The sequence below is a fragment of the Clostridium sp. DFI.1.208 genome (assembly GCF_024463855.1).
Classification (GTDB): Bacteria; Bacillota_I; Bacilli_A; order Erysipelotrichales; family Erysipelotrichaceae; genus Clostridium_AQ.
Genome location: NZ_JANGCA010000028.1, coordinates 1 through 57,461, shown reverse-complemented (window position 1 = coordinate 57,461; position 57,461 = coordinate 1). Strand labels below are relative to the sequence as shown.

58 protein-coding genes and 2 other annotated features (1 of these 60 running past the window's edge) are annotated in these 57,461 nt (G+C 47.0%); of the genes, 52 read left to right on the top strand and 6 right to left on the bottom strand.

What is annotated here, in order from left to right; translation table 11 throughout:
* The 16 genes from NE665_RS14665 to NE665_RS14590 form a co-directional block, all read left to right on the top strand.
* Positions 1–2,095, top strand: the 3' portion of a protein-coding gene (locus tag NE665_RS14665; RefSeq protein ID WP_117444038.1) for an ATP-dependent RecD-like DNA helicase. It extends 77 nt beyond the left edge of the window; the window shows 2,095 of its 2,172 coding nt (coding positions 78–2,172); the start codon falls outside the window, past its left edge; its stop codon occupies positions 2,093–2,095.
* 43 nt (positions 2,096–2,138) lie between these two features.
* Positions 2,139–2,315, top strand: coding sequence for a hypothetical protein (locus NE665_RS14660; protein ID WP_002609272.1), 177 nt, complete (start codon positions 2,139–2,141; stop codon positions 2,313–2,315).
* Between the two features lie 22 nt (positions 2,316–2,337).
* Positions 2,338–3,435: an AI-2E family transporter gene (locus NE665_RS14655; RefSeq protein WP_117444039.1), complete on the top strand. Its 1,098-nt coding sequence runs from the start codon at positions 2,338–2,340 to the stop codon at positions 3,433–3,435.
* Between the two features lie 55 nt (positions 3,436–3,490).
* Positions 3,491–3,689: a binding site (T-box leader), on the top strand.
* A gap of 40 nt (positions 3,690–3,729) precedes the next feature.
* Positions 3,730–6,357: an alanine--tRNA ligase gene (gene alaS / locus NE665_RS14650; RefSeq protein ID WP_147589754.1), complete on the top strand. Its 2,628-nt coding sequence runs from the start codon at positions 3,730–3,732 to the stop codon at positions 6,355–6,357.
* A 61-nt stretch (positions 6,358–6,418) separates the two neighbouring features.
* Positions 6,419–6,676 (top strand): IreB family regulatory phosphoprotein, encoded by a 258-nt coding sequence (locus NE665_RS14645; RefSeq protein WP_002609268.1) that lies wholly within the window; start codon positions 6,419–6,421, stop codon positions 6,674–6,676.
* A complete protein-coding gene (ruvX, locus tag NE665_RS14640; protein ID WP_117444041.1) occupies positions 6,676–7,089 on the top strand; it encodes a Holliday junction resolvase RuvX in 414 nt (137 codons plus the stop codon). The genes NE665_RS14645 and ruvX overlap by 1 nt, the downstream gene beginning before the upstream one ends.
* A gap of 36 nt (positions 7,090–7,125) precedes the next feature.
* Positions 7,126–7,386 (top strand): DUF1292 domain-containing protein, encoded by a 261-nt coding sequence (locus NE665_RS14635; RefSeq protein WP_117444042.1) that lies wholly within the window; start codon positions 7,126–7,128, stop codon positions 7,384–7,386.
* Entirely contained in the window at positions 7,364–8,434 is a 1,071-nt protein-coding gene (gene mltG / locus NE665_RS14630; RefSeq protein ID WP_117444043.1) for an endolytic transglycosylase MltG, read from the top strand. Before NE665_RS14635 ends, mltG begins: the two co-directional genes overlap by 23 nt.
* A 9-nt stretch (positions 8,435–8,443) precedes the next feature.
* Positions 8,444–9,076 carry a uridine kinase gene (gene udk / locus NE665_RS14625; RefSeq protein WP_117444044.1) on the top strand — a complete coding sequence of 211 codons (633 nt, stop codon included), beginning with the start codon at positions 8,444–8,446 and terminating at the stop codon, positions 9,074–9,076.
* A 25-nt stretch (positions 9,077–9,101) separates the two neighbouring features.
* A complete protein-coding gene (greA, locus tag NE665_RS14620) occupies positions 9,102–9,581 on the top strand; it encodes a transcription elongation factor GreA (protein WP_117444045.1) in 480 nt (159 codons plus the stop codon).
* A gap of 85 nt (positions 9,582–9,666) precedes the next feature.
* Entirely contained in the window at positions 9,667–10,131 is a 465-nt protein-coding gene (locus NE665_RS14615) for a ComEA family DNA-binding protein (RefSeq protein ID WP_117444046.1), read from the top strand.
* Positions 10,128–12,095 carry an MBL fold metallo-hydrolase gene (locus NE665_RS14610; RefSeq protein ID WP_117444047.1) on the top strand — a complete coding sequence of 656 codons (1,968 nt, stop codon included), beginning with the start codon at positions 10,128–10,130 and terminating at the stop codon, positions 12,093–12,095. Before NE665_RS14615 ends, NE665_RS14610 begins: the two co-directional genes overlap by 4 nt.
* A gap of 135 nt (positions 12,096–12,230) precedes the next feature.
* Entirely contained in the window at positions 12,231–13,190 is a 960-nt protein-coding gene (gene holA / locus NE665_RS14605) for a DNA polymerase III subunit delta (protein ID WP_117444048.1), read from the top strand.
* Positions 13,187–14,389, top strand: coding sequence for an L-serine ammonia-lyase, iron-sulfur-dependent, subunit alpha (locus NE665_RS14600; RefSeq protein WP_117444049.1), 1,203 nt, complete (start codon positions 13,187–13,189; stop codon positions 14,387–14,389). The genes holA and NE665_RS14600 overlap by 4 nt, the downstream gene beginning before the upstream one ends.
* 18 nt (positions 14,390–14,407) lie before the next feature.
* A complete protein-coding gene (bilS, locus tag NE665_RS14595; RefSeq protein WP_117444050.1) occupies positions 14,408–14,908 on the top strand; it encodes a flavodoxin family protein BilS in 501 nt (166 codons plus the stop codon).
* Positions 14,877–15,176, top strand: coding sequence for a GIY-YIG nuclease family protein (locus NE665_RS14590; RefSeq protein WP_117444051.1), 300 nt, complete (start codon positions 14,877–14,879; stop codon positions 15,174–15,176). The genes bilS and NE665_RS14590 overlap by 32 nt, the downstream gene beginning before the upstream one ends.
* 307 nt (positions 15,177–15,483) lie before the next feature.
* On the opposite strand, the gene NE665_RS14585 is transcribed toward NE665_RS14590, so the two are convergent.
* A complete protein-coding gene (locus NE665_RS14585; protein WP_117444052.1) occupies positions 15,484–16,137 on the bottom strand; it encodes a hemolysin III family protein in 654 nt (217 codons plus the stop codon).
* 286 nt (positions 16,138–16,423) lie between these two features.
* Here NE665_RS14585 and NE665_RS14580 point away from each other — a divergent pair, with 286 nt between their 5' ends.
* The 11 genes from NE665_RS14580 to obgE all read left to right on the top strand — a co-directional run bounded on the left by NE665_RS14580 (position 16,424) and on the right by obgE (position 29,409).
* Positions 16,424–19,354, top strand: coding sequence for a chromosome segregation protein SMC (locus NE665_RS14580; protein ID WP_117444053.1), 2,931 nt, complete (start codon positions 16,424–16,426; stop codon positions 19,352–19,354).
* Positions 19,354–20,325: a signal recognition particle-docking protein FtsY gene (gene ftsY, locus NE665_RS14575; RefSeq protein WP_117444054.1), complete on the top strand. Its 972-nt coding sequence runs from the start codon at positions 19,354–19,356 to the stop codon at positions 20,323–20,325. Before NE665_RS14580 ends, ftsY begins: the two co-directional genes overlap by 1 nt.
* Positions 20,318–20,632 carry a YlxM family DNA-binding protein gene (gene ylxM, locus NE665_RS14570; RefSeq protein WP_117444055.1) on the top strand — a complete coding sequence of 105 codons (315 nt, stop codon included), beginning with the start codon at positions 20,318–20,320 and terminating at the stop codon, positions 20,630–20,632. Before ftsY ends, ylxM begins: the two co-directional genes overlap by 8 nt.
* 15 nt (positions 20,633–20,647) lie before the next feature.
* Complete coding sequence (locus NE665_RS14565) at positions 20,648–21,841, top strand: acetate kinase (protein ID WP_117444056.1); 1,194 nt, start codon at positions 20,648–20,650, stop codon at positions 21,839–21,841.
* A 2-nt stretch (positions 21,842–21,843) separates the two neighbouring features.
* Positions 21,844–22,794 (top strand): bifunctional oligoribonuclease/PAP phosphatase NrnA, encoded by a 951-nt coding sequence (locus tag NE665_RS14560; protein WP_117444057.1) that lies wholly within the window; start codon positions 21,844–21,846, stop codon positions 22,792–22,794.
* A gap of 207 nt (positions 22,795–23,001) precedes the next feature.
* The gene (gene dnaE / locus NE665_RS14555) at positions 23,002–26,082 is read left to right on the top strand and encodes a DNA polymerase III subunit alpha (protein ID WP_117444058.1); all 3,081 of its coding nucleotides are present in this window, start codon (positions 23,002–23,004) and stop codon (positions 26,080–26,082) included.
* An 18-nt stretch (positions 26,083–26,100) separates the two neighbouring features.
* Positions 26,101–26,589, top strand: a complete 489-nt coding sequence (locus NE665_RS14550) for a GNAT family N-acetyltransferase (protein ID WP_117444059.1) — start codon at positions 26,101–26,103, stop codon at positions 26,587–26,589.
* Positions 26,590–27,042: 453 nt separating this feature from the next.
* Positions 27,043–27,116, top strand: a sequence feature (ribosomal protein L21 leader region).
* A 17-nt stretch (positions 27,117–27,133) separates the two neighbouring features.
* Complete coding sequence (rplU, locus tag NE665_RS14545) at positions 27,134–27,445, top strand: 50S ribosomal protein L21 (RefSeq protein WP_002609244.1); 312 nt, start codon at positions 27,134–27,136, stop codon at positions 27,443–27,445.
* A 3-nt stretch (positions 27,446–27,448) separates the two neighbouring features.
* Positions 27,449–27,763: a ribosomal-processing cysteine protease Prp gene (locus NE665_RS14540; protein WP_117444060.1), complete on the top strand. Its 315-nt coding sequence runs from the start codon at positions 27,449–27,451 to the stop codon at positions 27,761–27,763.
* 2 nt (positions 27,764–27,765) lie between these two features.
* Positions 27,766–28,050 carry a 50S ribosomal protein L27 gene (rpmA, locus tag NE665_RS14535; RefSeq protein WP_002609242.1) on the top strand — a complete coding sequence of 95 codons (285 nt, stop codon included), beginning with the start codon at positions 27,766–27,768 and terminating at the stop codon, positions 28,048–28,050.
* A 69-nt stretch (positions 28,051–28,119) separates the two neighbouring features.
* Positions 28,120–29,409, top strand: coding sequence for a GTPase ObgE (gene obgE, locus NE665_RS14530; RefSeq protein ID WP_117444061.1), 1,290 nt, complete (start codon positions 28,120–28,122; stop codon positions 29,407–29,409).
* A gap of 483 nt (positions 29,410–29,892) precedes the next feature.
* Here the strand turns inward: obgE and NE665_RS14525 are convergent, their stop codons facing one another.
* Positions 29,893–30,321, bottom strand: a complete 429-nt coding sequence (locus tag NE665_RS14525; protein WP_117444062.1) for a hypothetical protein — start codon at positions 30,319–30,321, stop codon at positions 29,893–29,895.
* A 60-nt stretch (positions 30,322–30,381) separates the two neighbouring features.
* Here NE665_RS14525 and NE665_RS14520 point away from each other — a divergent pair, with 60 nt between their 5' ends.
* From NE665_RS14520 to ruvB, 7 genes are all read left to right on the top strand, one after another.
* Positions 30,382–31,455, top strand: a complete 1,074-nt coding sequence (locus tag NE665_RS14520; RefSeq protein WP_117444063.1) for a serine/threonine-protein kinase — start codon at positions 30,382–30,384, stop codon at positions 31,453–31,455.
* Between the two features lie 63 nt (positions 31,456–31,518).
* A complete protein-coding gene (locus NE665_RS14515) occupies positions 31,519–32,271 on the top strand; it encodes a protein kinase (protein ID WP_117444064.1) in 753 nt (250 codons plus the stop codon).
* A 43-nt stretch (positions 32,272–32,314) separates the two neighbouring features.
* Positions 32,315–32,884, top strand: a complete 570-nt coding sequence (locus NE665_RS14510) for a DUF4352 domain-containing protein (protein ID WP_117444065.1) — start codon at positions 32,315–32,317, stop codon at positions 32,882–32,884.
* A 128-nt stretch (positions 32,885–33,012) separates the two neighbouring features.
* Positions 33,013–33,777 carry an exodeoxyribonuclease III gene (locus NE665_RS14505; RefSeq protein WP_117444066.1) on the top strand — a complete coding sequence of 255 codons (765 nt, stop codon included), beginning with the start codon at positions 33,013–33,015 and terminating at the stop codon, positions 33,775–33,777.
* A 203-nt stretch (positions 33,778–33,980) separates the two neighbouring features.
* Positions 33,981–34,565, top strand: a complete 585-nt coding sequence (locus NE665_RS14500; protein ID WP_117444067.1) for a hypothetical protein — start codon at positions 33,981–33,983, stop codon at positions 34,563–34,565.
* 474 nt (positions 34,566–35,039) lie between these two features.
* Complete coding sequence (gene ruvA, locus NE665_RS14495) at positions 35,040–35,621, top strand: Holliday junction branch migration protein RuvA (protein WP_117444088.1); 582 nt, start codon at positions 35,040–35,042, stop codon at positions 35,619–35,621.
* A 3-nt stretch (positions 35,622–35,624) separates the two neighbouring features.
* A complete protein-coding gene (gene ruvB / locus NE665_RS14490; RefSeq protein ID WP_008817139.1) occupies positions 35,625–36,638 on the top strand; it encodes a Holliday junction branch migration DNA helicase RuvB in 1,014 nt (337 codons plus the stop codon).
* A gap of 1 nt (position 36,639) precedes the next feature.
* On the opposite strand, the gene NE665_RS14485 is transcribed toward ruvB, so the two are convergent.
* Positions 36,640–36,993 (bottom strand): DUF3792 family protein, encoded by a 354-nt coding sequence (locus tag NE665_RS14485; protein WP_117444068.1) that lies wholly within the window; start codon positions 36,991–36,993, stop codon positions 36,640–36,642.
* Between the two features lie 63 nt (positions 36,994–37,056).
* On the opposite strand from NE665_RS14485, the gene NE665_RS14480 reads away from it, so the two are divergent.
* On the top strand, positions 37,057–37,719 hold the full coding sequence (locus NE665_RS14480; protein WP_117444069.1) for a DUF421 domain-containing protein: 663 nt from the start codon (positions 37,057–37,059) through the stop codon (positions 37,717–37,719).
* On the opposite strand, the gene NE665_RS14475 is transcribed toward NE665_RS14480, so the two are convergent.
* On the bottom strand, positions 37,716–39,011 hold the full coding sequence (locus NE665_RS14475) for an oligosaccharide flippase family protein (RefSeq protein WP_118654756.1): 1,296 nt from the start codon (positions 39,009–39,011) through the stop codon (positions 37,716–37,718). The genes NE665_RS14480 and NE665_RS14475 overlap by 4 nt on opposite strands.
* Positions 39,012–39,161: 150 nt before the next feature.
* On the opposite strand from NE665_RS14475, the gene NE665_RS14470 reads away from it, so the two are divergent.
* The 8 genes from NE665_RS14470 (at position 39,162) to NE665_RS14435 (ending at position 48,177) form a co-directional block, all read left to right on the top strand.
* Positions 39,162–39,452, top strand: coding sequence for a post-transcriptional regulator (locus tag NE665_RS14470; RefSeq protein ID WP_117444071.1), 291 nt, complete (start codon positions 39,162–39,164; stop codon positions 39,450–39,452).
* The gene (gene secD, locus NE665_RS14465; RefSeq protein ID WP_117444072.1) at positions 39,449–41,740 is read left to right on the top strand and encodes a protein translocase subunit SecD; all 2,292 of its coding nucleotides are present in this window, start codon (positions 39,449–39,451) and stop codon (positions 41,738–41,740) included. The genes NE665_RS14470 and secD overlap by 4 nt, the downstream gene beginning before the upstream one ends.
* 91 nt (positions 41,741–41,831) lie before the next feature.
* Positions 41,832–43,439: a DHH family phosphoesterase gene (locus NE665_RS14460; protein ID WP_117444073.1), complete on the top strand. Its 1,608-nt coding sequence runs from the start codon at positions 41,832–41,834 to the stop codon at positions 43,437–43,439.
* A 61-nt stretch (positions 43,440–43,500) separates the two neighbouring features.
* Positions 43,501–44,016 carry an adenine phosphoribosyltransferase gene (locus NE665_RS14455; RefSeq protein WP_117444074.1) on the top strand — a complete coding sequence of 172 codons (516 nt, stop codon included), beginning with the start codon at positions 43,501–43,503 and terminating at the stop codon, positions 44,014–44,016.
* 46 nt (positions 44,017–44,062) lie between these two features.
* On the top strand, positions 44,063–46,264 hold the full coding sequence (locus NE665_RS14450) for a bifunctional (p)ppGpp synthetase/guanosine-3',5'-bis(diphosphate) 3'-pyrophosphohydrolase (RefSeq protein WP_117444075.1): 2,202 nt from the start codon (positions 44,063–44,065) through the stop codon (positions 46,262–46,264).
* A gap of 40 nt (positions 46,265–46,304) precedes the next feature.
* Positions 46,305–46,805: a GNAT family N-acetyltransferase gene (locus NE665_RS14445; protein ID WP_117444076.1), complete on the top strand. Its 501-nt coding sequence runs from the start codon at positions 46,305–46,307 to the stop codon at positions 46,803–46,805.
* A 242-nt stretch (positions 46,806–47,047) separates the two neighbouring features.
* Entirely contained in the window at positions 47,048–47,710 is a 663-nt protein-coding gene (locus tag NE665_RS14440; RefSeq protein WP_117444077.1) for a DUF5680 domain-containing protein, read from the top strand.
* A 5-nt stretch (positions 47,711–47,715) separates the two neighbouring features.
* Positions 47,716–48,177 carry a pyridoxamine 5'-phosphate oxidase family protein gene (locus NE665_RS14435; RefSeq protein ID WP_117444078.1) on the top strand — a complete coding sequence of 154 codons (462 nt, stop codon included), beginning with the start codon at positions 47,716–47,718 and terminating at the stop codon, positions 48,175–48,177.
* A gap of 321 nt (positions 48,178–48,498) precedes the next feature.
* Here the strand turns inward: NE665_RS14435 and NE665_RS14430 are convergent, their stop codons facing one another.
* Both NE665_RS14430 and NE665_RS14425 read right to left on the bottom strand, forming a co-directional pair.
* Positions 48,499–49,077 (bottom strand): YdcF family protein, encoded by a 579-nt coding sequence (locus tag NE665_RS14430; RefSeq protein WP_117444079.1) that lies wholly within the window; start codon positions 49,075–49,077, stop codon positions 48,499–48,501.
* Positions 49,074–50,180: a nucleotidyltransferase family protein gene (locus tag NE665_RS14425; RefSeq protein ID WP_117444080.1), complete on the bottom strand. Its 1,107-nt coding sequence runs from the start codon at positions 50,178–50,180 to the stop codon at positions 49,074–49,076. Before NE665_RS14425 ends, NE665_RS14430 begins: the two co-directional genes overlap by 4 nt.
* A 161-nt stretch (positions 50,181–50,341) precedes the next feature.
* Here NE665_RS14425 and NE665_RS14420 point away from each other — a divergent pair, with 161 nt between their 5' ends.
* The 9 genes from NE665_RS14420 (at position 50,342) to rbfA (ending at position 57,256) form a co-directional block, all read left to right on the top strand.
* Positions 50,342–51,280 carry an alpha/beta hydrolase gene (locus NE665_RS14420; protein WP_117444081.1) on the top strand — a complete coding sequence of 313 codons (939 nt, stop codon included), beginning with the start codon at positions 50,342–50,344 and terminating at the stop codon, positions 51,278–51,280.
* 154 nt (positions 51,281–51,434) lie between these two features.
* The gene (locus tag NE665_RS14415; protein WP_002609215.1) at positions 51,435–51,944 is read left to right on the top strand and encodes a YceD family protein; all 510 of its coding nucleotides are present in this window, start codon (positions 51,435–51,437) and stop codon (positions 51,942–51,944) included.
* 15 nt (positions 51,945–51,959) lie between these two features.
* Positions 51,960–52,130, top strand: a complete 171-nt coding sequence (gene rpmF / locus NE665_RS14410) for a 50S ribosomal protein L32 (protein WP_002609214.1) — start codon at positions 51,960–51,962, stop codon at positions 52,128–52,130.
* Between the two features lie 143 nt (positions 52,131–52,273).
* A complete protein-coding gene (gene rimP, locus NE665_RS14405) occupies positions 52,274–52,741 on the top strand; it encodes a ribosome maturation factor RimP (RefSeq protein ID WP_233104699.1) in 468 nt (155 codons plus the stop codon).
* Between the two features lie 18 nt (positions 52,742–52,759).
* Positions 52,760–54,460 (top strand): transcription termination factor NusA, encoded by a 1,701-nt coding sequence (nusA, locus tag NE665_RS14400; protein WP_117444083.1) that lies wholly within the window; start codon positions 52,760–52,762, stop codon positions 54,458–54,460.
* Positions 54,461–54,483: 23 nt separating this feature from the next.
* Positions 54,484–54,741, top strand: a complete 258-nt coding sequence (locus tag NE665_RS14395) for a YlxR family protein (protein WP_178759864.1) — start codon at positions 54,484–54,486, stop codon at positions 54,739–54,741.
* A complete protein-coding gene (locus tag NE665_RS14390) occupies positions 54,738–55,031 on the top strand; it encodes a ribosomal L7Ae/L30e/S12e/Gadd45 family protein (protein WP_117444085.1) in 294 nt (97 codons plus the stop codon). Before NE665_RS14395 ends, NE665_RS14390 begins: the two co-directional genes overlap by 4 nt.
* A gap of 8 nt (positions 55,032–55,039) precedes the next feature.
* The gene (gene infB / locus NE665_RS14385) at positions 55,040–56,902 is read left to right on the top strand and encodes a translation initiation factor IF-2 (RefSeq protein WP_117444086.1); all 1,863 of its coding nucleotides are present in this window, start codon (positions 55,040–55,042) and stop codon (positions 56,900–56,902) included.
* A gap of 15 nt (positions 56,903–56,917) precedes the next feature.
* Positions 56,918–57,256: a 30S ribosome-binding factor RbfA gene (gene rbfA, locus NE665_RS14380; RefSeq protein WP_117444087.1), complete on the top strand. Its 339-nt coding sequence runs from the start codon at positions 56,918–56,920 to the stop codon at positions 57,254–57,256.
* The last annotated feature ends 205 nt before the right edge of the window (positions 57,257–57,461 follow it).

Genomic DNA, 57,461 nt, shown 5'->3' with positions numbered 1-57,461 from the left:
TGCGAAATTCGTTACCTATGATGCGAATGAAGAAGATTTTACAGCGACCGGTTATTTCGGCGAGCTGAATGAGGATGTACTGTATAAGCTGCACGGAGATTATGTGGATCATCCCCGCTATGGAATGCAGTTTCAGGTTACGGCCTATGAGAAAATGATGCCGAATGATGAAAGCACCCTGATTCGTTATTTCTCCAGCTCTCTGTTTCCCGGAATCGGAGCGCAGACAGCGAAATCCATTGTGGAAGCGCTGGGAGAGGATGCCATCGAAATCATAAAAGAAAATCCGGAGGCTTTGAAACAGATTACAGCGTTAAACGCAAGAAAGCGTGCCTCTATCATTCAGGGAATCATGGAGCATGAAGAGGCAGATGACTCTGTTGTTTTCTTTACGAGAATGGGCATCAGCGTCAAGACCATCATGAAGATGGAGGCTGCCTATGGTGATGCGATGATATCCATGGTAAAGGAAAATCCATACCGCCTGATTGAGGAAATCGACGGAATTGGCTTTAAAACAGCGGATAAGCTGGCAAAGGAGCTGGCGTTTGCTCAGGCTCACCCTTACCGTATCAAGGCTGTCATCTTGTCCTGTGTGCTGGATTTGTGTATGGCAAGTGGGGATACCTATACAACGCTGGAACAGATAGAGAAGCGGTTTCGCAAGGAATTCGGTGCTTCCATGGATATCAACCCTTATCTGGAAGAGCTGGAGCTGGATCGTCTTGTCATGATTGAGGATGAACGTATTTATCATCATACTCAATACGATGCACAAAATGGCATCGCTTCCTTTCTTGCCGGCTTTCCTTATCGCGAGTCAGAAGAGGAGGTTACCTTTGATATTGAGGATATCGGCATGATGGAACAGAAATTCCATATCCGCTATGAAGATAAACAGAAGGAGGCGATTACTGCCTTTTTCAAAGAACCCTTTCTGATTCTGACAGGTGGACCGGGAACCGGAAAAACAACAATCGTAAAGGGGATTCTGGATTTATATCAACGCTATTATCCATCTGATACAATCGCATTATGTGCCCCGACCGGACGAGCAGCCAAACGACTGAGTGAGCTTAGCTCAACTGCGGCAACGACGATTCACTCCCTATTGAAATGGGATTTGGAAACGAATACATTTCTTGTGAATGACAAGGAGCCGATTCAGGCAGATTTGCTCATCATTGATGAATTTTCCATGGTGGATCAGTGGCTGTTCTATCACCTGCTGAGAGCTTGTCGCATGGTGAAAAGGATTGTGGTGATCGGGGATGAGGATCAGCTGCCGAGTGTCGGCTGCGGGTGTGTATTAAAGGATTTGATTGAAAGTGCATGCTTTCCGCTTGTGCGACTCAATAAGATTTTTCGTCAGAGTGAGGGAAGTGATGTTGTTACACTGGCACACCAGATTCGGGAGGGCTCCGCAGATATTCTGGAGAATGCAAAGGATATCGCATTTTTCCCCTGTCAGAATTATGAGGTTCGTGATCTGATCTTAAGTGTTGTATCCAACGCACTGGACAAGGGCTACGATCCAAAGGAAATACAGGTGCTGGCACCGATGTATGGCGGAGTAGCCGGTATCGATGCTTTGAACAACGCCCTGCAGAAGATGATGAATCCCGCAGATCCGTATAAAAAGGAGCTGAAGGTAGGCTATCGTCTGTTCCGTGAGCACGACAAGATTTTACAGCTGAAGAATCAGCCGGAGGATGAGGTGTACAACGGGGATATCGGAGAAATCATTGAAATCAGCTACCGTGATGATAACGTGCATCAGAAAAACTGTATTACAGCGGATTTTGACGGTGTTCTCGTGGAATATAGCGGGGAACAGATTTACAACATCACGCATGCTTATGCGACCTCCATCCACAAGGCACAGGGCAGTGAATATGCAATCGTCATTATGCCGATTGTAAAGGATTATCGCTATATGCTGCAGAAGCGTTTGATTTACACCGGGGTTACCAGAGCAAAGCGAAGTCTGGTGTTGCTGGGAGATAAAGAGGTGTTCCTGCATGCGCTGCGTGTGGAGGACCGCCATGTGCGCAAGAGTACACTGCAGGAAAAAATAAAGGAAATGATGGGATAACAGACAGGACAGTATCCATACTATCAGTGATAGGAGTGATACTATGAACAAGTGTGTTGTCGCAGGCCTGATGGGTCTGGCTGTCGGTATGTATATCGGCTACAGTCAGGAAGAGGGCATTGAGGATCTTTGCCGTGAATCCAGAAGGAAAAAGAAAAAAGTTATGAAGAAAATGCATAAGACCTACGATCACCTGTGTGATTGCATGGATCTGGATTAACCCCGTCGCGGGTTTTTCTTTTATGAAGGTATCGCATATTCTGGATTCTCTGGCTCGTGGCTGCCGGAAACTGCTTGTTCCTATCGCCGCATTTTTGTTGCTGGTTTTATTATTGAAGCAGCTACAGCTGTATGATTGGATTGTCGATATTTACAAAAGCTGTCTGCCGGTCGTGATGGGGGCCGTAATCGCTTTTCTGTTACAGCCGCTGATTGACCGCCTCCAGCAGCATGTTTCTCAAAAGCTTGCCGTCATGCTAGTATACATCGGAATTGCGCTTATTCTTGCCGTCTTTGTTATCGGAATGATTCCCATCATTTATCGGCAGGTCATGGATTTTGCTGAAGTGGTGCCGGTGTGGATGAAGCATTTGGAGGGATTTCTGGATCGCTATCATATCGCTATTGGTAATTTGGATACCTTGAAGGAGAAATATTTGCAGGAGGGCTATATTATCGTTATCGATTCTTTGCGTAACACGATGCATACTGCTACGAATTATGGAATTGCATACATCACCGCATTTTTCATATCCATTGATTTGGATTTCTGGAAGCGTACGGCGAAAAAGGTGATTCCCAATCTGCATCAGTTTTCCACCTTTTATTTGACGATGAGCAATATTGTATACCAGTATCTGGTCGGAACCTTTCTCGATATTCTGTTTATCGTTGTTACCGTTGGTATCACGCTGTATATCTTCGCCTTTCCCAATGCATTGCTGTATGCTGTCATACTTGCATTGCTGAATTTGTTTCCCTATGTGGGCGCGACATTCGGCTTGATTCTGATTGCTATTGTCGGTGCCTTGAGCTACCCGGTCTTTCCGTTTCTGGCCTTTGCAATCGTGTGGACGATTCAGCAGATTGAATCCAATTTCATCCAGCCGATGATTTTCAACAGAACAATGCATGTGCGGCCAATTCTTACCTTTGTTTTTATCTTTCTGTCGGAAGCTTTGTTTGGGGTTGTCGGTGTAATTTTATCACCGATATTTGCGGCGATTGCGCAGATTGCCTTTCGCAGCTGGCTGCATTCCAAAACAAGCGATAAGATTGGAGAATGGGAGGATATCTGGCAGGATTTTGATGAGGCGATGCAGGAGGAGAATTATGAGTAAAATATTCATAAAGGATTTGCACTGTCTTTTGTATTTTGATATAATGATAACGTTCATCAGGACAATGAAAAAGAGGAGTACATGCAGGTAGCCATTGAAGAGAGAAAGCGGTAGGTGAAAGCTTTCATGGTGAATGATGGAAGCTGCTTTGGAGTTCTGCGCGTATCTGGCGTTAAAAGAGTAAGTGAGTGTGCCTGTGGAATTTTATGCATGGGTGAACTGGGATGGTACCGCGTATATTATACGTTCCTGGATTCGGGAACGTTTTTTAATGCTTATAAGGAGGATGCAAACATGAGACAGTTGACAGGAAGTCAGATTCGTCAGATGTTTCTGGACTACTTTAAAAGTCAGGGACATATGATTGAGCCAGGAGCAAGCCTGGTTCCCCACAACGATCCAACACTGCTTTGGATCAATGCCGGAGTTGCGGCTTTGAAAAAGTATTTCGACGGTAGTGAAAAGCCGAAGAACAATCGGATTGCGAATGCACAGAAGTCCATTCGTACCAATGATATCGAGAATGTAGGAAAGACGGCACGTCACCATACGTTCTTTGAAATGCTTGGGAATTTCTCTATTGGAGATTACTTCAAGGAGGAGGCAATACCGTTTGCCTGGGAGTTTTTAACAAGTCCGAAATGGATTGGGTTCCCTAAGGATAAGCTGTATGTTTCCGTATATACCGATGATGCAGAAGCCTATCGGATCTGGACTGAGGTGTGTAAGGTGGACCCTTCTCACATTTTGAAAACGGATGATAATTTCTGGGAGATCGGAGAAGGTCCGGGCGGACCGGACAGTGAAATCTTCTATGACCGCGGGGAGGCGTATGATCCTGAAGGTCTGGGAGAACGTCTGTTCTTTGAAGAGCTGGAGAATGATCGTTACATCGAGGTATGGAATGTCGTATTTTCACAGTTTGACTGTAAGCCGGAGCTTGACCGTAAGGATTACAAGGAACTGCCGCAGAAAAACATCGATACCGGTATGGGATTGGAACGACTGGTAGCACTGGTTCAGGGTGGAGAAACCAATTTTGATACGGATTTGTTTTTGCCGATTATTCATGCGACAGAAGCATATACCGATGCACGTTATGCGGATCCGGAAAATAAAATGGCTTTCCGCGTAATAGCCGATCACATCCGAACCGTAAGCTTTGCACTGGCAGATGGGGCGCTGTTCTCCAATGAGGGCAGAGGCTATGTCCTGCGCCGTGTTCTGCGTCGTGCCGTGCGTTTTGCGAAAAAGCTGAATATTCAGGGAGCATTTATGTATAAGCTGGTTCCTGTCGTTTATGACATCATGAAGGATTTTTATCCGTATATGGAGGAAAAGCTGGCGTATATTGCTCGTCTTGTAAAGGTTGAGGAGGAGCGCTTCCATGCAACGCTGGCAGATGGTGAAAAGCTGCTGCTGCAGGTGATGGAAGAAAAGAAGGAAACCCGTGTAATTGACGGAAAGACAGCGTTTAAGCTGTATGATACCTATGGATTCCCGCTGGAGCTGACTGTGGAAATCGCGGAGGAAAGCGGCTATGCGGTGGATAAGGATGGCTTTGATGCGGAGATGCAGCAGCAAAGAGAGCGTGCCCGTGCAGCCCGTGGGGATGCGGAATCTATGGGAAGCCAGTCCATTGATCTGCTGGAATTTACGCAGGAAAGCAGCTTCATCGGCTATGATGCTCGGCATACTGCTGCAAAGGTGATCGCATTGTTTAAGGACGGTGTGAGAGTGGATGCTATCAGTGATGAGGGGGATGCCATTTTTGATACAACAGTCTTCTATGCGGAAAGCGGCGGTCAGGTCGGTGACAGCGGTACGATAAATGCAGACGGTGTACAGGCTGTTGTAAGTACGACTATCAAGGCTCCTCACAAGCAGCATCTGTCTCATGTTATCATCACAGAAGGTGAGCTGCGTGTTGCGGATGCGGTGGAGCTGCAGGTGGATGAAAGAAAACGCGATATCATCACGAGCAATCACTCCTGCACCCATCTTTTGCAGAGTGCATTGAAGCAGGTCGTGGGCTCTCATATCCAACAGGCCGGAAGCTTTGTCAGTGAGGAATATCTGCGCTTTGATTTTACGCATTTTGAAAAGGTGAATGAGGAACAGCTGAAGGAAATCGAGCAGCTGGTGAATCGTTACATCAGTGCTCACTATGCTGTTAGCAAGGTGGAAATGCCGATTGAGGAAGCAAAGAAAAGCGGAGCGACAGCGCTGTTTGATGAAAAATACGGAGATGTTGTCCGCGTTGTCAGCATGGGAGAGGTTTCCAAGGAATTCTGCGGCGGCTGTCATGTGAATAATACACAGGAAATCGGTGTCTGCAAGATCATCAGTGAAGAAAGCATCGGTTCCGGTATTCGCCGGATCACGGCGAAAACAGGGTATGATGCCTATGCGGAATTTGCAAAGGAGGATGACACGCTGCATGCGGTAGCGTCCGATTTGAAGCTGAAGGGAATTTCCAAGGTGGAAGAAAAGGTTGTTCAGGTATTGGAGGAAAACGCCCAGCTCAAGAAGGAGCTTGCGGCGCTGCAGGCATCCATGTTTGCCTTGAAGGCGAACGATCTTGTCAATCATATGCAGGAGCTGAACAATCGTCAGGTGCTGATTGAACGCGTGGATGGTGCGGATGCAAAAGCGATGAAGGATATCGTTTCCAACATCCGTTCCCAGAAGGAAAACTGCGTCATCTTCCTGGCATCCGTTCATGCGGATAAGGTAACCTTTGTTGCCGGTGCAGACGAGGTGGCTGTAAAAGGCGGTATCAAGTGCGGTGATCTTGTGCGTGAGGCGGCTCTTGTCTGTGATGGGAAGGGCGGCGGACGCCCGGATATGGCACAGTCCGGCGGTAAAGATGCTTCCAAGGTGGAGGAAGCACTGCATTTAATCAAAAATATGCTGTCATAAGGCTTTCAATTTTGTATAAAGTAGGATAAAATAAAGGAAGAAAACAAAAGGAGGTAATACTATGAGAGATATCACGGAAACCATGTCTTTTAAATCGGATGATTTAAAAAGAGACAATATCAAGCATGTATTACGCTTAGTCAAAGAGGCATTGGACGAGAGAGGGTACAATTCGGTGAATCAGCTGGCAGGCTATCTGATTAGCAATGATCCGGCATATATTTCATCTCACAACAATGCACGTACGATCATTCAGAGTGTAGAACGCTATGAGATCATAGAAGAGCTGGTAAGAGCTTACCTGGAAGAAGATAAGTAATGCGGATACTGGGTCTGGATCTTGGCAGTAAGACATTGGGTGTCAGTGTGAGCGATGCTTTGGGCATGATCGCACGTCCGGTGGAAACGATCCGCTTTGAGAGTGATGATTATGATGCCGCATTTGAGCAGGTACAAGCATACATAAAGGAGTTTCAGGTAAAAACCGCCGTTTTGGGTCTGCCAAAGCATATGAACGGGGATGTGGGCATACGGGGAGAGATTTCCCTCATGTTCAAGGAAAAGCTGGAAACACTTGGCCTTTCGGTTGTACTATGGGATGAGCGTCTGACAACGGTAGCGGCAGAGAAGATTCTGATCTCTGCGGATGTATCGCGCAAGAAACGTAAAAAAATCATTGATCAGATGGCGGCAGTACAAATTCTGCAGAGCTATCTTGATAGTAAAAACTAGGGGCTTGCAAGAGCCCCTTTATAGGAGGAAAAAACGATGTTAGATTCAAGCAGTCTGTATGTGACAGATGAAAACGGAAACGAAAAGCGAATGGAAATCCTGTTCACCTTTGAGGATGATAACCATGGAAAGAAATACGTGGTATTCATGGATCCTGAGGAAGAGGAGGGGGAGGTGTTTGCTTCCGCCTACGATGATGAAGGAAATCTTATTCCGGTAGAAAGTGATGCGGAATGGCAGATGATTGAAGAAGTGATAGGAGCCTTCCAGGAAGATGAAGACGCAGTTGAAGAATAAGAAGGTGCTGATTGCCCTTATCAGTGTATGCATTGTACTTGCGGCGGTGCTTTCGGTATTTGTATATTATAAAACCGGTCTTAAGGCGGTGGCATCACGTGAAGCCGTGACAGCCTTCAGTGTCCAGCCGGGAGAAACAAGCGAGGCAGTTTTGGACAAGCTGCAAAAGCAGGAGCTGATTCGCAATAAAACGGCTGCCAAGCTCTATATGAAATTCCATGGGCTGAGTGATATCAAGGCCGGTAATTTCAAGCTGGATGCAGGGTGGGATACACCCAAAATTCTGGAAACGCTGAATGACAGCAAGCAGGCAAATGCGGATGATATCAAAATCACCTTTAAGGAAGGCATGTGGGCAAAGGATGTGGCTGCTCTGATTGAAAAGCAGACAGGTGTCAAGGCCAAGGAGCTGCTTACACTGTGGAACGATGATGCCTATCTGAACACCCTGCTTAAAAAATATTCATTTTTAAGCAAGGATATTCTGAACGCGCAGTACAAGGTGAAGCTTGAGGGTTATCTGTATCCGGAAACCTACAGCTTTCATAAGGATGCGACAGCCAAAGAGATTACGGAAACCTTCCTGAATCAGTTTCAGAGGGCGATTGCTCCATATGAGGCGGATATCAAAAAAAGCAGAATGAGCATGCAGGAGGTTATCACGTTTGCATCGATCGTACAATACGAGGCGAGCACAAAGGAAGATATGGAAATGATTGCCGGTGTCTTCCAGAACCGCCTGAAGCTGGGAATGTCTCTGGACAGCAGCGTTACGGTTTGCTACGCTCTGTATGATGATATGACATCCGGTGAGGACTGCGAGGTCAATACACACATTGCATCTCCATACAATACCTATAAGAATCCCGGGCTGCCTATCGGACCGATTCTGAATCCGGGAGCGACAGCGATTCAGGCAGTGCTCCATCCGAAAGCAAATGATTACCTGTATTTTGTAGCGGATATCTATGGTGATGGCAAGGTATATTATGCCAAGACGCTGGAAGAGCAGGAAGCGAATATTGATAAGTATAATCTGCGTAAGTAGGTGAAGGTCATGAAGAAAACAATACTGATCGGCATTGCAGGGGGGAGCGCCTCTGGGAAGACCTCTATTTCTGCACAGCTGAAGGAGCATTACGAGGATACCAATTCTGTTGTGATTATCCGTCAGGATGATTATTACAAGGATCAAAGCGATAAGACGATGGAGGAACGTGTCAAGACGAATTATGACCATCCCTTCGCCTTTGATAATGAGCTGCTGGTGGCACAGCTGCAACGGCTGCTGAAGCGTCAGCCCATCTGCAAGCCGACCTATGATTTTGTGCATCACACCAGAAGCGAGATAATCGAGGAAATCGAACCGAGTGATGTCGTTGTCATCGAGGGGCTGTTTGTTCTGGAGAATGAAGAGCTGCGCAATCTGTGCGATATTAAGATTTTTGTGGATACTGATGCGGATATCCGCTTTATCCGCAGATTGCTGCGGGATGTGAACGAGCGGGGAAGAACGCTGGAATCGGTGGTGGAGCAGTATACCTCCACTGTCCGTGATATGCACAATCTGTTTATCGAACCGAGTAAGCGCTACGCGGATGTCATCATCCCCGAGGGTGGCCACAACGTGGTTGCCATTGATCTGCTGATTACGAAAATCAGTAGTATTATTTCAGAAAACGTGATATAATAGCGGACGAATAGGAGTTGAAACCATGGCTGATGAGAAATTTTTAGTAACCAAGGAAGGCTTGGACGAGCTGCTCAAGGAGCAGGATAATCTGATTCATGTCGTACGTGATGAAGTCATTCGTGAGCTGCAGGAAGCCCGCGCACAGGGTGACCTTAGCGAGAACGCCGATTATGATGCTGCCCGTGACCGTCAGGCGCGTGTAGAAGCAAGAATTCGTGATCTGGAGGCTATGATTGCGAATGCAGAAATCATTTCCGAGGATAAGAAGGCAACAACCAAGAAAACCGTATCACTGGGTTCTACGGTTACCATTCTGGATATGTCCACCAATGAAGAGGAAACCTACAATATCGTTGGTTCCATTGAGGCAGACCCGCTGAATGGAAAGCTTTCCAATATCACACCGCTGGCAACATCACTGATGGATCACAAAATTGGTGATATCGTTGAGATTGAAACTGCGGAAGAGCCTTACCAGGTAAAAGTCATCGATTTGAAATAGAGAAAGAGAACAGAAAAATATTCTGTTCTTTTTTTAGGAATTTTCGTATTGAATTTCGTATAGATAAATGGAGGTGTTTGTCTATATGAAAAAAATACTGAGTATCGTTTGTCTGCTTCTGCTGTTTTACGGCCGTTATGAGCTGGTGGATTTGGCAAGTCTAGAACGCAGGACGAAGCAGATCGAGGTAAAGGGGGAGGTAGAGCGGCCCGGTGTGTATACAGTAGATATTCATGCGGATACTGCAGAGATTCTGAAAAAAGCAGGCGGATTGAAGAAAGGGGCGGATATCTCCGCAATCAACCAGTCACAGGATTTGAGTGACCATAGTGTACTGGTCATTGGGAAGCAGTCCGAGCAAAAGAAGATTTCCATTAACAGTGCCACGGAAAAGGAGCTGCAGACACTTACCGGTATCGGTCCCGCAATGGCACAGCGCATCGTTGCCTATCGCACACAGCAGCCCTTTCAAGCACTGGAGGATATCATGAAGGTGAAGGGGATCAAGGAGAAGCTGTTCGCAAAAATCAAGGGGCAGATTACATTATGAAGCGCAGCTGGCTGCTGTGTGGATGGTGCTGTCTGCTTCTGCTGTGGGCACACTGGATTTCCTTCTGGTTCTCTCTTCTGCTGATGCTGGGACTGCTGTGGTATTATCACAGACATTACAACATACATCCCCTGTTTGTTTTGCTTCTGCTTCTGCTGCAGGTGCGAATGACACTGCTTCTGCGTGAGCCAGAAACACCGGTGGATACGGTATTGCAGATAAGGGAAATCAAGGCGGGCTATGTAATCGCTCATACACAGGGACAGGATGTGTTGGTCTATGGGCTGAAGCAAGCAAATTTCAATGATATCATACAGGTCAAGGGAGCGTATACACCGGTTACAGCTCTGCATAATTTTCATCGCTTTTATTTTCCCGACTGGCTGAAGAAGCGTGGCATTCGCTATCAGATACAGGCGAAATCCTATCAACTCCTGCAGGAGGGAAGCGGTGTGCGTCATAATCTGTATGCGCATGTGCAGGAAATCGGGGACAAGCAACAGCGTAGTTGGCTCAATATGATGCTCTATGGCATTCATGAGGAAGATGTTTCCTATTTCCTGACCTCCAGTGGTCTTCATGTCGCAACACTTGCGGCTTTTCTGCAAAAGCTTTTGCTTATGGTCTGTTCACAAACCAATGCTTCCGTCGTCACACTGCTGCTTTTGGGTCTGTGTGGACATGTCACGATATTCTCTTCCTCACTGATTCGCTTGCTGCTGTTTCGCCTGGTGAATCTATGCTGCCGCAGCTGGAATCCACAGGATCGGTTGGGAATCAGCATGGCAGCCGTTTTGCTGCTGTTCCCGTATATGGCATGGGAGCTGGCGTTTCTTCTGCCGCTGGGCTTTCGCATGCTCTCGCTTTTCAATGTCAGAAAACGAAGCAGGCGTCTTACCGGCTTGCTGCTACTCGTTCCTATGCAGTTTCTCTTTTTTCAATCCTGCAATCCTTTGCAGCTGCTGCTGTTTCCCGTTTTTCGCTATGCCTATGCCCTGGTGTATGCCGTATGTCTGCTAAGCCTGCCATGCTCCTTTGGTCCGCTATTTGCACGAATAATACAGCTTGCCGATACGCTGGATGCGCTTCAGCAATGCGGAATGACCCTATACTATACCCCACAGCTATTCTGGCTCTTTTTATGGGGCAAAGGTGTTGTGTGCTATATCAGCTATACACAGAAAAAGCCGCTGGCTGTGCTGTTCCTGCTGTTTCTGTATGCCCCCTTTTCCTCATGGCTTGATCCCTTTGGGGAGGTGCTGATGATCGATGTGGGACAGGGAGACTGCACGCTGATAACCCTGCCGTTTCATCAGGGAGCTTTCATGATTGATATCATGGGAAGCCGCTATCGCAACATTCCCAGGGAGGTGGTAGTCCCGATTGTTAAGGCGAAGGGCTATCAGAGGCTGGATGCTCTGATACTCACGCATGATGACTTCGATCACAGCGGTGGCAGGGACGAGCTGCTTAAGGAGCTGGAGGTAACGCGCATTATCGATCGTAAAAAAAAGGCAGAACCAATCGAAGGACTGCCGCTGACATTTTTACTTAGAGACTATGAGGGAAAGGATACCAACGATAACAGCATTATCACCTATATGCAGACGGATCAGTTGAAGGTGCTGTTTATGGGAGATGCCAGTGTTGAAGCGGAGGAGGCCCTTTTACAACGCTATAAGCTTGCCGTCGATGTGCTGAAGGTCGCTCATCATGGCAGTGATACCTCCAGCTCGCTATCCTTTCTGCACGAACTGCAGCCTCAACTGGCACTGATATCTGCAGGAAGAAACAACCGCTATCATCATCCCAGCACCGCTGTCATGCAGCGTCTGAAGCAGGAGGACATCCATACGCTGGTAAGTGCACAGGATGGAGCTGTATCCATTCGCTTCAGCCGCTATTTCAGTTATTATGTGAGCGCCGAGCGAACAGCCGGGATTCTGCACGTTTTTCAAAGGTGATAATTTCAGCAGGATAGGAAAAAACTTACATAAGGTGGAGGAATGCTGCTTCTGTATAAAATATACAGGAAGATATGAAGAAAAGTCGTGGTAATCTATGCGCGTTTCGTTTATAATATTCTCTAGGTGATGAGAATGAATTATGTGCTATATGGAGAAGAACAATATCTGCTGCAGGAATCACTGACAAGGATCGTCAGAAATCATGTTCCGGATGCCAATGATCTGAATAAAATCGTTTACGATGCGGATACGACGGATATGGATGTGATTCTGGAGGATGCGATGACCATACCGTTTTTCTCAGACTGCAAAATCATTCTTGTCTATCATGCGAATTTTCTAAGCGCGGCGAATGAGCATGCAGTGGATACTGCAGCGCTGGAACGCTATCTGGATAAGCCGATGGATTCTACGGTATTGGTGCTGATCGGGGATTTTGAAAAGCTGGATGCCAGAAAGAAAATCGTAAAAAAAATACAGAAGACCTGCAAGGTGCTGCAATACCGTAAGCTGGACGAGCAGGGGAAGCACAGCTATGTGCAGGAGCAGGTGAAAAAGCGCTCCCTTCAGATAGAGCCCTCTGCCATGCAGGCGCTGCTGCATCGTTTGCCGCTGGATATTCGTACCATACAGACCGAAATGGAAAAGCTGGAGCTGTATGGTGGGGTGATCAGCCGCGATGTGGTGGAAAAGCTGGTTACACGGCCCTTGGAGGAGGATGTCTTTCAGCTGGTCAATGCAGTTGTGGACCGCGACCTTCAAAAATCCTTCCATATGTGGCAGGATCTGTGTGTGTTGAACAAGGATGCCATTTATCTGATTGCCCTGCTGGCCTCTCAGTTTCGTTTTTTATATGAGGTAAAGGCACTGACGCTGCATGGAAAAGGGAAGGATGCCATCAAGGATGAGCTGAAGGCACATCCCTATCGTGTACAGCTGGCAATGAAGACCGTACAGCGGCTGGGCATCGGCTATCTGATGCACATACTGGAACAGCTGGCAACACTGGATCAGAATCTAAAGGCCGGCCGGTTGGATAAAAAGCTGGGCTTTGAAATGTTTTTGCTGGGAATACAAGGAGTACGACAATGAAATCACTAAAGGAATTATACAGGATCGGTCCGGGACCGTCCTCATCACATACACTGGGGCCGCAGCGTGCTGCCAGTTTGTTTAAGGAGCGTTATCCCAACGCACATCATTTTGAGGTGGAGCTGTTCGGATCACTGGCGCTGACCGGAAAAGGACATTTGACAGATTACATCATCATAGAAACGATGAAGCCGAAGGAATGTGTGGTATTTTTTAAGAACCGCAAGGAGCTGAAGCATCCCAATACGATGCAGCTATCAGCCTTTGACGAAGCAGACTGTCTGCTTGGAGAATGGACGGTTTACTCGGTAGGAGGAGGTGCCATCCAGATTGAAGGGGAAGCGAGCAAGGAAGGTGCAGATGTCTATCCGCATCACCTGATGAAGGATATCGAAGCCTATTGTGAAGCGCATTCCATGACGCTGTGGGAGTATGTGAATCACTTCGATCCGCTGGATGATTACATGGATACCATCCTGCAGCAGATGATGGCGACGGTGGATGGCGGTCTTGCCAGAGAAGGTGTGCTGCCGGGTGATCTGAAGCTGAAGCGTATTGCAAAGGAGTTAAAGCAGAAAGCGGATGCGGCGAAAAGTGCCGCCGAGCAGGAAAAGCTGCTGCTGTGTGCCTATGCCTATAGTGCAAGTGAGGAAAATGCTTCCGGAAGTACGACGGTCACAGCTCCAACGCTGGGAAGCAGCGGTATTCTGCCGGCGCTGGTATGCTATTATCACCGCATACTGGGCGTATCCCGAGAGCAGCTTCGCAATGGCTTAAAGGTGGCCGGACTGTTTGGAAATCTGATTAAGGAAAACGCTACCATATCCGGGGCTCAGGGCGGCTGTCAGGCGGAAATCGGTGCGGCGGTTGCGATGGGTGCCGCTATGGTCGCCTATCTTCGCGGACAGACGATGCGCCAGATCGAGTACGCAGCGGAAATCGGAATCGAACACCATCTGGGTCTTACCTGTGATCCGGTAGGCGGTTATGTGATGATTCCCTGTATCGAACGAAATGCCGTCGGGGTGCTGCGGGCCATGGATGCCGCAGTATTAGCAGAGGGCATCAGCGATTTAAGAGAGCATAAGGTCAGCTTTGACATGGTGGTCAACACCATGAACTATACCGGCAGGAAAATACCGATTGAGCTCAGGGAAACCTCTTTGGGTGGACTGGCAAGGGTTGTGCCGTTGAAATAAGAAAGAAGGATATGCGTTATGAAGGGTCTGATTGTATATTCCTCGCTCAGCGGGAATACAAAGAAAATTGCAGAAGCGATTGCGGAGGTTGCTGAGGACAGTGAGCTGATTTCCGTTAAGGAATTTCAGCCATCCATGCTTGCTCATTTTGATCTGTTTTACATCGGATACTGGGTAGATAAAGGGGATTGTGATGCTGCCGCTTTACGTGTGCTTGATCTGCTGAAGGAGCAGCAAATTGTTTTGTTTGGAACGCTGGGGGCTGCGGAGCAAACGGATTATTATGATATGGTGAAGAAACGGGTGGAGGCACATGCCGCAAACAATCATATACTGGGGCATTTCCTGTGTCAGGGAGCTGTTGGTGAAGCAGTGATTGCGCGCTATCGAAGCATGCTTGCCGAGCATCCAGAGGATGAGCATAGGAAGCAGCAGCTTGCCAATTATGAAAACGGGAAATCTCATCCGGACGAACAGGATCTTGCCAATGCCAGAGCCTTTGCGCAAACCATTGGCTGAAATACCATACGCAAAGGGCTTCTATGTATACATTCTGCGCTGTCAGGATGATTCTCTCTATACCGGATGGACGACGGATCTTCGCCAGCGCTTCCATCAGCATGCGATTGGGAAGGGCGGACGCTATACCCGTGCCCATCGCCCCCTTGAGCTTTACTACTATGAGAGCCATGCTGATAAGCGTGCAGCTATGCGTAGAGAATATCAGATCAAGCAGCTCAGCAGACCGGAAAAATTAAATTTGAAATATCGCAGTACGGATGTTTGATTGCATTCCTTGCTGCGTTTTTTCTGTTTGTGACTGGATGGATTGCTGCATTCAATCACAATGCATGTAAATCCGTTCTCATAAAAGTGTTTTTCTTGGATAATTACGGTCTTGTGCTTCCGCTGTTACATGCATGAAATCATCGTGGTATGCATCGATATGGCCTGCCTGCTTACCGTAGTTCTCATATATGAAAAAAAAAGATGCCAACACATTCACGAAGGGAATGCCGCAGCATCTTTTCTGCTTTATTGACTGTGGTAAGGGGAGGGCCCTTTTGCGACGTAAGACCTGTATGCATTTTTCATCACATGACGAATACGATAGCGATAAAATGCAGAATGCTTGCCAGATTGATACAGACATGCCAAATGGAATGAAAGTATTTTTTCTGTGGCTTTCCATAAAAGAAGGCACCGATCGTATACATAACACCACCGCCGACAATCAATCCAAGAAATAACGGACTCGCCTTGGACAGCAGCGTCGGCAGAAAGAAGATTGCCGTCCAGCCCATGATCATATAGATGGTCATAGAAAGCTTGGGGTAGCTTTTTGAGCTTATGGCCTTTAACAGTACACCGCCAAGCACTGCACTCCATTCAATCGCCAGAATCAGATAGCCCTGCCATCCACCGATCAAGGTGAGTGCAATCGGCGTATAGCTTCCTGCAATCGCAAAATAGATACAGATATGATCCAGCTTGCGGAAAACGTATTTATGTGTGGTACCAAATGGCATGCAATGATACAATGTGGATACCAGAAACATCAGAAACAGACATAGAATGAACACCGACACACCTGCCGCCAGTTCGCTTCCTGATTTGTTATAGGAATATACGGCTGCTGCCGGAAGAGAGCATATACACAGAATCGCCATGATTCCGTGAGTCACACAGTTGGCGACCTCTTCTCCAAAGCCCAGTCGGAACATATCCCGCATGGATTTTTCCTCCATGAGTATCACCTCCGTAAATCTTATGCCTGTGGTCAGTATAATACAATCCCAAACGGAATGCAATGCTTTTTACCGAATAAGCTTTATTTTGTGATGATAACCCAATTATATAGTATTTAATACTCCGTTACAATATATCAACATCATGATGTAAAACATGAATACGGTATAAACAAAAGTTAAAAAAGACTGAATTCTTCACAAGTTTTGATGCGAAGCCTCCAAACTTATGCTATAATAACCATTGGTATTTGCTGTTGCTTACAGCAAATGAATGGAGGCATCTATGTTTTTAAAACGTATTGAACTGCAGGGCTTCAAGTCCTTTGCGGATAAATCCATCATCACCTTTGATTCGGATGTGATCGGAATCGTCGGTCCAAATGGATGCGGGAAAAGCAATATCAATGACGCGATCCGCTGGGTGCTTGGTGAACAGAGTGTGAAGTCATTGCGTGGAAATAATATGAGCGATGTCATTTTCAGCGGCTCTACAGCACGCAAGGCAGTCAATATGGCGGAGGTTACGCTGGTGTTTGATAATTCCCGCCATATCATGAATGTCGAATTTGAAGAGGTGGAGGTTACCCGCCGTCTGCATAGGACGAGTGGGGAAGGGGAGTATTTCATCAACAAGGCTCCCTGCCGTTTAAAGGATATCGTCAATCTGGTAATGGATACCGGTCTGGGCAGAGATTCTCTTTCCATCATATCGCAGGGAAACATCTCCGCATTTGCCGATGCGAAGCCGGAGGATCGCCGTGCGTTGTTTGAAGAGGCGGCAGGTGTTGCAAAATATAAGAAGCGTAAGAATGAATCACTGTCCAAGCTGAACCGGACACAGGATAATCTGAGCCGTCTGGAGGATATCATCATGGAGCTGGAGCGGCAGGTTAATCCGCTCAAGCGTCAGGCGAAAAAGGCGGAGGTCTATCTGGAAAAGAAAAAGCAGCTGGAGGTTATTGAGGTCAGCGTGCTGGTGGATGAAATCGAAAAGCTGAGCGAGCAGATCGACATGCTGAAGAAAAAGGCATTTGATTTGGATGCGCAGAAGGCGATGCATGAAACTACCATTCAGGTGGAGGATGTAAAGAACAGTGAGCTGCGCAATGAGATGTATCAGCTGGATCGTGAGGTTAATAAGCTGCAGGAGCAGTATGCCAAGCTGAGCGAGGAATCCAGAATGCTGGAAACCCGCAAAATCGAAATGGATGAAAAACGAAAATATGCGTTGGAATATGCCAGCAATGCCGAAAAAGCCAAGGAGCTGAAGGCGATGATGGAAGAGGCGCATTATGAATATGAAGACCGATCAAAACGTTTGAAAAATCTGGAAACGGATATCGCTTTACAAAAAGAAGCAGCTGCCAAGCTGGAGCATGATTTGTCCTATTGTACACAGGAAAATGCACAGGCATCCTCGATTCTGAACCGTCTGGAAAATCGCAAGGCGGTATTGGAGAATCTGGCAAAGCAACCGTTTAATCATCAACAGGCTGTAAAATCCGTGCTGGATGCCGGACTGAATGGTATTTTGGGCGTTGTTTCGCAGCTGTTTAAACCGATGATGAACTATGAAACGGCAATTTCCAATGCGCTTGGCGGCGCCATGTATCATATCGTAACCGAGGATGAGGCAGCAGCACGCCATGCCATCACCTTTTTGAAAAAGAATCAGTCCGGACGTGCAACCTTTCTGCCGCTGACGGTTATGAAGCCGCGTTATATGCAGAAGGAGCATCGCATGCTTGCGGAGAACAGCGTCGGCTTTCTCGGCGTGGCGAGCGAATTTGTTGAAAATGATACGCAGTTTGATACGCTGCGGGATTCCTTGTTCGGCAATGTTGTCATTACGGATAATCTGATCAATGCGAATGCGATTGCCAAGCTGCTGCGCTTTCAATATAAGATTGTTACGCTGGAAGGCGATATTGTCAACCGCGGAGGAAGTATGACCGGCGGTAAGGGAAGAAACAATTCCACACCGCTGACGATACAGAAGGAATTGAATCAGGTGCTGCAGAGTCTGGAGGGCCAGCAGATGAAGGTGGAGGGATTGAAAAATCAGCTCTATGCGCTGCAGGCCAAAAAGGAACAGAACAGCTCCAATCTGGTGCAGATGCAGATTTCCAGTGCACAGCTGGATCCGATCGTAAAAGCCAAATGGGCAAAATATGATCGTCTGAAAAGTGATTACGAGCAGATTGCACCGGATGAGGATTTGGATAAAGCCGAGCTGCTGGAGGATGATATCGTCGTTAAGCTGAGCAATGTGCATTCCCGCATTGATGAGGTCAGCTCTTCGATGAAAAGCAAGCGGGAGCGCCGTATGAAGGCCGGAAGTGAAGTGGAGCGCAAGGATGCGCAGATTCGTCAGCTGCGAAGAGACCTCAATATTTTGCAGAATGAGCAGCGTGAGGTGGAGGTTGCGCAGGCAAAGGCGGAAACTAAGCTGGAGACGACACTGGAGCGCTTAAGCTCCACCTATGAGATGACCTTTGAATATGCGCAGAGCCAGAAGGCGGAGATTGATATCGTAGAGGCCCGCAAGCAGGTTGTTGTTCTTCGCCAGGAGATTTCCGCTCTTGGAAATGTGAACCTGGATGCACCGCAGGAATACAAGGAGGTCAGTGAGCGCTTTACATTTTTAAGCAAGCAGCGGGATGACCTGATTGCCGCAAAGGATAAAATTTTAGAGGCCATCGATGAAATGGATGACATCATGGTCAAGCAGTTTCAGGAGATGTTTGACAAGATCAATGCACAGCTCAACGATGTATTCCGCGCGCTGTTTGGAGGCGGGAAGGCCCGCTTGTTTATGGTGGATCCGGATGATGTGCTGAATACCGGTATTGATATTGATGTGCAGCCACCGGGGAAAACCGTACAGAATATCCGCCTGTTCAGCGGTGGAGAAAAGAGTCTGATCGCTATCTGTGTTCTGTTTTCCATTTTGAAGGCACGAACGATGCCGCTTTGTATTTTCGATGAGGTCGAGGCAGCACTGGATCAGGCGAATGTGGAGCGCTTTGCGAAATACATTGCACAGTTTCGCGGAGAGAGTCAGTTTATCGTGGTGACACACCGCCCGGGAACCATGGCACAGTGTGATGCCCTGTATGGGGTAACCATGCAGCAAAACGGTGTTTCCCAGCTGCTGAAGGTGAAGCTGCAGGATGCAATCAACATGATCGATAAGGAAGAGGTGAAGGCATAATGGGTATATTTTCAAAATTGAAGCAGACGTTTTCCTCCAAAAAGGATGGGGATCGCTATCTGAGTGGTCTGGATAAATCAAAGAAGTCTTTTTCAGAGCGCATACGCAGACTGGCGCTTGGCTTTACCGGTGTCAATGAAGAATTTCTGGAGGATTTGATGGTGGTGCTGCTGGAGGCGGATATTGGTATTCGGACAGCACAGAAAATCGTTGATGAGGTTGAAAGTCGTGCGATGGATCAGAAGCTGAAGAGCTTTGATGAAATCAGCGAATGTCTGATTGAGGTCATGCATGAGCTGTATACCGGCTACGAGGATGTGGATTTTCATAAAAACGAGGACGGTCCGACTGTGATTTTAATGGTTGGCGTCAACGGCAGCGGAAAAACGACGACTACGGCAAAGCTGACAAAGCTGTTTCAGTCTGAGGGCAGCAGCGTCGTACTTGCGGCAGCGGATACCTTCCGTGCCGGTGCCATTGATCAGCTCGCAAAATGGGCAGACCGTCTGGGTGTTCCCTGCATCAAGGGAAGAGAGGGCGGCGACCCCAGTGCAGCACTGGTGGATGCCTGCCGCTATGCGAAGGAGCATGGCATGGATTATCTGATTGGAGATACCGCAGGACGTTTGCAGAACAAAGCAAATCTGATGCAGGAGCTGAGCAAGATGCGCAGGGTGATCGAACGGGAAATCCCGGGAGCACCGCATGAGGTGTGGCTGGTGCTGGATGCCACAACCGGACAAAACGGTATTTCACAGGCACAGATTTTTCTGGAAACGACCAATGTGACCGGTATTATTCTGACAAAGATGGATGGTACGGCAAAGGGCGGCATCGTGATTGCGATACGCGATCTGCTGGGACTTCCGGTGAAGTATATCGGACTCGGTGAGAAAGAGGACGATTTGCGTCCATTTGACATTGATTCCTACCTGTATGGTCTGTGTGAGGATATCCTGCAGCATGATTGATCAGATGGAGCGGATGAATGCGCTTCTGGATGCCTATGAGGGGCTGTTGACAGAGAAGCAGCAGGAAATCCTCAGTCTGTATTACAAGGAAGACTTATCGTTCTCCGAAATTGCGGAGAATCTTGGAATCAGTCGTGCGGCAGTCAATGATCATATCAAACGCAGCACGCATATTCTTACGGAATACGAAAAAAAGCTGCATCTTGTGCAAAATTATGAAACAAGAAGCAGGATTTATGATAAAATGAAAACAGTCGGAAACGATGCGATACGAAAACTGGTAGAACAGCTAGAAAATTTAGAATGACTTTAGGAGGATAACATGTCAAAAATTATTTCAGTGAACGCAGGGAGTTCATCATTAAAGTTTCAGTTATTTGAAATGCCGAGCGAGGAGGTTCTGACAAGCGGAATCGTTGAGAAAATCGGATTTGAGGATGCCATCTTTACCATTAAGGTGAACGGGGAGAAAATCAAAAAGGTGCTGCCGATCCCGGATCATACAAAGGCAGTCAGCATGCTGCTGGAAGCGCTGGTGGAATATAAGATTGTAAACAGTCTGGATGAAATCACCGGTGCCGGACACCGTGCTGTACACGGCGGGGAAATTTTCAAGGAAAGTGTACCGGTAACGGAAGACGTTGTAGAAAAATTTGCTTCCTTAAACGATTTGGCACCACTGCATAACCCGGCTGGTCTTGTCGGATACAATGCTTTCAAAAATAATCTGCCAAACTGCAAGCACGTCTTTGTGTTTGATACGGCATTCCATTCCACAATGCCGAAGGAATCCTATATCTATGCATTGCCGATGAAATATTATGACGAATACAAGATTCGCCGCTATGGCTTCCACGGAACAAGCCACAAGTATGTTTCTCTGCGCTGTGCAGAGCTGATGAACAAAAACGTGGAGGACACCAAAATCATTACGTGCCATTTGGGGAACGGTGCGAGCATTACAGCGGTTGACGGTGGTAAATCCATCAACACCTCCATGGGCTTCACACCGCTTGCGGGCGTGATGATGGGAACCCGCTGCGGTGACATCGATCCTGCAATCGTAACCTATATTATGAAAAAGACCGGTGCAACTCCGGATGAAATGGATGATATCATGAACAAGCAGTCCGGTATGCTTGGTGTCAGCGGCATCAGCTCCGATGCACGTGACATCGAGGATGGCTGCAAGGACGGAAATCCGGCAGCACTGTTGACAGCAGAGGTGTATGTAAACCGTGTCATCAATGTTGTCGGCGGTTACTACGCGCAGCTTGGTGGTGCGGATGCCATTGTCTTTACCGGAGGTATCGGTGAAAATGATACTAATATGCGTAAGATGATCTGTGATCGTCTGTCTGCGGCATTCGGTATCCAGCTGGATGAAGAATTGAATGGAAAGACAAGAGGCAAGGAAGTCCTGCTGTCCACTGCGGAAAGCAAGGTAGCGGTATGGCTGATTCCGACAAATGAGGAACTCATGATCGCTCGTGATACATACCGCCTGATTGCGTAGCTATGAATACCGACATTTTATTTGAGCTTGTCGAACAATATGATATCATCACGATTTATCGCCATGTGTCTCCCGATGCGGATGCACTTGGCTCCCAGTTTGGACTAAAGCAGTGGATACAGGAAACATATCCGCAAAAGCAGGTGTATGCACTAGGTAAGGATGCCGGCAGTAAGCAGTCCCTGTTTCCGCATATGGATAGTGTCAGCGATGAAACCATCGCTGCCTCTCTTGCCATCATCCTGGATACGGCAAACGGTGCTCGTGTGGATGATGAGCGCTGGAGCATGGCTGCACGTACCTTGAAAATCGATCACCATATCGTTGTTGAAAGCTTTGCGGATGTGGAGGTTGTCGAGGATTTGTTCGGGGCAACCTGTGAAATGCTGGCTTTTATGTTTGAACAGAAGCAGCTGCAGCTGTCGCCAGTCTGTGCACAATATCTATACGGCGGCATCATTGCGGATACTCTTCGCTTTTCCATTGCGACCATAAAGCCGCGGACGCTGCGCACAGCAGCCTATCTGCTGGAAATGGGTGTGGATGTGAAAAAAGCCAATGAGGATCATTTCTCGACCTCCTATCGGCTCTATCGCTTTGAAAACTATATTCGCAGCAATGTTCAACTGCTGGACGGACATGTTGCTTATATCATCGTTAACCGTGAGGATTATGAGCGTTTCCAGCTAACCTTTAATGAAGCGAAGGAAAAGGTGTTCGTGCTAGGCGGTGTGGATGAGTTTGAAGCATGGGCGCTGTTCACGGAAAAAGAACGGGATGAAAACGGAAGACGGATTTACAATGGCAGTCTTCGTTCAAAAAACCGCACGATCAATGATATCGCAAACCGGTATCAGGGTGGCGGACATCGCTTTGCCTGCGGTGTAAAGGGACTGTATGAGGAAACAATACAGGAGCTGCTGCAGGAGCTTAGCGAGCGTGTAAACGAATAGGAATTAAGCAGTATACAAGGGTATGCTGCTTTTTGCATACGCAGCAAAGGCTACTATAAACGAAAGCCTCCACAAGAACTGAGGACAAAATCAGAGCTTTGCGGCTACGATTAGCTGATCCTCTTCAAAACTTCAGAAACCATGGTCACACCCGTATTAAGAAGCATGAAAATATGATAAAATAAAGAAAGAGACGAGGTGTTGAGAATGAGTGTCCACTTACATGTGCGAAGCTGCTATACCCTGCTGCAGAGCACCCTGACGATTCCCAAAATCGTTGCGGCTGCCAAGCGCTGCGGCTATACAGCGGTCGCATTGACAGACAAGCATGTCATGCACGGCGCTATGGCGTTTTACCATGCATGTAAAAAGGAAAATATCAAGCCGATTTTCGGGATGGAAGTGGACGTGCTGGAGCAGGAGGAGCTGTATGGCTTTGTCGTTCTTGCGAAAAATGATGCCGGCTATCAGAATCTACTGAAGCTGTCCACCTGGCTGAATACCGGAGAGGAAAGACGCATACCGGATTTGGATACGCTCGCCTATTATGCAAAGGACTGCATTGTTTTGACAAACGGTGATCAGAATCAGATGGAGACCCTTATCGTAAAGGAAGAGCTGGATCTTCTGCGCCACTGGCTGAAGCTGTGCCGAAAGCAGTTTTCTGATTTTTATGTATCCATAGCACGCAATGATTCCGGCTTGATGGAAAAGAAAAACCCGGTCTTAAAGCAGGTGTGCAAAGAGCTGGATATTCCCTATACGGCATTGTCCCGCATATATTTTGAACGGGAAGAGGATGAGGAGAGCTATAAGACGCTGTGTGCAATCGATCAGGGAGTGTCGCTCCATGATAAAATGCTGAATTACAGCCCGCGCCGATATTTTCGCACACCCAAGGAAATGCAGCTGCTGTATGAGGATGAGGAGTTGCAGATGAGTGATCGAATCGCAGCGCTGTGTCAGGTGGAAATGCAGCTGCCTAAGGCTGTGCTTCCGAAATTTCAAAACAAGTACGGCGTAAGCAGTGAGGAATTCTTGCGCAGTCTTTGTCAGAAGGGACTGCAGAAGCGTATGCAGTACCAACCAATTTCACCCGTATACCAGCAGCGTCTGGACTACGAGCTGGATGTCATTATCCGTATGCAGTATGCCGATTACTTTTTAATCGTATGGGATTTCATCCGGTTTGCGAAGACGCAGCATATTTATATCGGTCCCGGACGAGGAAGTGCTGCCGGTTCCCTTGTTGCATACTGCCTTGGTATCACCCATGTGGATCCCATCCGCTATCATCTGCTGTTTGAACGTTTTCTAAACCCGGAGCGTATTTCCATGCCGGATATCGATACGGATTTTCCGGATAACCGCCGGGATGAGGTCATTCATTATGTGGAGCAGCTGTATGGCAAGCACAGGGTGTCTCATATCATCACCTTTAATACGCTGGCGGCAAAGCAGGTGCTGCGGGATGTGGGAAAGGCGATGGAAATCAATCCCCGGCAGATTGACCGTCTGTGCAAGCTGGTTCCAAATGTAATCAAGGTTACACTGGACTATGCCTATCAAAATGACGCGCGCTTCAAGGAGCTGATCAACAGCGGAGAGACAATGCGCCGTTTGTATGCGACTGCCCGAAAGCTGGAGGGACTCCCGCGTCATGCCTCACTGCATGCGGCAGGTATCGTATTTTCCGATGAAGCCATCGAGCAGGTGTGCCCGCTGATCGATGTGGATGAGGGCGTTTGTGCCACACAGTTTACGATGGAGTATCTGGAGGAGCTCGGCTTGATCAAAATGGATTTTCTGGGACTGAGAAACCTTACGATTATTGATGAAATCGTACAGCATATCAATGCGACAGCTGATAAAAAGCTGGATATCATGCGGATACCACTGGATGATGCCAAAACCTATGCACTGATTCGTGCTGTGGATACCGTGGGGGTTTTTCAGCTGGAGAGCGAGGGAATGAAAAATCTGATACGGAAAATGCAGCCGAACTGCTTTGAGGATATCGTCGCAACGATTGCACTGTTTCGTCCCGGACCAATGGAAAATATTCCGGAATACCTGGATCGCAGAGAGCATCCGGAAAAGGTTGATTATATCCATCCCAGCCTGCAGCCGATTTTACAAAATACCTATGGTATTATGATCTATCAGGAACAGATTATGCAGGTGGCACAGACGATGGCTGGCTTCACCCTTGGTAAGGCGGATAATCTGCGCAAGGCTATCAGTAAGAAAAAAGGGGAGGAGCTGCGCAGAATGCAGGAGGAATTCATATCGGGAGCACTGCGGAAGGGCTATGATGAGGCACTGGCGCAGAAGGTGTATGCCCTGATTATGAAATTTGCCAATTACGGCTTCAACCGTTCCCATTCCGTAGCCTATGGTATGATTGCCTATCAGCTGGCATATCTGAAAGCGAATGCTCCCCTGTACTTCTTTAACAGTCTGCTAAACAGTGTGATCGGCTCAGAGACAAAAACGAGTGAATATGTATTTGAGGCACGCAAGCGCAACATTCAGATTCTGCTGCCGGATGTCAATCGTTCGCACAATCAATATGGAATCGAGGATAATGCGCTTCGCTTTCCATTTGTCGGTATCAAGGGCATTGGCAGTGCGGTATCATCGCTGATTGTCGAGGAACGAGATAAAAAGGGTGAATTCCGTGATTTCTTTGATTTTACCGCACGTATGAACGGCAATAAAATCGGTAAAAAAACCATTGAAATCCTGATATATGCAGGTGCGCTGGACTGCTTTAAGGTTGGGCGTGCGAGTCTGATGGCATCACTGGAGGATGCCCTTCGCTATGCGGATCTTGTGAAAATCGAGGATGTGGATCAGGTGCTGTTTGACTTTGATTTGGTATCCAAGCCCGCCATGACGATGATGCGCGACAATGCAACGATTCGCTCGGAAAAGGAAAAGGAGGCCATCGGCTTTTATTTATCGCGGCATCCGATTGCAGATGTGCGAAGCCGCATGGGAATGGATCTTCCAATTTTGATTTCACTACCGAAATATAAGGGCCGTTATGTGAAATTTGTCTGTCTGGTGGATCGCTGCCGTCAGTATCGCACAAAGAACGGAGATATGATGATGTTTGTTATCGGCAGTGATGAAACAGGGAAATTTGATCTTGTATGTATGCCGAATATATATCGCCAGCATGCGGATGATCTGGTCAAGGGGAATTATCTGTATGTGGAGGGAATCGTGGATAAGGAAACCAGCTGTCTGGTCAAGAAGCTGACTAGGATAGAAAAGGAATAAAGGAGTAGGAGTGTGAATATGATAAGCATTCAAACCGTAGAGGAAGCGGATATCGCAGCACTGGCACAGCTGGAGGCGTGCTGCTTTCCAAAGGAAGAGGCGGCGGATGAAGCAGCGCTTCGCAGACGCGCCAGAACCTTTCCCGAAAGCTTTCTGGTTATGAAAAAGGATGGCGTCATCATCGGTATGATCAATGGCTGTGTAAGCAATCAGCACATGATCTGTGATGCGATGTATGAGGATGAGAGTTTGCATGATCCCTGCGGCGCCTATCAAACGGTATTCGGGCTGGATGTGCATCCCGCTCATCAGCATCAGGGGTACGCAAAAGAGCTGATGAACGCTTTGATACGAGTGGCACAGGAAGCGCAAAGAACGGGGATGGTCTTGACCTGTAAAAAGCAGCTGGTGCCCTTTTATGAGCAGTTTGGCTATCGCAACATGGGGGTGAGTGCTTCTGTTCACGGTGGTGCAGAATGGTATGATATGCTGTTGTGCTTTGCGTGATACAGGACAGTTGAAAACCATACACAGGAAACAATGGTGGCAGTACAGGTATATCTGACATCGCATTGGCTATTTTGGATTTCTGCATTCACAAAGTGGTAGTAGCATTTCACTGCATGTGCAGCATCAGCAAGCATGAGAAGCGCTTTAATAGTCGAGAGAAAAGAGTCAATATCTGCTTGCCGTGCTTGATGCTTGCGGCATGCAGGAAAGTATGAGCGTTTGCTGTTGCTCACCAGTCTATGCAGCAAAGCAGTGCCGGATGAACGAACCATCCTGCGGCATGGGGGATCCTTCCTATATTAACATAATCTGATCATGATTCAGCATTGCTTGTGTACCTGCGAATTGCAATAGATTGCAGTCTCCATTGATTGTGCATAATGTAAAAAAATGAAAAAAGTGTTGCGTAAAAAAGCTGTTTATGGTAACATAACTATGTTGTATGTCCTCCCGGATTTACAACCGCTCAGAACAGGGTTTAAGTATGGAAATCATCACCTTGCATGGCGAGTCTTAAATTTTTTAGAAGGAGGTGCGATTTATGTACGCAATCATTGAAACAGGCGGAAAACAGATCCGTGTAGAAGAAGGTTCCACAATCTTCGTAGAAAAGCTGGACGTTCAGGAAGGCGAAGCTGTTGTATTTGACAAGGTAGTCGCTTACTGCAACCGTTCTCTTCGTGTCGGCACTCCATATGTAAAGGGAGTTAAGGTCAACGCAAAGGTTGAAAAGCAGGGAAAAGCAAAGAAGATCATCGTCTACAAATACAAGGCTAAAAAAGGTAGCTCACACCGCAAGCAGGGACACCGTCAGCCTTACACAAAACTGACAATCGAATCTATCGAGGCTTAATGTATGGTAAGAGTCCATGTAAAGCGGCATCAGGGTATCATACAGATAGTGGAAATCAAAGACCATGCAGGCTATGCAGATGCAGGTCAGGATCTGGTATGCGCCGGGGTGAGTTCCATAGCTGTAGGAATGATGAATGCTTTAGATGAGATGGTGCCTGAAGCATGCGACTTCGTTTTGAAGGAAGCATACATCAAAATTGAAACGATCCTGCCAAGTGATACAGCAAATATTCTGTTACAGGGAATGTTTTATCAGCTGTCGACCATGCAGGAAAGCTATGCAGACTATATTACAATAAACGATCAGGAGGTGTGATTATGAAATTTGTATTAGATATTCAGCTGTTCGCATCCAAAAAGGGTGTTGGTTCTACAAAGAACGGCCGTGACTCCGAATCCAAACGTCTTGGCGCAAAACTGGCTGATGGACAGTTCTGCCATGCAGGAAGTATCATTTACCGCCAGCGTGGTACGAAAATTCACCCGGGAACAAACGTTGGAAAAGGTGGAGATGACACGTTATTCGCAAAAGTGAATGGTGTTGTAAAATACGAACGTTTAGGTAAAGACAAGAAAAAAGTGTCCGTTTACCCACAGGCGTAATGAAAAAATCCCCGGTATGGGGATTTTATTTTTGAGCAGGATAACAGAAAGAGACAAGGAGGTGCCTGAATGTTTATAGATCGTGTAAAAGTACATGTGAAGGCTGGAAAAGGCGGAGATGGAATCGTTGCTTTCCGGCGTGAAAAATATGTTGCCTACGGTGGTCCCAGCGGCGGAGACGGCGGAGCTGGCGGAGATGTCGTTTTTATGGTTGATGAAGGAAAGACAACCCTGCTGGATTTGCGCTACAACCGCAAGATGACTGCAGAGCCGGGAGGTAATGGAAAAACAAAGAAAATGCATGGCGCCGATGGTGCGGACTGCATTATCAAGGTACCGCAGGGTACGCTTGTAAAGGATGAGAAAACCGGAAGAGTTCTGGCGGATCTCACACGCAAGGGACAAAAGGAAATCATCGCCAAGGGTGGAAAGGGCGGACGTGGCAATTTTCACTTTAAATCCAGTAAAAACACGGCACCTCAGTACAGTGAGCTGGGAGCACCCGGAGAAGAACGCGATATCATGGTTGAGCTGAAGGTCCTGGCGGACGTCGGACTGGTTGGCTTTCCATCTGTTGGAAAATCCACATTGCTGTCGGTTGTATCCAAGGCGAAGCCGGAAATTGCGGAATACCACTTTACGACGCTGGCTCCCAATCTGGGAATGGTACAGGTTCCGGATGGCAGAAGCTTTGTCATGGCGGATCTGCCCGGTCTGATTGAAGGGGCGAGCGAAGGAAAGGGTCTTGGACATCAGTTTTTGCGTCACATTGAACGCTGTCGTGTCATCATCCACGTTGTGGATATGGGAGCGAATGATGGACGTGATCCCGTTGCGGACTATACGACCATCAACGATGAGTTAAAGCAGTATGAATACCGTCTGATGGAGCGTCCGCAGATCGTGCTTGCGAATAAGATGGATTTGGATGGCGCACAGGAAAACCTGAAGCGCTTCAAGGAGGCCTATCCTGAGGTTGAGGTATTTGAAACTACAACGATTATCGCAGAAGGGCTGGAGGCGGTTCTTTATCGTGCGGCTGATCTGTTGGAAACAACACCGCAGTTTCCTTTGTATAATGATGATGCCAGTGATGAAGAGGCAGAGGGCGTGCTTTATAAATTTGAACCGGAGCAGCCAGCCTTTGAGGTACACAACATGGGGAATGGCAACTGGGAGCTGAGTGGGGAAGAGCTGGAGCGCAGCTTTAAGATGAGCAAGCTGGATAATGAAGAGGACTTCATGCGATTTGCCCGCAAAATGCGAAAAATGGGTATTGATGATGCTCTGCGCAATGCCGGATGTAAGGACGGCGATGTCGTAACCATCTGTGATATTCAGTTTGAATTCGTGGAGTAACGTCGTAACGTGTATACGTTTCACCGACGGGGACAGGGTAGTGTGCAGAAAGCTGTATGCTCACAAGTGAGCACGGCGTAAAAAAATAGCAGGCGCAGGAATGCTCGAACGAATCGATGCTCCTGCGTCTTTTCCTTGTAAATGTCCATACGATAGCCAAAAAAAACAGCCCTGCTGCATCGTTGGCTGTAGAAGAAAAAATGAGAAATATTATCAAACACAGGTTGATGAGAGAAAAATTAGGATAATTCGATACAAATAGAAAAAGTCCTGAAAACGGCTTATATAAAGTGTTTCGGGACTTTTTTTACGAATCCAAGTGTGACTAGCGGGGATAAGCAATCCGAAAATAAAAGAAGACCTGACAGCAGGAAATCAATTAAATGAAATGCCTTCACCTGTCGGTCTTTTTCTATCGTTACCTAAGTTGTTACACCATGACATAAAAGCGGCGTGTCATGCTTTTTCAGATGCTGAAAGCAGCTAGCTGAAATCGCCGAGGAGCTCATGATGGAATTCATCCAGCAATTCGTTGATTTCCATCAGAGAATACTGCTTGCTGATGCCGAAAATCAATATCGCATCCCGCTGCTGCTTGGCATACAGATGGTTATGGTGTGCCACGGTCAACAGACGGTTGGTTTCCTCAAGATTCAGCTTCATAGCTATAGCAAGCTGCAAAATCTTATCCCGACCTGCCTGCTTGCTGCCCTGAAATATCTGATAGGCATAGGTTCTTGGAATCTGGGCATCTCGAATGATATCGGACTTCTCCAGATTCTTTTCCAGAAGGATTTCATTGATGTAATCCACAAAGGATACATCACGGATTTCTTTTAAAATACGGTCTTTCTCCAGCGCGCCGGCCTTCTTCAGGATGTCTTCCAAATCCTTCGTTTTCTGTTTCTGCATACAATCACCAGATATTATGATATAATCAAATCACGATTATTGCAAGCTAAAGGAGAATTTATGCGTCTGGATTTATTAGAGGATATATGTACATTGTCCCAAACAGAAGAAAAAACAGTTCTGCTGGTAAAAAACTGTCTGGATCAGAAATTTTACATCAAGAAAATTATGCGGGACTGTGCAGAGCTGCAGATTTACCGGCAGCTGATGCAGCATCCCCATCCCGGCATTCCCATGCTGTATGAAGCGACACGCCGAGGGGAAACGTGCATTCTTGTGGAGGAATTCATCAATGGAACGACACTGGAATATGTGCTGAGTGAGCGAACGCTTGATGATGCGGCTATTCATCATATCATGCGGCAGCTGCTGTCTGCGGTTGAGCATCTGCACAGTCTGCAGCCGCCGATTATTCATCGTGACATCAAGCCGGGAAATATTATGGTGCTGGAGCATCTGGAAATCCGGCTGATTGATTTTGAAATTGCACGGGTTTTCAAGCAGGATAAAAATCGCGATACCCGTGTAATGGGGAGTGCTGGTTATGCTTCACCGGAGCAATACGGGTTTCATCAAAGTGACTGCCGCAGCGATATCTATGCGATCGGTGCTGTCTTAAAAACGATGGTACAAAAGGATGTGACGGCAAAGGATATCCACAGCCCGTTTCAGCATATCATTGAAACCTGTATGCAGTTGGATCCGGATAAGCGTTATCAAAGCGTTGGCGAGCTGCAGAAGGCGCTTGGATATTGCGAGGAGAAGTCTCTGCCGCACGCATCCGTTTCTGTCTTACTGACGCAGCTGCCTGGTATACGAAGGGATCCTTTTGCAAAGCGGCTGCTGTTTCTTGCATATTACGTGCTTTGTATAATTCTGGGAGCATCGATGACCGTAACCCCTCCGCCATCCCCGTATTCCCTCATCTGTCAGAGAATCGCCTTTGGTTTCTGTCTGGCAATCATCCCGGCAATTACCGTCAATGCGGGGAATGTTCGGGAGCTGCTGCGGATTCAGGATCATGGACGTACATACATACGCTTCTTCAAAGGCGCGATTCTGTGGCTTCTCTGTGCGTTTATCATAATAAGTCTGCTGGTGATTCTGGCAATCATACTGGAAAGTCTGCTGTAAGCATACCAAAGCTTTCCGGTTTTTTTATATAATTTTGTTCGTGATAAAGAGGGAAGCGTGCAAATGAGATTAGAAGTATATGATGATGTTGCCATGCTGTTTCACAGTGATGAAAAGGATATTCTGCTTGTTCAGCACATGATTGAAAACCTGTTCTTTGTGAAAAAGGTTGTTCGTGCAAAGCTGGACCTGTCCTTGTATCAGCTGCTGCAGAGCCATCCGTATGAACATCTTGCCAATGTGATCGATTTCAGCTACAGTCATGAAAAGACAATTCTGATCGAGGAGTTTGTGAATGGCTGTACACTGGAATATAAGCTCAGTCAAAGGAGGCTGTCGGTGGAGGAATGTATTCGTATCATGCTCCAGCTGTTTGCGGTTGTGGGGCATCTGCATGCGCAGACACCGCCGATCATTCATCGGGATATCAAGCCGGATAACATTCTGATTGACAAGGGTCATGTGGTGCTGATCGATTTTGAGATTGCGAAGCTGATGACGACGCGCAAGGATGTTCTACGTACCGGCAGTGTCGGCTATGCAGCGCCGGAGCAGTATTACGGCTTATCCGATCAACAAAGTGATATCTATTCCATCGGAATCCTGCTGAAGGAATTGTGTGCACATACGGCATGGAGGAATAACGAGGCGGATATCTTTCTCACCATCATACGGAAAAGCACAGCTAAAAGACAGGAGGAACGCTACCTGACGATATCGCAGATGCAGAATGATTTTATCATAACATGCCGAAGCTGCAGCTCTACAGCAAAGTATGCTGAAAGCATACCAATGCATAAAGAACAGAAGGTATAATAAAATCATTCCAAAACACAGGATGAGAAAACTGGAGGAACCTATGAAAAAATTAAAAAAATGGCAGATTGTACTTATCGTAATTCTTGCGCTCGGTGTCATTGGAGCACTAGCAGGCGGAGGAGATGAGGAAAAGAAAAACGGCGAGCCGGCAACAGAGAAAACCGACAACAAAAAGAAAGAAGACAAAAAGAAGGAGCCGAAAGAGAAAACCTATGGGATCAAGGATACGCTGAAGGTAGGCGATGTGGAATACACAGTAAATGGCATTGAAACTACGGATATGATTGGTGATGAATATCTGAATCAGAAAGCACAGGAAACCTATCTGATTGTTTCGATTACCGTGAAAAACAACGGAGATGATGCTTTGCGTGTACTGGACAGCTTCTTTAAGCTGAAAAAGGGTGACAAGACCTACAATACAGATTCTACAGCTATTATGTATCTGGGAGATGAAAGCATTTTTGCCAAGGAAATCAATCCGGATGCTTCTTTAAAAGGAAAAATCGTATTCGATGTAACCAAGGCGACGATTGATGATAAAAATCTGCAGCTGCAGGTACAGACCGGAGCATGGGGCACGGAAAAGGGACTGATCAATCTTCATTAGACAGATAACACCTCAGGCAAGGAAAACTGTCGCATATGCGGCGGTTTTTCTTTTTTTCCGCTGGTTGTTTGACTGGCTTTTTTTTATAGGATACGGTATGATTAAGCTATATTCGGGAGGTAGATGTTATGAGACTGGTATCATGGAATGTAAATGGAATCCGCGCCTGTATGCAAAAGGGCTTTATGGATTTCTTTAAGGAAATAGATGCAGATGTATTCTGCATTCAGGAAACAAAAATGCAGCCGGGGCAGCTGGAAATCGAAACACCGGGCTACTATCAGTATATGAACAGTGCAGAGAAAAAGGGGTATAGCGGAACGATGGTGTTTTCCAAGCAGAAGCCGCTGTCGGTTACGTATGGCTTGGGAATTGAGGAGCATGATCATGAAGGGCGGGTCATTACCTGTGAATACGAGGATTTCTATCTGGTCTGCGTGTATACACCGAATTCCAAGGATGGCCTGCTGCGTCTGGATTACCGCATGGTATGGGAGGATGCGTTTCGTGCCTATCTGCACAAGCTGAACGAAACAAAGAGTGTGCTGGTATGCGGTGATTTGAATGTCGCACACAAGGAAATCGATTTAAAGAATCCGAAGACGAATCGCAGAAATGCAGGCTTCACGGATGAGGAACGCGGCAAAATGAGTGTTTTGCTGGAAAGCGGCTTTGTCGATTCCTTTCGATATCTGTATCCAAAGCAGGAGGGAATCTATTCCTGGTGGAGCTATCGGTTCAAAGCACGGGAAAAGAATGCAGGGTGGCGGATTGACTATTTCCTGGTTTCCGAGGATGCGAAGGACGCTATTCGGGAAGCAAGGATTCACACGGATATCTATGGCAGTGATCACTGCCCGGTATCTCTTGAGATTGATAAAAAGGCTGTCTAGGACAGCCTTTTACTTTTGGGAAGGAGGCTGCAAATTACAGGTTACACTATGGCGGCTGCCTTTTTTTATATCCGACTGTACGTTTATCTGTATGCTATCCGTGTGCATGGAGTCGTTAAACGCTTTTGTAGTTGTAAAATACAGGAAATTATGCTAAGATGATTATAAGAAAAATAAGAATTATAAGAAAAGAGGGGAAAACTATGGATTTCTCAAATAAACTGTATGTTTATGTGGATGCTGCAGCTTTGCAGGATCCGCAGGCGGAGCATTTCATGGAGGTACTGGCAAAGCAGTATCGTCAGATAATTTTGTTTGTGGAGAATGTTTGGGAGGAGGAAACACTGAAGCAGCTTCCTGCCTATGGTTATATCTGTCGCACCGTTTATGGGCAGGATTTGCAAAGCGTTCTGGAAAAGGACCGTGCAAAGCGTTCGCCGGATAAGACCAAGCATATTCTTTTTATAACAAGCTCAGCGCAGACACTGCATGGGATCAGTGTGCTTTGCCTTGGGAAGATGGGGCTGGAGCAGATCCTTTTGGAAAAGCTGCAAAATGAGAAAAAGCGCAGAACGGTGGTTACCGGTATCTGCATGGGCTGTGTTGTATATTTTGCTGTATACTTTTTCATGCTGGATAAGCTGCCGCTATGGATGCAGGATGGAGGAATCGCATTTCTGCTGTGTCTGCTTCCGGCGGAGCTGCTGATTTTGACGCTTCTATACGGTCTGTGCAAACGGGTGATTCCCTTTGATACCATCTTTGAATTTTTTGATATTTTCGGATGAAGGCGGTACATAGTGATTCTCTATTTTATAGGAATTGTATAACAAAAAGCAAGAGGAAACAGATAGTACGAAGCAGAAAATGTTACATAAAAGATAACGTAAAGGATAACACAAAAGATAAGATATAAGGAAGAAAAAGGCTCTGAGCAGCATGTTTTCTGATTGTTGTTATCAGCTTCATAAGAGCATAATACAGCTGCAGCCGTTTTAAAGGCAGACTGTATATTGCTGCTTTGCTGCCTTTTTTTGCTAATAGAAAACGGAAAGACCGGATGGTAGCTGTATCAGCGGTTTAGTGCTCTATTACAGCCGAGCATGCAGAGTTCCCAAAGAATATGATTACACTGTTTTAAAAGGTGAAATATCACCTTTTCCATCCCTTATTTCCGATGATTTTTTATGCAGGCAAAGCACACGGTGGATTTCCACTGTTTTTATTTGTCCAGACATGATAAAATAAGTGCGGTGATGAAAATGATAGCATTTATTAAGGGCGTTATTCACAGCTACAGCAATGATTCCTTGATTATTGAAAACAATGGTATCGGCTACCGGGTCTATGTTGCCAATCCGATGGCGGTCCGGCTTAATGCCGAAGTGATTTTATATACCTACCAGCATGTACGCGAGGATGCGATCACGCTGTTCGGGTTTACCACGATGGAGGAGCATGATCTGTTTTTGCAGCTGATCAGTGTCAAGGGTGTCGGTCCGAAGACGGCACTTGGAATGCTGGGCGTTTGTCCTGCTAAGAACATGATTGCGGCAATTGAAAGCAATGATGTGAAAACACTGAAGGGATTGCCGGGCATCGGCGCGAAAACAGCCAGTCAGATTGTTCTGGATTTGAAGGGGAAACTCGTGGAAGAGGTTACGGAGCTGGAAGTAAAGGAAAATGAACAGCTGCTAGATGCATTGGAAGCATTGAAGGCGCTGGGCTATAAGAATGCGGAGCTGAACAGCATCAAAAAGGAGCTGGGTACGCTGGAAGCAATGACGAGTGATCAGTATATCCGAAAGGGGCTTGGCATTCTGGCGAAGAGAAAAGGAGTCTAGTAAATGGAGAGAATTTTATCAAATGAATCGCAGAGTATGGATGAGGAAGCATCTCTGCGTCCCCAAAGTCTGCGTGAATATATCGGACAGCGACAGCTGAAGGAAAATCTGTCGGTGTTTATTGAAGCCGCAAAGCAGCGAAATGAAGCGCTGGATCATGTTTTGCTGTACGGCCCTCCCGGACTGGGAAAAACGACCCTGTCCTATATACTGGCAAATGAAATGGGGGGCAGTATAAAGACGACGAGCGGCCCCTCAATCGAAAAGGGTGGGGATTTGGCAGCTATCCTGTCAACACTGGAGCCCGGAGATGTTTTGTTTATTGATGAAATCCATCGTCTGCCAAAGCAGGTCGAGGAAATTTTGTATCCTGCCATGGAGGATTATTGTATCGATATCGTTGTCGGCAAGGACAGCGCTACCACCAGAAGTATTCGGCTGGAGCTGCCGCCCTTCACGCTTGTCGGGGCTACGACACGTGCGGGTGATCTGACGGCGCCGCTGCGTGATCGTTTCGGTATCGTTTCCCAGCTGGAATTTTATGAGCTGGCGGAGCTGCAGCAGATCATTTCCAGAACCTCCCGTGTCATGGATACGGAAATCGAGGAGGAGGCCGTGCTGGAGATTGCCCTGCGCTCCCGTGGCACACCGCGCATCGCGAATCGTTTGTTTCGCCGTGTGCGTGATTTTGCGACCGTTATGAATGATGGCATCATCAGTAAGCAGATTGCCGAAATGGCACTGGATAAATTAAAGGTCGACCATCTGGGATTAGATAATGTCGACCATAAGTATCTGAAGGGAATCATTGAGCGCTTCAAGGGAGGACCGGTTGGTCTGGAAGCGCTGGCCAGCAGCATCGGGGAAGAAACGATGACGCTGGAGGATGTGTATGAGCCATATCTTCTGCAGATCGGCTTTATCAACCGCACACCGCGCGGACGTGTTGTAACGGAGAAGGCCTATCGCCATCTCGGCTATGATCTGCGGGAGGGGCTGTTTCTGCATACAGACTGATTTATCCCTTGTGTTTACGCGAGAATGCAATGACGGCAGCTGCGATATAAACCAGTGCCTTGCTGAAGTTTTCAAGCAGTGCATACAAAGAGAAGCCGCTCAGCAGCAGGGATAGCAGAAAAAATACAACAGCAACAGGAAGCGCATGAAACAGCGCTTTTTTATTTACGCCTATGCCTAGCAATGCTCCGCCGACGCCATAGGCGATGATGCCGCCAATCCAGTTCATAATGTGAAAAGTCGAAGTCGATACTGCATGAAAATAGTATAAAGCAGCAAATACAAGAGAGAATAACAATGTGAGCGCAAGCAGTACGGCTACGGAGCGCACATAGGTCTGTAGTTTGAATTTCATAAGTGGTCACCTCAGTCTACTGTATGAAATTCACGTACAAACTATGCAGGAAAGGATGGTTTAATGCAGGAATATATAAATCTGATGGTCAAGTGCTTTATCGTATATTTCGTGATAATCTTTGCCCTTCGCATCATGGGGAAGCGGGAAGTCGGCGAGCTTTCTGTCTTTGATATCGTTATTTACCTTGTTATGAGTGAGCTGCTGGCAATCTCCATCACGGATACGCATGAAAGCATTCTGAAGTCACTTGTTCCAATTTTCACGCTGGCATTTTTACAGATTGTGATATCCTGGGTGCTTTTGAAAAGCAAAAAGACCAGAGATATTTTTGATGGTAAGAATGCGATTCTGATTCATAACGGACATATCAATCAGAGCATCATGAAAAGGGAGCGCTACAACATTGACGATCTGATGTCTCAGATTCGCAGCAAGGATCTGTGTACACCGGATGAGGTTGCCTTTGCGGTGCTGGAGAATAACGGACAGCTCTCCATTCTGCCGAAAAACAAATGCAAGGTGAAGCACCCCGATCCTCTCATCAGCGATGGGACAATCAACAAAAAGGCGCTGCAGGATTTGTCACGGGATGAGGAATGGCTGAAAAACGCCCTGCAAAAGGAGGGCGTGGATAGTGTGGATGATGTGTTTTTGTGTATCTATCAAAATAACGGGATGTTTGTCATCAAGAAGGAAATGAATTCCAAGGATACCTTTTTCTAATTGTTTTTAAAGGCGATGAACAGGCGTACGGCGTGCATGGTGGTTGTAATGAGCATCCCGGCTGTCAGTGCAATGGGCAAGGAGGCCTCCATGCAGGTTCTGGTCAGAAACAGAACACATAAAATCCGTACCAGAGAGCCGCTCAGGGTGTCCGCAACGGTCTGCTTGCTTAAGGATAAGGCATGGAGCATGCTGGACAGGGGAGGCTGCAGGGAATACAAAGCAAACGGGATGGCCAGCTGCTTGAGCAGCAGGGCACCGTGGGTGTTATGGTAAAACAGATAAAGCAGCTGTTCCGGAAACAGGTAACAGATCACACTGCAGCCCAGACCGACCAGAAAGCAGCAGCCGATGATCATCGAAAACAGACGGCGTGCATGATCGTAGTACCCTCTGGAATAGGAATAGGTGAAGGATGGCAGCAGAAAATTACTCAGTGTTACGGTGATGAAGCTTGGCATGGTAATGATGGGCAATACATAGCCGTTGAGCTGTCCATAGGCGCCTACCATGGCGGCGGATGCTGCCGTACCAAGCCCCAGCACCATAACGATCGGCTCCATGAAATAGGTAAGGGAGCCAATGAGGCGGCTTCCTGTCATCGGTATGGATACCATCAGCACCTCATCAAACTGACGGCGGTTCAAATCGCTGAACAACCGCGGAATCCTGGAAAGGGTTCTTTTTTGTCTGCGCAGGGAGATGAGCATAAACAAAGCGCTGCAGGCCTCACCAACACTGACAGACAGCATCGCAATACGGGCCATGGTGATTGCGTCGGTAAAGGGGTGCAGGTAGAATACCACAAACAGAAACAGGATGCGGCTGCCCTCTTCAAACAGCTGGGAGGAGGTTGCCTGCACGTGGTGCTGCAGACCGAACAGATATCCTTTCAGGATACCGGACAGCGATACCAGTGGAATCAGCGGTATGATGGCATACAGGACGGGCAGAATTTCCTTCTGCTTGAGGATGTAGGTTGCCAGAAAGGGGAGTACGAGCAGAAAGGTCAAAATAATGACAGCGTTATTCAACAGGGACAGAATCACACTGACCTTTAGCGGCTGATGCGGATGGTCGCTTTGCGCGATCACCTTGGATAAGGCACCGGGAATCCCCATCTGTGCCAGGGTAATGAAAAAGACCATGGTCGGTGCTGCCAGTGTATAGTAATTCATGGCCGAGGGGCTCAGGGTTCTGGCAAGCATGATGCGCACGATGAAAGAAAGAGCCTTGGCAATCACGGAAACTATCACCAGAATCATAGTAGACTGCAGTACGGTTTTCTTCAAATAAATCACTCCAATCCAGCTTGCAGATCATGAAAAAAATTGGCGATGTAATGATTTTTAGAAACAAAGTGCAGATTCGGGATAAAAAAATACATTGCTTTCATTCATAATTGAAGCTATAATAATGTTTATGATATTAAGGAGGAGCTTATGAGTGGTCAAAGTGAAATCAAAGATAAATACATAAAACTTGCTATTGCTTTGAAAACAAATCAGTTGAAACGAGAAGAGTTATCTTCCTTGACATATCAGCATGTAGAAAGCTCGTTGAAGGAGCATTGGCGCTTTCGCAAGCCTGGAAGCATCCATGAGGCGGTAGAGGATATCCAGCAGCTCAGCGCCAGTGATGTGGTGGCCTATTTGTCTACGCAGGCCGTGATTATGGGCTCCCGTATGAACCTCAACGACTTTGATGATTTATTTGGAGGAGATAAACAATGAAGAAATCACGTCTCGTGGTCTTTGTGATAACCGTGTTGACCATACTGACACTGATTGTGACCTGCACCCCGTCCGTTCGCAAGAATATGAAGCTGGGGCTGGATTTACAGGGTGGCTTTGAAATCCTGTATGAAGTGAGTCCGCTGGAGGGCAAGAAGCTTCCTTCCATGACGGCTGTCGCAAAATCAGTAGAAAAACGTGTCGATGTTCTGGGTGTCAATGAACCGGAAATCACAGTGGAAGGCGACAATCGTATCCGTGTGCAGCTCGCCGGTGTGAAAAATGCCGATCAGGCAAGAAGAGTCATCTCTTCAACCGCCAATCTGACATTCCGCGATGTAAATGACAACCTGCTGATGGATTCCACCGTTTTGCAGGAAGGCGGAGCCAGTGTGATGTACGACAATTACGGCAAGCCGATCGTCAGCCTGAAGTTGTCTGATCAGAAGAAGTTTTATGAAGTAACACAGAAGGTTTCCCAGATGGGAAGCGGCAACAATCTGATGGTTGCCTGGCTGGATTTTGATCCGGATACCGATTCCTATGCCAAGGAAAAGGAACAGAAAAATCCAAAATTCATTTCTGCTGCAACGGTGAGTGAGGGAATCAATTCCACCAGTGCGCAAATTAGCGGAAGCTTCACCAAGGAGGAGGCAACCGAGCTGAAGGATCTGATCAATTCCGGTTCGCTGCCTGTAAAAATGAGTGAGAAATACAGCAATGCGGTGACTGCCGATTACGGTATCAACGCCTTCAGTGAAACCATGCTGGCAGGCGGCATCGGTATCGCGCTGATCATGCTGTTTATGATTCTGTACTATCGTCTGCCGGGTCTGATTTCCGCAGTCACGCTGGCAACCTATGTCTTTATCGTGTTCCTCATCTATAATGCCATGGGCGCGGTCTTTACCCTGTCGGGTATTGCGGCTCTCGTGCTTGGTGTCGGTATGGCTGCCGATTCCAATATTCTGACATTTGAGCGAATCAAGGACGCGCTGTATTCCGGACGAAGTGTAAAAACCGCCTTTTATGAGGGAAGCTCCAAGTCCTTTATTACGATTTTCGATGCGCAGGTCACAACCTTTATCTGTGCGCTGATTCTGTATATGATGGGTACAGGAAGTGTGAAGGGCTTTGCGACCATGCTGATCGTCTCTACGATTTCCACCATCATCCTGATTGTCTTCGTTACAAAATTCCTGCTTTCTCTTCTGGTTGGCAGCGGATGGCTGAATGACAAGCTGAGCTGGTTCGGTGTGAAGAAGGCTCATGTACCGGATGTAAGCAAGGGGCAGGAGCGCTTCTATTTCGGCTTCTTCAAGAATTTCGATTTTGTTAAAAATGCAAAATTCTTTATCATCGCTTCTGTGACGGTGCTTGTCATCGGTGTGGGATGTATGACATTCCAGGGTATGAAGGGCAATGGCATTCTGAACTGGGGTATTGATTTTACCAGCGGAACCAAGCTGACGGTACAAAGTGATACGGCGATTTCCAAGGATAAGCTGAATGATCAGCTGAAGCGTCTGGGAATCAATGCAAGCAGTATTAAAATCAACGGGGAAAAGGATAATGTGGCAAATGTCTTTGTGAAGGATGCCATTGATGAACAAAAGATGGATACCGTGAAGGCAGGACTGAAAAAAACCTATCAGCACGATGTCAATGACAACGTGGTAACCCCGGTGATCGGGCAGGAGCTGGTGCGCAGTGCAATTCTGATTTCCATTCTGGCATGGATCGGTGTTCTGATTTATATTTCCATCCGCTTTAAGTGGGATTATGCGATCAGCGGTATTGTCGGACTGATTCATGATGTCTTCTTCGTGCTTGCGGCCTGTGCGATTTTCCGTCTGGAGGTCAATACGGAAATCATCGCCGTGCTGCTGACGGTGATCGGATATTCCATTAACAACTCGATCGTTGTCTTTGACCGTATCCGTGATGAGATGAAGGGACGCAAGCTTGCGACAACGTCGAAAGAGGAATATCGTGAAATCGTAAATGAAGCGCTGCAGAGAACGGCAACAAGATCCATTCTCTCTACGCTGACAACGATTCTGCCGGTTGTCTGTCTGCTGTTCTTTGGAAGCAGTGCGATTCGTATCTTCTGTCTGGCTCTGTTCATCGGTATCGCCTGTGGTGCGGGAAGCTCTCTGTTTGTCGCAGCCCAGCTGTGGTATCAGATTCGTATCCATCAGGATCCGAAAAAGCATGTAAAAAAGAAGCATAAGAAGAAAAAGGATGAGCTGGAGGAAATGATCATTCCAGGCATGAACGACTATTAAAACAAGGGAGATATCTGACTCACAGATATCTCTTTTGCATTCTTGAGGCAAAAGGAGGAAAAGTGTGGTATGATATTTCACGGTGATAAACATGCAAATACATAAATTACAGAGCGAACGCTCGAAACAGATACAGGAAACGCATCATGTGAGTGCCTTGTGCGCTAAGGTGCTGGCATCCAGAGGTCTAAAGGATGAACAGATAGCGGAGCTATTGCAGAAGCCGCAGCTGGCAGATCCGTTTACCGCAAACGGAATGCAGGAGGTCGCAAAGCGTATCTATCAGGCGAAGCAGAACAAGGAGCGCGTCATGGTATGCGGAGATTATGATGCGGATGGGATTTGCTCCACGGCGATTCTCGTGGATGCGTTGCGCCGCTATGGCATACAGGCCGGATTTTATATACCGAACCGCTTTGCAGAGGGCTATGGTCTGCAGAAGCATACAGTAGAACTGGCACATGAAAAGGGGTACAGCCTGCTGATCACCGTTGATAACGGTGTCAAGGCGCTGGATGCACTCGCGGAGGCAAGAAACAGAGGGGTGGATGTGATCGTTACGGATCATCATGCCATGGATGAGGAATTTCCCTGTCTGTATCTGCTGCATCCGTTTCTGATGGGAGAGCGCTTTGAAACATTGTCCGGAGCCGGCGTTGCGCTGGAGATTTCCCGTGCACTGCTGGGAGAGGTAAAGGAGCATGTGGTGCTGGCCTGTGTTGCCGCCATTGCCGATGTGATGCCGCTTCGTCAGGAAACAAGGGCAATCGTGCAGCTTGGACTGCAATACCTTCGTCAGGGTATCTGTCCGCCGATTCAGCTGCTGGCCAATGACCGGTATCCGAAATGGGATGAAACGCTGATTGCTTTTCAGATCGTACCAAAGCTGAATACGACGGGACGGCTTGCGGATATCGCGAATGCCAACAATACCGTGCGGTATCTGCTGAGTACGAGTCTGGAGCAGCTGCAGCATATGGCAAAGCAGATACGGGAGCTGAATGATCGTCGGAAAACGATGAGCGATGACATGGTCAAGGTGGCACGCACGCTGGTGCGGCCGGAATATCGGTTTCAGCTGCTGTTTCATGAGTCCTTTCATGAAGGTATGGCCGGGCTTGTGGCGGGGAAGCTCAGTGAGGAGCTGCAGCTTCCGGTCATGGTCGCTGCTCAGCGTGAGCAGATGTTCAAGGGCAGTATCCGCTCACTCGACCTGCTGGATCTGACAACCTTTTTTGATGCCTGCCGACCTTCGCTTTCGGCCTATGGTGGACACAAGGCGGCTGCCGGTATCGGGTTTCCTTACGAGAATAAGCAAATCGTGCAGGACTATGTCAATACCCGTATGGAGGGAATTCATTTTCAACAGGAAAAGAGCTACAGCGTGATTCCCATCCATGTTCAGGAGGCTACACTGGCAGAGGTGGAGAGCCTGTCTGTGCTGGGACCGTTTGGCTGCGGCTTTGAAGAACCGCTGTTTTATCTGGAGGAAGCAAGCGTGCAGGGGTGTCGTTTGCTGGGCAACCGGGAGCATGCGAAATGGACACTGAGTGACAGCCTTGAAGCGATGTATTTTCGCTGTGGCAACGCATATGAACGCCTGCATGAGAAAAACAATGTAAATTTCATTGGAAATCTACGAATAAATTCCTTTATGGGCAGAAAAAAAGTGAATATTTTTGTAACAGAAGCGTATTAGTTAATGCTTTTTCAGAAAGAATTTGATATAATACATGCATAAGTGCTAGGAGGCTACACACATGAATTTTAAAGATTATATTGCCAGTATTCCTGATTTTCCTCAGGAGGGGGTTTTGTTTCGCGATATTACGCCGCTGATGGCGGATGGGAAGGCGTTTCAGGAGGCCTGTGATAAGGTCATTGACTTTGCCAGATCCGTTCAGGCGGAGGTCATCGTCGGTCCGGAATCCCGTGGCTTTATCTTCGGCTGTCCGGTTGCCTATGAGCTGGGAATCGGATTTGTACCGGTACGCAAGCCGGGGAAGCTGCCGAGAGAAACCGTAAGCGTATCCTATGATCTGGAATACGGAAGCAATGAGCTGCACGTTCACAGGGACGGCATCAAAAAAGGGCAGCGGGTGCTGATCGTGGATGATCTTCTGGCTACCGGCGGTACCGTGGATGCGACCATACAAATTGTACAGGAGCTGGGCGGAGAGGTTGCCGGCTGTGCATTTCTGATTGAGCTTGCGGGCTTAAAGGGCCGGGAGCATCTGAAGGATTTTAATGTATTTTCCTTAATGTCTTACGAATAATAAAAACAAAGGGGAGCTTCCCCTTTTCTTGAATGCGGGTGATACTATGGTAAGTAAGAATGTCGTGACCTTTGATGAAATGATGGTTGAGGTCAGAAAATATATCAAAAAAGAAGAAAATATCGATCTGATCACGAGAGCATATCTGTGTGCAGAGAAGAATCATACGGGACAGTACCGCAAAAGCGGAGAGCCGTATATTATTCATGCGATACAGGTGGGCTATATACTGACCATGCTTCGTACTGGACCAAAGACGATTGCGGCAGGCTTTCTGCATGATGTTGTGGAGGACTGCGATGTTACCATTCAGGAAATGAGTGACATGTTCGGTGAGGAAGTCGCCTCTCTGGTTGAATCTGTCACAAAAATCGGTGCGCTGAAATTCAAGGATGAAAAGGAATATCTCGCCAGCAATCATCGTAAGATATTTATTGCTATGGCAAAGGATGTTAGAGTCATACTGATCAAGCTGGCAGACCGCCTGCATAATATGCGGACACTGCAATATATGCGTCCGGAAAAGCAGAAGAAAATAGCCTCTGAAACACTGGAGGTCTATGCCCCGATTGCACACCGTCTTGGTATCAGTGATATCAAGAACGAGCTGGAGGATCTGTGCTTTCAGTATTTGAACAAGGAAAAGTATTATGAGATTGCAAAGCTTGTAGAAAAGCGCAAGACAGAGCGTGATGAGCAGGTACAGCGCATGATTGCCGATATTAGCTCTTTGCTGGATGCTCATCATATCGGCTATCGCATTTTTGGAAGAAGCAAGCATTTGTACAGCATCTATAAAAAAATGATGACGAAAAACAAGCGGTTTGAGGAAATTCTCGATCTGCTGGCAATCCGTATTATCACGGATTCCGATACGGCCTGCTATGAAACACTGGGCTATATCCATGCGAAGTACCGTCCGATTCCGGGACGCTTCAAGGATTATATCGCTATGCCGAAGGTGAATATGTACCAGTCCTTGCATACAACGATCGTTGCGGAGGATGGCAACATTTTTGAGGTGCAGATTCGTACCGAAGCGATGGATGCCGTTGCCGAACAGGGTATCGCGGCGCACTGGCGCTATAAGGAAAACATCAATGGCGGACGCGAGGTGCATCAGAAGGAAATCGAGGAACAGCTGCACTGGTTCAAGGATTTCAGTGTCATGAGCGATGAGGTCAATGATGATGCCATGGAATACATGAATCTGCTGCAAAAGGATATTTTTGAAGCAAATGTGTATGTCATGACACCGAAGGGAAAGGTGATTGCGCTGCCCAATGGCTCCACTCCGATCGATTTTGCCTATCGTGTGCATACCGAGGTCGGACATCATACCGTAGGTGCGACGATCAACGGTGTTCTCATGCCATTGAATACAAAGCTGAAAACGGGAGATGTTGTCAACATCCGTACCTCCAAGCAGTCGCCGGGACCAAGTGAAGACTGGATCAAGGTCGTAAAATCGGCACATGCCAGAAACAAGATCCGCTCCTTTTTCCAGAAGCAGGAAAGCGAACGCCGCAGCATGGATATCAAAAAGGGTGAGGAGCTGCTCGTCGAGGAACTGAAACGGCGGAATCTGGATGCGGATACGTATACCGAACAGAAAAAGCTGGAAAGCATTGCCGGCTCCCTAAGCTTCAATTCCTATCAGGATCTGATGTATGCAATCGGTGTGAAGCAGGTATCGCTGCCATCGGTCATCGACCGTCTGGTGAAGCATAAGACCAGTGTTCCGCTGGATAATGAAGAGCTGGCAAAGATGTTTAACCGTCAGGAGCGCAAGAAGAAGCCGTCCGCAACCGGTATCCGTATTGCCGGCATCGAGTCGATGAAAATCAGTCTTGCGGCATGCTGTGCTCCGGTTCCGGGGGATGAAATTATCGGTTATATTACCAAGGGGGCAGGTGTTAAGGTGCATCGTGCCGACTGTCCGAATATTATAAATGAAAAACAGCGGCTGATTCCGGTGGAGTGGGATGAGAATATCGAGCAGAAGACCTATGAGGTTAAGCTGATTGTCAAATCCACGGATCGCAATTTCCTGCTGAGTGATATTGTAACGGTCGTGTCCCAATGCAAGGCCGGTCTGCAGCACGTGGATTCCACAGTGGAGGAGGACCGGATATCCGCAACGACGAAAATGACGGTGGTTGTAGAAAATTCTGAGCATCTGCGCAGCTTGATGGCGAATCTGCAAAAGGTGAACAGTGTGAAATCCGTCGAACGAGTGATACAGTAAGACCTTCCTGGAAGGTCTTTTTGAAAGGAAGGAGGAGGCTATGCTGCACATACGACAGGCAAGAGAAGCAGACAAGCCGGCGATTGAGGCGATGTATGAGAGAAGGGTGCGTTATAACGATGCACACGGCATCCATCAATGGAAGCTGGATGAGGTGAACTGGGCAGCGTTTTCAAGGCTGTATACGATTGCGGAGTATTATGTAGGAACCGTAAATGAGAAGGTGGTTTGCGGTTTGTTCATCGTGGATGAGGATGCTTTGTACTGGCCGGACATGGAAAAGGGGACATCGCTGTATCTGCATAAAATCTGTGTGGACCCGGCGTATAGTGGAAACGGATATGCGGATGCCATGATTCAATATTTCATAGAAAAGGGACGCAGGGAAGGCTATCCCGACGTGCGTCTGGATGTGCGGGAGCACAAGGACAAGCTTCGAGGGATGTATGAGCGAAACGGATTTCAGCTGTATAAAACAGGGCGGTTTCATCCGGATTACACAACGGCACTGTATATTTATCCATTTGAAAAAGCAGCATAATACTCATTGGCATCAAGATACATCGGATAGCTTTTGTTAAGGGATACAGTAAAGAAGCACCTCTAGATGGAACGTACATAAGGGCGTTCCTTTTTCTCTATCCAACCACACTGTTTTTATGGGAATGCAGGTTATTGCTGTCATCCTGCAGGCGGTCGTGTCGTAAAAGTAGCAGAAATGGAAACATCAGGTGCTGGTTTCATATAAAAAACAATGCTATGATTGTGCAGGGAGTTGATGAAATGTATAATGATAAAATTTTGTATTACAGAAAAAAGAATATGCTTACACAGGAAGAGCTGGCTGAAAAGCTGTGTGTTTCCAGACAGACAATCACCAAATGGGAGAAAGGAATAATTTCGCCCGGATTGGAATATCTCATTGATTTATCCCGTATTTTTGGTATCACGATAGATCGCCTTATCAAGGAAGATGATTGCTTTGCGGAAGAGGGTCAAAAGGTTGATACAAATCACCTCATTCACTTTCTTGTCAAAGCCAAAAAATCAACGTATGCGGCAAAATCAAACAAAATCGAAGCTGCGGAAATCGACGCCCATGAATATGCTTACCACGAGGATACATATCAATATTATGATACGTTCTATGGAAGCTTATGTTTTTCAGGACAAGAGAAGGTGTATGAAAGCAATCATATATGCTGGATCATGAATTATTGTGGCAAGGTTCTGAACGATCATTTTAACGGAGATTTTTTAAAGGAGGCTTTACTGCAGGTTGATGAACAAAGGCCCTTTCGTGGCCCTGAAATTTATGCAAGAGGTGATTACACATATCTTTCCAGAATGAGCGGTGACAGCAATGACTTTCAGGGAACGGAAGAAATCTATGATTGCTCACGCAAAATATATGAAGGGCTATACCATGGCGGAAGGATAAAATAAAAAAAATGAAAAATACCTATGAAGAAAAATTAAATGAACTATTTGAACGAATCGGGGATCATGCTGAAAGCGTCTTGGCGACAAGCCGATCTAATCGGGTATCCGCAAGAATGATGAGTGTTCTTATAAAGGATCATATTTTTTATGTTCAAACGGATAAGACATTTCGTAAATATCAGGATATTAGAGAAAATCCGCAGGTTGCTTTATGTATCGGTTCCATCCAAATCGAAGGGATATGCGAAGACATTGGACACCCTTTGGATAATGAGGAATTCTGTTCGCGCTTTAAACATCACTATTCATCTTCATATGAAGCGTATTCCCATTTAGAAGAGGAAAGACTATTGCGCATGAAGCCGACATTTATTCAAAGGTGGAAGTATGTGAATGGGCAGCCGATCATCGAGCAGTATCATATCAAGGAAAGGGAATATCTTGAACAGGCATATAGATGTGCGGGTTGATAAGTCGTGGTGATTTGAATCACAGGCGATGGAGGACTGTGTTTCGTGCAGCATATATTAGAAAAAAGGAAAAGGTCTGTGACCTATTGTTCTTTCTACTTGCTTAGTGGAAGCTTCTAGCGGGCGAATTTAGCTTGAGGATGGCATACACGCCATCCTTGCACATGGTGTTGCGACTGATGATATTGTTTGATTTAACGATGAACTGCATCGCAGGATGCATATAGAAAAAGACTCCGCATTATTTTGGGAGTCTTTTTTTCTTATGTGCGCATGAGTGAAATAGCACTTGCTTATCCTATGGATGATTGTATAAAGGGTTCAGTGCTTTCTTTTTCTGTATAGCATCACTTCACAGCGAAGACTGTTCCACATACGAAAATATTCCGTTATATAATGCCTGCATGTTTCCTTTTCAGCGGTTTTCTGCATCGCGTAGGCATCGAAGAACTTTCGTACCATGTAGCTGGCTCTGCGCACATGAAAGCAGCTGGTCACAACAATGACGTGCTTCCATGCATGTGTATCGCATAACGCCTTTGCATACAACAGATTCTCATAGGTGTTTTTTGCCTGACGTTCCAGATGAAGCGCTTTGCTTGGTATGCCGCATTTGCTTGCATATGACGCCATGATATCCGCTTCTGTGTAAGTGTTTCGCACACTGCCGCCGCTGATGAGGATACAGCGCACCTTTTTTTCTTTATACAATGTTATTGCCGCATCCATCCGTGTTTTCTGTACACGGGAAAGACTGCCATCCTCCTCTGCCGGACTTCCCAGGACAATCGCCACATCGTATACTCGATTACTCTGCGGCTTTGGCGGGGTAGGGAAATAGTGATACAGAATAAGATTTGCTGCAACCACAAGCAGCACAAGTGTAAGCAGTCCTGTCATGATGCTATATACATGGGACTGCGCAGCTCGCTGTCGATGACTTGCTTTCGTTTGGATAACGGGAAGGCGTAGGCGTATGCGGCAGTTGTTCGCAGAAAAATTTCCCGATGTGCTTTGGGAATCTGATGGAAGGTGGAGGCAATCGTGATTTCCTTTTGCTTCAGCTCACGCAAATACGCTCTTCCGGTATCATTGAAGGCCAGAATCCTTAAAAAGGTACAGGGTGACAGATGATCGATTTCCTGTTTATCCGTATGCGTTAGAATATGGGTGAGACTTCGCTGGATACTGCTGCGTGGATAACGCTGTGTGATGCATGCCTGTAAAAAGGAGGCATAGTCCATGTGTTTGCGGGCATTGCCTTGCAGCATATGCTCCATACCCTCATCCACAAGGAAACGCTTCTTCAACTGATCTACCGGTGTGCTCAGCAGCAGCGTCTGCAAATAGGGATAGTAGTCCTCCATGAAAACCCCTTCCCGCAAATCCTCTGCCATGGGTGTGGTATGGCTGATCGGCTTTTTCTCCTTAACGGCTCTGCGTATGGCAGTCGCAGAGCTGATGGCATGCTGAATGTCCTCATCGTGGTAGCCATTGGTGCGCTGTATGGCGATGGGCTGAATTGCACTGTTTTTCAGTGCACGAAGATAAGCCATTCCCAGAATGTCATTGCTGGCAACACGTCCATGTACCATTTCCAGTGTTTTGGCCATAGAGATACCGTTTTTTCTCTGCTCCTGATAGTGCTCATAGGAGGTATCCGCCAGTCGATGAAGCTGCTGCATGTCTGTTGTTTCACTGCCGAAGACCAGTGTAGCAATCCCGGCCAGCTTCAGCAGCTCCACTGCCTGTTTTGCGAAGATATCCGAGCGCTGCACAACATAGGGGTAGGGCAGCTCGATCACCAGATCGCATCCTGCCTGGATCGCCGCCTTTGCCCGTGTCCATTTATCAACGATGGCGCATTCGCCTCGCTGAACAAAATTTCCGGACATGACCGCAAGCAGGGCATCACAGCCGGAAATCCTGCGCGCCTGCTCGATGTGGTAGCGATGTCCGTTATGGAACGGATTGTATTCCGTTACAATTCCACAGCTTCGCATTGTATCACCTCCTGCTGTCTTTCAGTATACCATAGCGATTGGTGTATGACTACCGCTAGCTCCTGCTTTTGACACATTTACGGCTTTGTCAAAAAGCTGCAGGCAATGCTGTTGAAAGTGACACAAGTATGATACAATGCAGGTATAAGGAAGTGAGCACAATGACGACAACATTACAGGAATACAGCTTTATCAGCGATGCGGATGCGCTGGAGATATCCGTGCTTCGCTGCATCCCCTCCTGCACACCCCGCGCAATCATCCAGCTGGTGCACGGCATGGCGGAGCACAAGGAGCGGTATACGGATTTTATGCAATATCTTGGAGAGCTGGGATATCTGTGTGTGCTGCATGATCATCGCGGTCATGGAAAAAGCATTCGCGAGGAAGCTGATCTGGGCTACATGCGTACCACGGGTGCTGCGGCTCTGATAGAAGATATCCGCCAGCTGAATGCACAGCTGCACAAGGAGTACCCGTCCTTGAAAATCTATATGTTTGGACACAGCATGGGCTCGCTGGCTGTACGAGCCTATCTGAAACGCTATGATGATACCATTGATGCACTGATTGTCTGCGGCAGTCCCAGCAAAAATCCGGCTGCCGGTGCAGGGAAGCTGCTGTGTAAGCTTATGATGAGTATAAAGGGGGCACACTATCGCAGTCCGCTTATACAGAAGATGGCATTCGGCAAAAATTGTGATGGCTTTGCAGAGGAAGGCAGCGACAATGTATGGCTGTGCTCGGACATGGAGGTTGTGCGTGCCTATGACCGTGATCCGCTTTGCGGCTATACCTTCACCCTCAACGGGTTTGAAAATCTCTTTTCCCTGATGCAGGACGTCTATACACGCAAAAACTGGTCGCTGCGCAACAGGACATTGCCAATTCGCTTTATCGCCGGCAGTGAGGACCCCTGTATCATCAGTCGTGAAAAACTTCAGGAGGCAGGCGGTCTTCTGCGTGAAATCGGCTACAGCGATGTCAGTGCCAGACTGTTTGACGGCATGCGCCATGAAATATTGAATGAACCGGATCATATGCTTGTATATGACGATGTTTCTGCGTTTCTTTTGAAGGTGGAAGAAAAAAATGCGTAAAATCCCGGAAATGAAAAGAAAAATGAAAAAAATACTTTTCATTCCTCCTGTTTTGTGGTTTAATATATAAGCTAGCCTATGGAAGAGAAGATGGTGTTGACTTTGTCGCAGATTTTCCTTATAATAGGATAGGTCAGACAACGAGGTGATTCTTTTGAAATGGTCCAGAATGGAACTGCTGCAGGCGAAGGATGCAACGATCGAATTTGACGAAATGATCCGATTTGAGCCCGAGGTATTTTCTAAGATGCATCAGATCAGAGGATTGCAGGATGTTACGGTATCAGGGAATGTTCATTACGAGGCTTCCAGTGAACGCGTATTTGCGGATCTGGATATTGAAGGCGTGATGATAGTACCGTGTTCTATAACCCTTGAGGATGTAGAATATGATTTCCATACAAAATCTTTAGAAGTGTTCTCTTTTGAAAAGACAGATGACGAAGATGTACACGAAGTTAAAGGTGATGTCGTAGAGTTATTGCCGGTGATCTTTCAATTGATAGTGATGGAGGTTCCTCTGAAAATTGTAAAAGAAGGACTGACACAGTATCCTAAAGGTGACGGTTGGGAAGTTGTCAAAGAGGAAGATTACATAAAAGAAAAAAGCAAAGAAATCGATCCTCGTTTAGCAAAGTTGAAAGAATTCAAATTGGAAGATTAAGTAGGAGGTGCTAACATGGCTGTTCAACAGAGACGTAATTCAAAAACAAGAAAAGCAAAACGTAGAACTCATTATAAATTAGCTGCACCGACATTAGTAAAATGTCCGGCTTGCGGTGAGTACAAGGTGCCGCACAAAATGTGTTCTTGTGGTGAATACAACGGAAAAACCATCGTAGAAAAATAGAGTAAAGGCCGTACATGCGGCTTTTTTTCTGCCTTTTGGAAAAAAGGTTGATGTTTGGCCTGTTTCGTGGTATATTATGTACAGATACTTCAACCGGAGTGGGTCAAGCCCACTCCTTCATTATGTTTGTAAAGGAGAATGTTATGGATCAAATACAAAAACTGAAAGAACTGATCACTCCGCTTGTGGCAGAAGACGGTATCGAGCTGTATGATGTTGCCTGGCATACCGAAGGCAGTATGCGCATTCTGCAGGTGTCGATTATGCATAAGGACGGCAGTATGGATATTGATACCTGTGCTGCACAGTCTGAAAAAATCAGCACGATGCTGGATGAAATGGATATGATTGCCAATGAATATTTTCTGGAGGTCTGTTCTCCTGGCGCAGAGCGGGAATTGAAAAATGAAGAACAGATCAGGGATGCCATCGGCGAGTTTGTATATGTGAAGCTAAAGAATCCAAAGGCTGGCATGGATGATGTAAAAGGAACCCTGACAGCGTTTGAAAACAATACGGTATATCTGGATTACATGGCAAAGGCCGTGAAGAAAAAGGCGGAAATCGAGATGGATAACATCGCACTGATCCGTCTGTCTGTGAAAATTTAGAAAGGATGCGAATAAAAAATGAAATTAAAAGATTTTATGGCTGCGATGCAGGCCATCGAAACCGATAGAAAGCTTTCCAAGGAAGTCGTTGTAGAAGCCCTGCAGGAAGCTTTGGCAAAGGCATTTCGTAAGCATATTGAAATACCGGATGCGCTGGTACGCGTGGATGTCAACGAAAAATCCGGTGATATCAAGGTCTATCAGCAGCGTCTGATCGTTGAAAACGTAGAGGATGACGAGCTGGAAATCTCCTTGGAGGACGCAAAGCGTGTCAATCAGGAGCTGGAGCTCGGCGGTGTTGTGGAAGAGGAAGTCAGCATTGCCGATTTGGGACGTGCAGCGGTGATACTTGCTAAGAACGTCATGAAGCAGAAAATCCGTGAGGCTGAAAAGCTTGTGGTATATGAAGAATATTGCGATAAGGTAGAGGAAATGGTCATGGGGACGATTGAATCTGTCGAGGAGAAATTCTGTGTTGTCAATATCGGTAAGACACTGGCTCTGATGCCGAAAAATCAGCAGATACCAAATGAGCGTTACCGTGAGGGTGAAATGATCCGTGTGGTAATCACGGAGGTAAACAAGGAAACCAAGGGGGCACAGGTACTGGTATCCCGTGGGGATGCGACACTGGTGAAGCGTCTGTTTGAAAAAGAGGTTCCGGAAATCTTCCAGGGAATCATTGAAATCAAGGCAATCGCGCGTGAAGCGGGTGAGCGTACAAAAATGGCAGTCTATTCGCACAATGAAAACATCGATCCAATCGGTGCCTGCATCGGTCCAAGAGGACAGCGTGTACAGGTTATTATCGATGAGCTGGGCGGAGAGAAAATCGATATTTTTGAATGGAGCGAGGATGTTACGGAGCTGATTAAAAATGCACTGTCTCCGGCTGAGGTTCTGGCGGTTATCCCAAGTGAGGAGCGCAAGGGCGGACTGCTTGTTGTTGTACCGGACAATCAGTTATCTCTGGCTATCGGTAAGCGCGGAAAGAACGCACGGCTGGCTGTAAAGCTGACCGGAAACAAAATCGATATCAAGGCAGAAACCGATGTCGATGCGGCAGGTATCAACTGGAAGGAAATCGCAATGAAGCAGCGCGAGGAATTCCTGGCACGTCAGCAGGAGGCCAAGCTTGCTGCGCAGATGGAGCGCTTTGAAGAAAACGCACAGCCACAGGATGCACTCAGTCTGGATGATGCAGGTGTAAGCTTCCAGGAGGCTGTAACGGAAGAGGCTGTCAGTGAACCGCTTGTGGAAGAAAGCAGTGAACCGGCGGAAACCACCGCTTTACCGGCTGTTGAGGAAGAAGCTGTGACAACTCCTATTGAAGAAATCATAGAGGAAGTACAGCCGCAGGAAGAAACTGATCTGGAAAAGGCTGCACGTATCGCCAGAGAGAAGCAGAAGCAGGAGGGGCTGAACCTGAAGGAAAAACAGGAATACCGTTCCAAATTTGAAACGCTGGCAGATGCATCTGCGAAGCAGGATGACAAAGCAGCCGCAAAACCGCGCTATAAGAAATACGACAAGCATGAAGAAAAAGAGGAACGCCGTAAGCCGACCTTTGATCTGAACAAGAAGGATTACGAAATGAAGCCGATCTATTCTGAGGAGGAGCTTGCGGAAATCGAGCGTGAAGAGCGTGAGATTGAGGAAAGTGACTGGATTCATGATGAAATCGACTTTGATGAATACGATAAATATTACGAAGAATAATGATGTGAGGAGGTAGATGCGACATGAAGAAAATACCGATGCGCAAATGTGTGGCTACCAATGAAAGTCTTCCGAAAAAAGAACTGATCCGTATCGTTCGTACGCCGCAGGGAACTGTGGAAATCGATGAGAGTGGAAAGCGTAACGGCCGTGGTGCCTATCTGAAGTGCAGTGTGGAAGCTCTAGAAGCTGCGATGAAGAGAAAATCGCTGGCGCGTTCTCTGGAATGTGAAATTCCGGATGAAATTTATGAAAAGCTGAAGGAGATGTTCAGCGAATGAGTGATGCGGCAGGGACGCTGGGACTGGCGGCACGCGCTCGAAAAACGGCTACCGGAGAAAGTGTCTATACACAGCTTCGTGCCCGTCATGTCCATCTGTTGATTTTGGCAGAGGATATCGGCGATAATGCGAAGAAGAAGCTGAATGATAAATGCAACTTCTACAAGGTTCCCTGTGTTTACATGGATGGAGCATTGATGAATATGGCGATCGGTGATCGCAACAGGAAAGCAATCGCAATTCTTGACAAGGGATTTGCAGAAAAGATTGCAGCTTGCTTGAAAGGCTAGGTGATTATATGGCAAGACAACAGCATAGAAGAGGAAATAACAATCGGAAGGGGAATAACAACAACCGATCAAGAAACAACAACAATTTCACACCGAAGAAGGAACGTGTAGAGGTTAAGGAAATCACATACAGTGGACCGCTGAGTGTAGGAGAGCTGGCAGAAAAGCTGAATCGCAATGCGAGTGAGGTTATCAAGCTGCTGTTCATGATGGGAACAATGGTTACGATCAACTCCACGCTGGATGATGAGACAATCGAGCTTGTCTGCATGGAATGGAATGTAGAGGTACACAAGGAAATCATCATTGAGGAAAGTGATTTTGAGGAACAGCTGGAGGAAGTGGAAGACGAGACACTTCTGGAAAACCGTCCGCCGGTTGTTACCATCATGGGACATGTTGACCATGGTAAGACAACGCTGCTGGACACCATCCGTAAAACACATGTTACGGAAGGGGAATTCGGTGGAATTACCCAGCATATCGGTGCCTATCAGGTAAACGTAAAAGGGAAGCGGGTTACCTTCCTGGATACACCGGGTCATGAAGCCTTTACCGCTATGCGTGCCCGGGGTGCCAAGGTTACCGATTTGGTTATTATCGTGGTTGCTGCTGATGACGGTGTCATGCCGCAGACCAAGGAGGCCGTTGACCATGCCAAGGCTGCCGGTGTTCCGGTTATCGTTGCTGTGAACAAAATTGATAAGGCCGGCGCAAACCGTGAGCGCATTGTATCCGAGATGAGTGAGCTTGGCCTGATGCCTGAGGAATGGGGCGGAGATACGATTTATGCGGATATCTCTGCAAAATTTGGAACCGGCGTCAGTGACCTGCTGGAAACCATTCTGGTCGTATCTGAGGTGTACAACTTCCGTGCCAATCCAAACAAGCTGGCAACCGGAACCGTTATCGAGGCGAAGCTGGATAAGGGACGCGGTCCTGTCACTACGCTGCTGGTTCAGGGTGGTACGCTGCATACCGGTGATGCTGTCGTTGTCGGTACGGCATTCGGTAAGGTACGTAAGATGACAGATGATCACGGTCGTGAAATCAAGAAGGCACTGCCTTCCACACCAGTGGAAATCATCGGTCTGAACGATGTTCCGATTGCCGGGGATATCTTCAAGGCATTCGATAATGAAAAGAAAGCCCGTCAGATTGCGGAAACGCGACTGAATAACAAGATTGCTTCCGAGCGGAATGCGACCGGTGCTGCGATGTCTTTGGATGATCTGGCTCGTCAGATCGAAGAAGGCGAAGTACAGGAGGTCAACCTGATTATTAAGGCCGATGTACAGGGGAGTGCGGAAGCAGTCCGTGCAAGCATGGAAAAGATCGATGTGCAGGGAGTACGTGTCAATGTCATTCGTTCCCAGGCGGGGGCAATAACAGAATCCGATATTCTGCTGGCAAGTGCATCCCATGCCGTAATTTACGGCTTCAACGTACGTCCGAACGCGCTGGTACGTAAAAAAGCAGAAGAGGAAGGAATTGAAATCCGTCTGCACAATATTATTTATAAGGCATTGGAAGAAATGGAAAATGCCATGAAAGGTATGCTGGCTCCTGTATATGAAGAGGTTGTTATCGGACAGGCAGAAGTGCGTCAGATTTACAAGGTTTCCAAAGTGGGAACGATTGCCGGGTGTATGGTTACCGATGGCTGTCTGCGCAAGGAATGCGGTGTCCGTCTGATTCGTGAGGGCGTGGTGATTTACACCGGCAAGCTGGGATCACTGAAGCGGTTCCAGAACGATGCCAAGGAAGTTACCAGCGGCTATGAATGCGGTCTGACAATCGAAAACTTCAACGATATCAAGGTGGATGACATCGTCGAGGCGTATGAAGATCAGCAGGTTGAGCCAGAATAAAAATAAGGTGATAACATGACATTAAAAGCTGAAAAAATAGCAGGTATCATTCAGAAGGAAATTTCGGAGATCATCCAGTTTTCCCTGAAGGATCCGAAAATCGGATTCATCACAATTACCGATGTAACGGTGACCAATGATTTATCCATTGCGAAGATATATGTATCCTTCCTAGGGCAGAAGCCAAGAGAGGAAGCCGGTATGAAGGCGCTGGAACGTAGCAAGGGCTACCTGCGCAGCGAGCTTGCGAAGCGAATGACAATCCGTAAGGTACCGGAGCTGTTGTTCAAGCTGGATGACTCTTTGGAACGTGGAAACAAAATCGAACGCATCATCAGTGAAATCAATAAGTAAGGTATATAAAAACGAAGCTGTATCGGGTGATTCACACCTGTGGCTTCGTTTTTTTATATCGTATGGCTTTGCTTTTGTGGGTAATCTAAAATAAGGTGGGGTATACAAATTATGGGGTATAGAATTACATGGGGTAAAAGAGACCCCGTAAATTGTAAAGAATTAAGAAGTGCAGAAGTCACGGAAGGACATGAGCACTTCTTTT

What these genes read in the sequence shown, in the direction of transcription:
- NE665_RS14660 (WP_002609272.1), top strand. Translation starts at nt 2,139, where the DNA reads ATGAACAAGTGTGTTGTCGCAGGCCTGATGGGTCTGGCTGTCGGTATG.
- NE665_RS14655 (WP_117444039.1), top strand. Translation starts at nt 2,338, where the DNA reads ATGAAGGTATCGCATATTCTGGATTCTCTGGCTCGTGGCTGCCGGAAA.
- alaS (WP_147589754.1), top strand. Translation starts at nt 3,730, where the DNA reads ATGAGACAGTTGACAGGAAGTCAGATTCGTCAGATGTTTCTGGACTAC.
- NE665_RS14645 (WP_002609268.1), top strand. Translation starts at nt 6,419, where the DNA reads ATGAGAGATATCACGGAAACCATGTCTTTTAAATCGGATGATTTAAAA.
- ruvX (WP_117444041.1), top strand. Translation starts at nt 6,676, where the DNA reads ATGCGGATACTGGGTCTGGATCTTGGCAGTAAGACATTGGGTGTCAGT.
- NE665_RS14635 (WP_117444042.1), top strand. Translation starts at nt 7,126, where the DNA reads ATGTTAGATTCAAGCAGTCTGTATGTGACAGATGAAAACGGAAACGAA.
- mltG (WP_117444043.1), top strand. Translation starts at nt 7,364, where the DNA reads ATGAAGACGCAGTTGAAGAATAAGAAGGTGCTGATTGCCCTTATCAGT.
- udk (WP_117444044.1), top strand. Translation starts at nt 8,444, where the DNA reads ATGAAGAAAACAATACTGATCGGCATTGCAGGGGGGAGCGCCTCTGGG.
- greA (WP_117444045.1), top strand. Translation starts at nt 9,102, where the DNA reads ATGGCTGATGAGAAATTTTTAGTAACCAAGGAAGGCTTGGACGAGCTG.
- NE665_RS14615 (WP_117444046.1), top strand. Translation starts at nt 9,667, where the DNA reads ATGAAAAAAATACTGAGTATCGTTTGTCTGCTTCTGCTGTTTTACGGC.
- NE665_RS14610 (WP_117444047.1), top strand. Translation starts at nt 10,128, where the DNA reads ATGAAGCGCAGCTGGCTGCTGTGTGGATGGTGCTGTCTGCTTCTGCTG.
- holA (WP_117444048.1), top strand. Translation starts at nt 12,231, where the DNA reads ATGAATTATGTGCTATATGGAGAAGAACAATATCTGCTGCAGGAATCA.
- NE665_RS14600 (WP_117444049.1), top strand. Translation starts at nt 13,187, where the DNA reads ATGAAATCACTAAAGGAATTATACAGGATCGGTCCGGGACCGTCCTCA.
- bilS (WP_117444050.1), top strand. Translation starts at nt 14,408, where the DNA reads ATGAAGGGTCTGATTGTATATTCCTCGCTCAGCGGGAATACAAAGAAA.
- NE665_RS14590 (WP_117444051.1), top strand. Translation starts at nt 14,877, where the DNA reads ATGCCAGAGCCTTTGCGCAAACCATTGGCTGAAATACCATACGCAAAG.
- NE665_RS14585 (WP_117444052.1), bottom strand. Translation starts at nt 16,137, where the DNA reads ATGGAGGAAAAATCCATGCGGGATATGTTCCGACTGGGCTTTGGAGAA.
- NE665_RS14580 (WP_117444053.1), top strand. Translation starts at nt 16,424, where the DNA reads ATGTTTTTAAAACGTATTGAACTGCAGGGCTTCAAGTCCTTTGCGGAT.
- ftsY (WP_117444054.1), top strand. Translation starts at nt 19,354, where the DNA reads ATGGGTATATTTTCAAAATTGAAGCAGACGTTTTCCTCCAAAAAGGAT.
- ylxM (WP_117444055.1), top strand. Translation starts at nt 20,318, where the DNA reads ATGATTGATCAGATGGAGCGGATGAATGCGCTTCTGGATGCCTATGAG.
- NE665_RS14565 (WP_117444056.1), top strand. Translation starts at nt 20,648, where the DNA reads ATGTCAAAAATTATTTCAGTGAACGCAGGGAGTTCATCATTAAAGTTT.
- NE665_RS14560 (WP_117444057.1), top strand. Translation starts at nt 21,844, where the DNA reads ATGAATACCGACATTTTATTTGAGCTTGTCGAACAATATGATATCATC.
- dnaE (WP_117444058.1), top strand. Translation starts at nt 23,002, where the DNA reads ATGAGTGTCCACTTACATGTGCGAAGCTGCTATACCCTGCTGCAGAGC.
- NE665_RS14550 (WP_117444059.1), top strand. Translation starts at nt 26,101, where the DNA reads ATGATAAGCATTCAAACCGTAGAGGAAGCGGATATCGCAGCACTGGCA.
- rplU (WP_002609244.1), top strand. Translation starts at nt 27,134, where the DNA reads ATGTACGCAATCATTGAAACAGGCGGAAAACAGATCCGTGTAGAAGAA.
- NE665_RS14540 (WP_117444060.1), top strand. Translation starts at nt 27,449, where the DNA reads ATGGTAAGAGTCCATGTAAAGCGGCATCAGGGTATCATACAGATAGTG.
- rpmA (WP_002609242.1), top strand. Translation starts at nt 27,766, where the DNA reads ATGAAATTTGTATTAGATATTCAGCTGTTCGCATCCAAAAAGGGTGTT.
- obgE (WP_117444061.1), top strand. Translation starts at nt 28,120, where the DNA reads ATGTTTATAGATCGTGTAAAAGTACATGTGAAGGCTGGAAAAGGCGGA.
- NE665_RS14525 (WP_117444062.1), bottom strand. Translation starts at nt 30,321, where the DNA reads ATGCAGAAACAGAAAACGAAGGATTTGGAAGACATCCTGAAGAAGGCC.
- NE665_RS14520 (WP_117444063.1), top strand. Translation starts at nt 30,382, where the DNA reads ATGCGTCTGGATTTATTAGAGGATATATGTACATTGTCCCAAACAGAA.
- NE665_RS14515 (WP_117444064.1), top strand. Translation starts at nt 31,519, where the DNA reads ATGAGATTAGAAGTATATGATGATGTTGCCATGCTGTTTCACAGTGAT.
- NE665_RS14510 (WP_117444065.1), top strand. Translation starts at nt 32,315, where the DNA reads ATGAAAAAATTAAAAAAATGGCAGATTGTACTTATCGTAATTCTTGCG.
- NE665_RS14505 (WP_117444066.1), top strand. Translation starts at nt 33,013, where the DNA reads ATGAGACTGGTATCATGGAATGTAAATGGAATCCGCGCCTGTATGCAA.
- NE665_RS14500 (WP_117444067.1), top strand. Translation starts at nt 33,981, where the DNA reads ATGGATTTCTCAAATAAACTGTATGTTTATGTGGATGCTGCAGCTTTG.
- ruvA (WP_117444088.1), top strand. Translation starts at nt 35,040, where the DNA reads ATGATAGCATTTATTAAGGGCGTTATTCACAGCTACAGCAATGATTCC.
- ruvB (WP_008817139.1), top strand. Translation starts at nt 35,625, where the DNA reads ATGGAGAGAATTTTATCAAATGAATCGCAGAGTATGGATGAGGAAGCA.
- NE665_RS14485 (WP_117444068.1), bottom strand. Translation starts at nt 36,993, where the DNA reads ATGAAATTCAAACTACAGACCTATGTGCGCTCCGTAGCCGTACTGCTT.
- NE665_RS14480 (WP_117444069.1), top strand. Translation starts at nt 37,057, where the DNA reads ATGCAGGAATATATAAATCTGATGGTCAAGTGCTTTATCGTATATTTC.
- NE665_RS14470 (WP_117444071.1), top strand. Translation starts at nt 39,162, where the DNA reads ATGAGTGGTCAAAGTGAAATCAAAGATAAATACATAAAACTTGCTATT.
- secD (WP_117444072.1), top strand. Translation starts at nt 39,449, where the DNA reads ATGAAGAAATCACGTCTCGTGGTCTTTGTGATAACCGTGTTGACCATA.
- NE665_RS14460 (WP_117444073.1), top strand. Translation starts at nt 41,832, where the DNA reads ATGCAAATACATAAATTACAGAGCGAACGCTCGAAACAGATACAGGAA.
- NE665_RS14455 (WP_117444074.1), top strand. Translation starts at nt 43,501, where the DNA reads ATGAATTTTAAAGATTATATTGCCAGTATTCCTGATTTTCCTCAGGAG.
- NE665_RS14450 (WP_117444075.1), top strand. Translation starts at nt 44,063, where the DNA reads ATGGTAAGTAAGAATGTCGTGACCTTTGATGAAATGATGGTTGAGGTC.
- NE665_RS14445 (WP_117444076.1), top strand. Translation starts at nt 46,305, where the DNA reads ATGCTGCACATACGACAGGCAAGAGAAGCAGACAAGCCGGCGATTGAG.
- NE665_RS14440 (WP_117444077.1), top strand. Translation starts at nt 47,048, where the DNA reads ATGTATAATGATAAAATTTTGTATTACAGAAAAAAGAATATGCTTACA.
- NE665_RS14435 (WP_117444078.1), top strand. Translation starts at nt 47,716, where the DNA reads ATGAAAAATACCTATGAAGAAAAATTAAATGAACTATTTGAACGAATC.
- NE665_RS14430 (WP_117444079.1), bottom strand. Translation starts at nt 49,077, where the DNA reads ATGACAGGACTGCTTACACTTGTGCTGCTTGTGGTTGCAGCAAATCTT.
- NE665_RS14425 (WP_117444080.1), bottom strand. Translation starts at nt 50,180, where the DNA reads ATGCGAAGCTGTGGAATTGTAACGGAATACAATCCGTTCCATAACGGA.
- NE665_RS14420 (WP_117444081.1), top strand. Translation starts at nt 50,342, where the DNA reads ATGACGACAACATTACAGGAATACAGCTTTATCAGCGATGCGGATGCG.
- rpmF (WP_002609214.1), top strand. Translation starts at nt 51,960, where the DNA reads ATGGCTGTTCAACAGAGACGTAATTCAAAAACAAGAAAAGCAAAACGT.
- rimP (WP_233104699.1), top strand. Translation starts at nt 52,274, where the DNA reads ATGGATCAAATACAAAAACTGAAAGAACTGATCACTCCGCTTGTGGCA.
- nusA (WP_117444083.1), top strand. Translation starts at nt 52,760, where the DNA reads ATGAAATTAAAAGATTTTATGGCTGCGATGCAGGCCATCGAAACCGAT.
- NE665_RS14395 (WP_178759864.1), top strand. Translation starts at nt 54,484, where the DNA reads ATGAAGAAAATACCGATGCGCAAATGTGTGGCTACCAATGAAAGTCTT.
- NE665_RS14390 (WP_117444085.1), top strand. Translation starts at nt 54,738, where the DNA reads ATGAGTGATGCGGCAGGGACGCTGGGACTGGCGGCACGCGCTCGAAAA.
- infB (WP_117444086.1), top strand. Translation starts at nt 55,040, where the DNA reads ATGGCAAGACAACAGCATAGAAGAGGAAATAACAATCGGAAGGGGAAT.
- rbfA (WP_117444087.1), top strand. Translation starts at nt 56,918, where the DNA reads ATGACATTAAAAGCTGAAAAAATAGCAGGTATCATTCAGAAGGAAATT.